The sequence below is a fragment of the Thioalkalivibrio sp. ALM2T genome, from assembly GCF_000381505.1.
Lineage (GTDB): Bacteria > Pseudomonadota > Gammaproteobacteria > Ectothiorhodospirales > Ectothiorhodospiraceae > Thioalkalivibrio > Thioalkalivibrio versutus.
The window spans coordinates 1-56,194 of sequence record NZ_KB906561.1; the positions used below are offsets into that span (position 1 = coordinate 1).

Annotated in this window: 47 protein-coding genes, 1 tRNA gene, 1 other RNA gene and 2 pseudogenes (1 of these 51 cut by a window edge); 23 read left to right on the forward strand and 28 right to left on the reverse strand. The window is 66.8% G+C overall.

Annotated features, from left to right (window positions below; all coding sequences use genetic code 11):
- The 4 genes and pseudogenes from F816_RS14880 to motA form a co-directional block, all read right to left on the reverse strand.
- A pseudogene (locus F816_RS14880) lies at positions 1–126 on the reverse strand (IS110 family transposase); the annotation flags it as partial.
- Positions 127–445: 319 nt separating this feature from the next.
- The gene (locus F816_RS0107720) at positions 446–1,498 is read right to left on the reverse strand and encodes a GTP-binding protein (RefSeq protein ID WP_019594255.1); all 1,053 of its coding nucleotides are present in this window, start codon (positions 1,496–1,498) and stop codon (positions 446–448) included.
- 1 nt (position 1,499) lies between these two features.
- Positions 1,500–2,450, reverse strand: a complete 951-nt coding sequence (motB, locus tag F816_RS0107725; protein WP_019594256.1) for a flagellar motor protein MotB — start codon at positions 2,448–2,450, stop codon at positions 1,500–1,502.
- A 19-nt stretch (positions 2,451–2,469) separates the two neighbouring features.
- Positions 2,470–3,324: a flagellar motor stator protein MotA gene (gene motA / locus F816_RS0107730; RefSeq protein ID WP_018176002.1), complete on the reverse strand. Its 855-nt coding sequence runs from the start codon at positions 3,322–3,324 to the stop codon at positions 2,470–2,472.
- A 113-nt stretch (positions 3,325–3,437) separates the two neighbouring features.
- On the opposite strand from motA, the gene F816_RS0107735 reads away from it, so the two are divergent.
- From F816_RS0107735 to F816_RS0107755, 4 genes are all read left to right on the forward strand, one after another.
- Positions 3,438–4,811 carry an HDOD domain-containing protein gene (locus F816_RS0107735; RefSeq protein WP_019594257.1) on the forward strand — a complete coding sequence of 458 codons (1,374 nt, stop codon included), beginning with the start codon at positions 3,438–3,440 and terminating at the stop codon, positions 4,809–4,811.
- Positions 4,812–4,989: 178 nt separating this feature from the next.
- Complete coding sequence (locus F816_RS0107740) at positions 4,990–6,561, forward strand: methyl-accepting chemotaxis protein (protein ID WP_019594258.1); 1,572 nt, start codon at positions 4,990–4,992, stop codon at positions 6,559–6,561.
- Positions 6,562–7,168: 607 nt separating this feature from the next.
- Positions 7,169–8,554, forward strand: a complete 1,386-nt coding sequence (gene mgtE, locus F816_RS0107750; RefSeq protein ID WP_019594260.1) for a magnesium transporter — start codon at positions 7,169–7,171, stop codon at positions 8,552–8,554.
- A 78-nt stretch (positions 8,555–8,632) separates the two neighbouring features.
- A complete protein-coding gene (locus F816_RS0107755) occupies positions 8,633–9,289 on the forward strand; it encodes a TorF family putative porin (protein ID WP_019594261.1) in 657 nt (218 codons plus the stop codon).
- A gap of 385 nt (positions 9,290–9,674) precedes the next feature.
- On the opposite strand, the gene ispG is transcribed toward F816_RS0107755, so the two are convergent.
- The 3 genes from ispG to F816_RS0107770 form a co-directional block, all read right to left on the reverse strand.
- Entirely contained in the window at positions 9,675–10,901 is a 1,227-nt protein-coding gene (gene ispG / locus F816_RS0107760) for a flavodoxin-dependent (E)-4-hydroxy-3-methylbut-2-enyl-diphosphate synthase (RefSeq protein ID WP_019594262.1), read from the reverse strand.
- 363 nt (positions 10,902–11,264) lie between these two features.
- Positions 11,265–12,353: a hypothetical protein gene (locus F816_RS0107765; RefSeq protein ID WP_019594263.1), complete on the reverse strand. Its 1,089-nt coding sequence runs from the start codon at positions 12,351–12,353 to the stop codon at positions 11,265–11,267.
- 54 nt (positions 12,354–12,407) lie between these two features.
- A complete protein-coding gene (locus tag F816_RS0107770; protein WP_019594264.1) occupies positions 12,408–13,262 on the reverse strand; it encodes a hypothetical protein in 855 nt (284 codons plus the stop codon).
- A 162-nt stretch (positions 13,263–13,424) separates the two neighbouring features.
- Between F816_RS0107770 and F816_RS0107775 the strand changes: the two genes are divergently transcribed.
- On the forward strand, positions 13,425–14,039 hold the full coding sequence (locus F816_RS0107775) for a TIGR02281 family clan AA aspartic protease (protein WP_019594265.1): 615 nt from the start codon (positions 13,425–13,427) through the stop codon (positions 14,037–14,039).
- A gap of 46 nt (positions 14,040–14,085) precedes the next feature.
- Positions 14,086–15,417, forward strand: coding sequence for an MFS transporter (locus F816_RS0107780; protein ID WP_019594266.1), 1,332 nt, complete (start codon positions 14,086–14,088; stop codon positions 15,415–15,417).
- Positions 15,418–15,640: 223 nt separating this feature from the next.
- On the opposite strand, the gene F816_RS15065 is transcribed toward F816_RS0107780, so the two are convergent.
- The 4 genes from F816_RS15065 to F816_RS0107805 form a co-directional block, all read right to left on the reverse strand.
- Complete coding sequence (locus tag F816_RS15065; RefSeq protein ID WP_081622682.1) at positions 15,641–15,901, reverse strand: hypothetical protein; 261 nt, start codon at positions 15,899–15,901, stop codon at positions 15,641–15,643.
- A 338-nt stretch (positions 15,902–16,239) separates the two neighbouring features.
- Positions 16,240–16,425 carry an addiction module protein gene (locus F816_RS0107790; protein WP_026333194.1) on the reverse strand — a complete coding sequence of 62 codons (186 nt, stop codon included), beginning with the start codon at positions 16,423–16,425 and terminating at the stop codon, positions 16,240–16,242.
- Between the two features lie 419 nt (positions 16,426–16,844).
- The gene (locus tag F816_RS0107800) at positions 16,845–20,033 is read right to left on the reverse strand and encodes an efflux RND transporter permease subunit (protein WP_019594270.1); all 3,189 of its coding nucleotides are present in this window, start codon (positions 20,031–20,033) and stop codon (positions 16,845–16,847) included.
- Positions 20,030–21,286, reverse strand: coding sequence for an efflux RND transporter periplasmic adaptor subunit (locus F816_RS0107805; protein WP_019594271.1), 1,257 nt, complete (start codon positions 21,284–21,286; stop codon positions 20,030–20,032). Before F816_RS0107805 ends, F816_RS0107800 begins: the two co-directional genes overlap by 4 nt.
- Before the next feature lie 184 nt (positions 21,287–21,470).
- On the opposite strand from F816_RS0107805, the gene F816_RS0107810 reads away from it, so the two are divergent.
- The gene (locus F816_RS0107810; RefSeq protein WP_019594272.1) at positions 21,471–22,025 is read left to right on the forward strand and encodes a copper chaperone PCu(A)C; all 555 of its coding nucleotides are present in this window, start codon (positions 21,471–21,473) and stop codon (positions 22,023–22,025) included.
- 41 nt (positions 22,026–22,066) lie between these two features.
- Here the strand turns inward: F816_RS0107810 and F816_RS0107815 are convergent, their stop codons facing one another.
- Both F816_RS0107815 and F816_RS0107820 read right to left on the reverse strand, forming a co-directional pair.
- On the reverse strand, positions 22,067–22,924 hold the full coding sequence (locus F816_RS0107815) for a peptidylprolyl isomerase (protein ID WP_019594273.1): 858 nt from the start codon (positions 22,922–22,924) through the stop codon (positions 22,067–22,069).
- Entirely contained in the window at positions 22,924–23,220 is a 297-nt protein-coding gene (locus F816_RS0107820) for a YciI family protein (RefSeq protein ID WP_019594274.1), read from the reverse strand. The genes F816_RS0107815 and F816_RS0107820 overlap by 1 nt, the downstream gene beginning before the upstream one ends.
- A gap of 412 nt (positions 23,221–23,632) precedes the next feature.
- On the opposite strand from F816_RS0107820, the gene F816_RS0107825 reads away from it, so the two are divergent.
- From F816_RS0107825 to scpB, 5 genes are read left to right on the forward strand one after another with little or no spacing between them, the layout of a single operon-like run.
- Entirely contained in the window at positions 23,633–24,247 is a 615-nt protein-coding gene (locus F816_RS0107825) for an L-threonylcarbamoyladenylate synthase (RefSeq protein WP_018168560.1), read from the forward strand.
- A 50-nt stretch (positions 24,248–24,297) separates the two neighbouring features.
- The gene (locus tag F816_RS0107830) at positions 24,298–25,665 is read left to right on the forward strand and encodes a DUF945 family protein (protein ID WP_019594275.1); all 1,368 of its coding nucleotides are present in this window, start codon (positions 24,298–24,300) and stop codon (positions 25,663–25,665) included.
- A gap of 57 nt (positions 25,666–25,722) precedes the next feature.
- Complete coding sequence (locus F816_RS0107835) at positions 25,723–26,943, forward strand: tryptophan--tRNA ligase (RefSeq protein WP_018951017.1); 1,221 nt, start codon at positions 25,723–25,725, stop codon at positions 26,941–26,943.
- 15 nt (positions 26,944–26,958) lie between these two features.
- Positions 26,959–27,828 carry a ScpA family protein gene (locus F816_RS0107840; protein WP_019594276.1) on the forward strand — a complete coding sequence of 290 codons (870 nt, stop codon included), beginning with the start codon at positions 26,959–26,961 and terminating at the stop codon, positions 27,826–27,828.
- Positions 27,825–28,544: an SMC-Scp complex subunit ScpB gene (gene scpB / locus F816_RS0107845; RefSeq protein ID WP_026333195.1), complete on the forward strand. Its 720-nt coding sequence runs from the start codon at positions 27,825–27,827 to the stop codon at positions 28,542–28,544. Before F816_RS0107840 ends, scpB begins: the two co-directional genes overlap by 4 nt.
- A gap of 2 nt (positions 28,545–28,546) precedes the next feature.
- Here the strand turns inward: scpB and F816_RS0107850 are convergent, their stop codons facing one another.
- On the reverse strand, positions 28,547–29,287 hold the full coding sequence (locus F816_RS0107850; protein ID WP_019594278.1) for an FKBP-type peptidyl-prolyl cis-trans isomerase: 741 nt from the start codon (positions 29,285–29,287) through the stop codon (positions 28,547–28,549).
- A gap of 326 nt (positions 29,288–29,613) precedes the next feature.
- Here F816_RS0107850 and F816_RS0107855 point away from each other — a divergent pair, with 326 nt between their 5' ends.
- The gene (locus tag F816_RS0107855; protein WP_019594279.1) at positions 29,614–30,945 is read left to right on the forward strand and encodes a sulfite oxidase; all 1,332 of its coding nucleotides are present in this window, start codon (positions 29,614–29,616) and stop codon (positions 30,943–30,945) included.
- 9 nt (positions 30,946–30,954) lie between these two features.
- Positions 30,955–31,281, forward strand: a complete 327-nt coding sequence (locus F816_RS0107860; RefSeq protein WP_018950348.1) for a hypothetical protein — start codon at positions 30,955–30,957, stop codon at positions 31,279–31,281.
- 102 nt (positions 31,282–31,383) lie between these two features.
- Here F816_RS0107860 and rlmKL read toward each other — a convergent pair whose 3' ends face one another.
- The 6 genes from rlmKL to F816_RS0107890 form a co-directional block, all read right to left on the reverse strand.
- Positions 31,384–33,606 (reverse strand): bifunctional 23S rRNA (guanine(2069)-N(7))-methyltransferase RlmK/23S rRNA (guanine(2445)-N(2))-methyltransferase RlmL, encoded by a 2,223-nt coding sequence (gene rlmKL, locus F816_RS0107865; RefSeq protein WP_019594280.1) that lies wholly within the window; start codon positions 33,604–33,606, stop codon positions 31,384–31,386.
- Positions 33,607–33,688: 82 nt separating this feature from the next.
- Entirely contained in the window at positions 33,689–34,474 is a 786-nt protein-coding gene (locus tag F816_RS0107870; protein WP_019594281.1) for an ABC transporter permease, read from the reverse strand.
- A gap of 4 nt (positions 34,475–34,478) precedes the next feature.
- Positions 34,479–35,384 carry an ABC transporter ATP-binding protein gene (locus tag F816_RS0107875; RefSeq protein WP_019594282.1) on the reverse strand — a complete coding sequence of 302 codons (906 nt, stop codon included), beginning with the start codon at positions 35,382–35,384 and terminating at the stop codon, positions 34,479–34,481.
- 135 nt (positions 35,385–35,519) lie between these two features.
- Positions 35,520–35,966: a DsrE family protein gene (locus F816_RS0107880; RefSeq protein WP_019594283.1), complete on the reverse strand. Its 447-nt coding sequence runs from the start codon at positions 35,964–35,966 to the stop codon at positions 35,520–35,522.
- 244 nt (positions 35,967–36,210) lie between these two features.
- Entirely contained in the window at positions 36,211–36,660 is a 450-nt protein-coding gene (locus F816_RS0107885; protein WP_019594284.1) for a DsrE family protein, read from the reverse strand.
- 198 nt (positions 36,661–36,858) lie between these two features.
- The gene (locus F816_RS0107890) at positions 36,859–37,722 is read right to left on the reverse strand and encodes a DMT family transporter (protein WP_019594285.1); all 864 of its coding nucleotides are present in this window, start codon (positions 37,720–37,722) and stop codon (positions 36,859–36,861) included.
- A 76-nt stretch (positions 37,723–37,798) separates the two neighbouring features.
- Between F816_RS0107890 and F816_RS0107895 the strand changes: the two genes are divergently transcribed.
- Positions 37,799–38,710, forward strand: a complete 912-nt coding sequence (locus F816_RS0107895) for an NAD(P)-dependent oxidoreductase (protein ID WP_019594286.1) — start codon at positions 37,799–37,801, stop codon at positions 38,708–38,710.
- A 22-nt stretch (positions 38,711–38,732) separates the two neighbouring features.
- Here the strand turns inward: F816_RS0107895 and F816_RS0107900 are convergent, their stop codons facing one another.
- From F816_RS0107900 to F816_RS0107910, 3 genes are all read right to left on the reverse strand, one after another.
- On the reverse strand, positions 38,733–40,034 hold the full coding sequence (locus F816_RS0107900) for an NRAMP family divalent metal transporter (protein ID WP_019594287.1): 1,302 nt from the start codon (positions 40,032–40,034) through the stop codon (positions 38,733–38,735).
- 88 nt (positions 40,035–40,122) lie between these two features.
- Positions 40,123–41,652, reverse strand: coding sequence for a membrane-bound lytic murein transglycosylase MltF (gene mltF, locus F816_RS0107905; protein ID WP_019594288.1), 1,530 nt, complete (start codon positions 41,650–41,652; stop codon positions 40,123–40,125).
- Positions 41,653–41,720: 68 nt separating this feature from the next.
- Positions 41,721–42,581 carry a diiron oxygenase gene (locus F816_RS0107910; protein WP_026287920.1) on the reverse strand — a complete coding sequence of 287 codons (861 nt, stop codon included), beginning with the start codon at positions 42,579–42,581 and terminating at the stop codon, positions 41,721–41,723.
- Between the two features lie 111 nt (positions 42,582–42,692).
- Here F816_RS0107910 and F816_RS0107915 point away from each other — a divergent pair, with 111 nt between their 5' ends.
- The 3 genes from F816_RS0107915 to F816_RS14530 all read left to right on the forward strand — a co-directional run bounded on the left by F816_RS0107915 (position 42,693) and on the right by F816_RS14530 (position 43,394).
- The gene (locus F816_RS0107915; protein ID WP_018144371.1) at positions 42,693–43,022 is read left to right on the forward strand and encodes a DUF1820 family protein; all 330 of its coding nucleotides are present in this window, start codon (positions 42,693–42,695) and stop codon (positions 43,020–43,022) included.
- A 97-nt stretch (positions 43,023–43,119) separates the two neighbouring features.
- A tRNA-Ser gene (locus F816_RS0107920) sits at positions 43,120–43,210 on the forward strand.
- Positions 43,211–43,245: 35 nt separating this feature from the next.
- Positions 43,246–43,394, forward strand: a non-coding RNA gene (locus tag F816_RS14530) — RtT sRNA.
- Between the two features lie 415 nt (positions 43,395–43,809).
- On the opposite strand, the pseudogene F816_RS15135 reads toward F816_RS14530, so the two are convergent.
- The 3 genes and pseudogenes from F816_RS15135 to F816_RS0107930 all read right to left on the reverse strand — a co-directional run bounded on the left by F816_RS15135 (position 43,810) and on the right by F816_RS0107930 (position 45,934).
- Positions 43,810–44,068: pseudogene (locus F816_RS15135) on the reverse strand (hypothetical protein).
- A gap of 463 nt (positions 44,069–44,531) precedes the next feature.
- Positions 44,532–44,795 carry a hypothetical protein gene (locus tag F816_RS0107925; protein WP_051080093.1) on the reverse strand — a complete coding sequence of 88 codons (264 nt, stop codon included), beginning with the start codon at positions 44,793–44,795 and terminating at the stop codon, positions 44,532–44,534.
- Between the two features lie 59 nt (positions 44,796–44,854).
- Positions 44,855–45,934, reverse strand: a complete 1,080-nt coding sequence (locus F816_RS0107930) for a metal-dependent hydrolase (RefSeq protein ID WP_019594290.1) — start codon at positions 45,932–45,934, stop codon at positions 44,855–44,857.
- 82 nt (positions 45,935–46,016) lie between these two features.
- Here F816_RS0107930 and F816_RS0107935 point away from each other — a divergent pair, with 82 nt between their 5' ends.
- Positions 46,017–49,688 carry a hydantoinase B/oxoprolinase family protein gene (locus tag F816_RS0107935; protein ID WP_019594291.1) on the forward strand — a complete coding sequence of 1,224 codons (3,672 nt, stop codon included), beginning with the start codon at positions 46,017–46,019 and terminating at the stop codon, positions 49,686–49,688.
- 314 nt (positions 49,689–50,002) lie between these two features.
- Here the strand turns inward: F816_RS0107935 and F816_RS0107940 are convergent, their stop codons facing one another.
- Positions 50,003–50,536 carry a lipocalin family protein gene (locus F816_RS0107940; protein WP_026333196.1) on the reverse strand — a complete coding sequence of 178 codons (534 nt, stop codon included), beginning with the start codon at positions 50,534–50,536 and terminating at the stop codon, positions 50,003–50,005.
- Between the two features lie 85 nt (positions 50,537–50,621).
- The gene (locus tag F816_RS0107945) at positions 50,622–52,757 is read right to left on the reverse strand and encodes a DUF1631 family protein (RefSeq protein ID WP_019594293.1); all 2,136 of its coding nucleotides are present in this window, start codon (positions 52,755–52,757) and stop codon (positions 50,622–50,624) included.
- Between the two features lie 145 nt (positions 52,758–52,902).
- Between F816_RS0107945 and F816_RS0107950 the strand changes: the two genes are divergently transcribed.
- The 4 genes from F816_RS0107950 to minD form a co-directional block, all read left to right on the forward strand.
- Positions 52,903–53,940, forward strand: coding sequence for a cyclopropane-fatty-acyl-phospholipid synthase family protein (locus tag F816_RS0107950; RefSeq protein WP_019594294.1), 1,038 nt, complete (start codon positions 52,903–52,905; stop codon positions 53,938–53,940).
- A gap of 3 nt (positions 53,941–53,943) precedes the next feature.
- The gene (locus F816_RS0107955; RefSeq protein WP_019594295.1) at positions 53,944–54,717 is read left to right on the forward strand and encodes a DUF1295 domain-containing protein; all 774 of its coding nucleotides are present in this window, start codon (positions 53,944–53,946) and stop codon (positions 54,715–54,717) included.
- Positions 54,718–54,903: 186 nt separating this feature from the next.
- Positions 54,904–55,626, forward strand: a complete 723-nt coding sequence (minC, locus tag F816_RS0107960) for a septum site-determining protein MinC (RefSeq protein WP_019594296.1) — start codon at positions 54,904–54,906, stop codon at positions 55,624–55,626.
- A gap of 91 nt (positions 55,627–55,717) precedes the next feature.
- Positions 55,718–56,194, forward strand: the 5' portion of a protein-coding gene (gene minD / locus F816_RS0107965; RefSeq protein WP_018937843.1) for a septum site-determining protein MinD. It continues 333 nt past the right edge of the window; the window shows 477 of its 810 coding nt (coding positions 1–477); its start codon is at positions 55,718–55,720; the stop codon falls past the right edge of the window.

Genomic DNA, 56,194 nt, shown 5'->3' on the forward strand with positions numbered 1-56,194 from the left:
CAGCAACTCCGGGTACTGGTCCTGGCGGTTCGGGAACACCTTGGGCTTGACCTTGCCCGCATCCAGATCCCGGACCCACATGCAGTCGAGCTTGTTCTTGCTCACATCAATGCCAATATGCGCCATCTCGTCCTCTCGCCTTGTCCGTACAGCCTCACCCGTCCCTCACGGGGGGCATTGGATACCGTTCAAACTTCGAGATGAAAAAGGACTCGGGGGCCCATCTACGAAACAGGTTCGTGACCTCAGGATGCGTTCGGGTTACCCCGAGCCCGGTACGGTTCATGGTAGCGATCCGTGAACCGCAAGACACAAGGATGTGTTGAGCGCAGCGAAACGCATCGGTCGGCGGGGCGTCTTTCCCTGTAGCGTGCGTCCTGATGCGTTTCGCGGGGCTCAGCGCGTCTTACGAGGCGGCGATTGGCGATTGGCGCCGGGTGCTGGGTCAGGTGTTCGGGGTGTGTGCGGCGTCGAGTGTCTTGGTTAGGGCGTCCAGGACGGCGGTACCGGATTCCGGCAGGATGGCCTCGATGCGGGGGCGCAGCGGTGTGTTGGGGGCGGCCATTGGCTCCAGCCCACCGTGGCCGTCCACGCGGTTGATGCGTTGCCAGCCCTGGTCGGTCTCCACCAGCCCTTTCAGCCGATCGCCGGTAAAGCCGTCGACCAGGCCTGCGAGGGTTGCGTGGTCGACGACCTGCCCCTCGGGCATCAGCCAGCTGCGACCGATGTAGCCATCGCCGCGGGTGTCAATGGTCACCCATTCGTTTGCCGCGGGAGCGGCGTGGTCATGGGCGTGGTCGTGGGCATGATCATGATCATGTCCGGGGGCGGTGGACTGGGTCGCGGCCTCGAGGAAGGCGCGAGCCTCGGGGAACAGGGCACCGCCGCGCTCCAGCCGGGGCCGGTCCAGCCACTCGCGCTCGATGCGGGCCTGAGTCGTCTCGACCACGAGGGGGCGCGGCGAGGGCATCGCGGCGACGTAGGCATGCAGCGTCTCGCGGTCATCCTCGCTGTAGAGGTCGGCCTTGTTGGCCAGGAGCACATCGGCCAGGGCGATCTGGTCCTGCCAGATCGGGTGCTCGCGATGGCGGGGCGAGGCCAGGTGGCGTGCGTCCATCAGGGTCACGGTGGCGCGCAGATCGAGGACGCCGGCATAGGGCGGTTCGGTCAGGGTGCGGATGATCTGCGCCGGGTGCCCGAGACCGGTCGGCTCGATCAGGATGCGGTCGGGTTTCTGGCTGCGGATCAGCCGGTTCAGGCCGACGGTGAACATCTGCGCCGAGACGCAGCACAGGCAGCCGCCGGGGATCTCCTCCAGGGCCACACCGGTGTCCGCGAGCAGCCCGCCATCCACGCCGACCTCGCCGAACTCGTTGACGAGCACAGCCCAGTGCTCGCCTTCGGGGCGTTGTGAGAGCAGGTGACGGATGGCAGTGGTCTTGCCGACGCCAAGAAAACCGGTGATCAGGTTCAGCGGGATGTCGCGATGTTGGGCCATTTTAGCTGGGGTCGTCCAGTTGCGCGGGCGGTGGGCCGGTGCCGTTGTCTGCCGGTCCAAGGGTTTCGGGGCGCACTCCCTCGCTCTCCAGGCTCTGGCGCATGGCATCGTCGGCCTGCTGGGACATGACGATGATGGAGATACGGCGATTGATCGCCGCCTCCGGGTTTTCGCGGTTGAAGGGCACGCTGGCCGCCAGACCGACTACCTGGGCAATCTGGTCGGATTCGGTGCCGCCGGCGATCAGCGCGCGGCGGGCCGCGTTGGCACGGTCGGCCGAGAGTTCCCAGTTGGTGTAGTCCGGGCGCAGCAGCGGGCGTGCGTCGGTGTGGCCGGTGATCGAGACGCGGTTGGGGACCTTGTTGATCAGGCTGGCCAGTTCGCGCAGGATCGCGTCGGCGTGCTCCAGGGGCCGTGCGCTGGCACTGTCGAACATCGGCCGGTTCTCGCGATCGATGATCTGGATGCGCAGGCCCTCGGGCGTGATGTCCAGGAGCAACTGGTCCTTGAAGGGCTCTAGCGCCTGGCTTTGTTCGACCGCTTCTTCCAGGGCCCTTTGCAGTGTCTCGAGGGCCTCACGGTCGCGCGCCTCGGCCAGGTCGTCCAGGGTTTCATCGTCGATGCCACTGGGGGGAGCGACGGATTCCGGGTCTTCCATCAGTTCTGGCAGGCCCTCGAAATCGATAATCGACGGGTCCACTCCTGTGCCGTCCCCGGGCGCCTGTCCGGGGACGGGTGCAAGGCCTTCGAAGGCTGACGGGTTCTGAAAGTACTCGGATAAACCGGCAAGATCTTCGGCCTCCATCGCGGCGAGCAGCCACAGGAGCAGGAAGAAGGCCATCATCGCGGTGGCGAAATCGGCAAAGGCCACCTTCCACGAACCGCCGTGGTGGGCGGCCTTGACCACCTTCTTCTTGACGATGATCGGCTGGGTCTTGTCCTCGACGCCCATGGGTGCGTTCCGGACGGCCTCAGGCCGCCTTCACGTGCTCCTCGAGTTCGGAGAAGCCGGGCCGCAGCTCGCTTTCCATGGTCTTGCGGCCGAATTCAACCGCCACTTGCGGGCTGTACCCCTGAACATTGGCGAGGATGCAGGCCTTGATGCACTGCAGAAACTTCGCCTCTTCCTGGGATCGCGCCTCCAGTGCGGCCGCGGTCGGACCGACGAAGCCGTAGGCGAGCAGGATGCCGAGGAAGGACCCGACCAGGGCCGCTGCTACGTTCATGCCTATTTGTTCGATTGAGCCGCCGAGCGCACCCATGGTGTTCACGATCCCCAGCACCGCCGCCACGATGCCGAACCCGGGCAGGGCATCCGCCACGCGGTTGACCGCGTGGCTGGGGCGCTCGGATTCCTCGTGATGGGTTTCCAGGTCCACGTCCATCAGGGCGTCCAGCTCGTGCGGGTTCATCGAGCCGGAGATGATCAGGCGCATGTAGTCGGTGATGAACTCGACCGCGTGATGGTCCTTGAGTACCCGGGGATGCGCCTGGAACAGGGCACTTTCCTCGGGCTCCTCGACGTCGCCCTCGATGCCCATCAGGCCTTCCTTGCGGGCCTTGGTGAACAACTTGTACATCAGCGCGAGCAGGTCGAGGTAGTCTTCGCGCGAGTACTTGGCGCCGCCTTTCAGCAGCTGGGGAAGGGACTTGAGGACCGTGATCACGACCCGGAAGGGGTTGGCGATCAGGAAGGCGCCCAGGGCCGCGCCGCCGATGATCATGTATTCGTATGGCTGCCAGATCACCAGCATGTTGCCGCCGTGCAGCACGAAGCCGCCGAACACGCCGCCGAGCACGATGATGAAACCGAGAATGAGCTTCACTGATGGGATCCCGTGATGTGGGCTCGAATAGGGGTTCTGCGAACCGGTTCACAGTGCCGCAGTTGCTATAGTGACGGGCATAACCATAACGACTCCCCTGCGCGAGGTACAGCATGTCCCTGGACAAGGACGCGCCCTACATGGACGAAGCCGCCCGCCTGGCGGCCGTGGAATGGCCGATCCTCGAGGCGAGCGATGCGGTGTTCGCCGACCCCGACGCCCTGGTTGAGCGCTCGCTGCGCGAACTGGCGCGTTACGCCGAACGCGACCCCGGTCTGAGCCTGCGTCTGGTCCTGCGTGCAAACCGTTCGCGCCGCGGCCTGCGCCAGGAAGTGCACGCGGTGGGGGACGCCATCGCCATGCTGGGGTTGCAGAACGTCCATCAGGAGGCGGCTGCGGCGCCGCGCGTCGAGGATGTCGTTACCCAGCCGCAGGCTTATCGCGAGATGGCGGCGCAATCGCGGCTGGCGGCAATGATTGCGACCGAAATCGCAGGCGAGCGCCACGATACCGAGCCGGGCGAGCTGGCCCTGGCCGCCCTGCTGAATCAGCTCGGCCTGCTCGCCCTGCTCGTGGAGGGCGAGCCGCGCCTGGCCCGGCTGATGGAGATCCTCGAGCTGAATGCGCTTCCGGACGAGGCCAGTTACACCGCACTGGGGTACGCAACGGACGATCTCTCGCGTGCGATGGCGGAACAAATGGAGCTGCCGGAACTGGTGCAGGGGACGCTGCGGGCGGTCAATGCGGCGCATCACCGGGCCTTTGAGGTGATGGTCGCGAGTGCCGTGGCCTGGCAGGTCTTTCGCGGCATGGATACCGCGCGCGGTGACCGCGATCTCGGGCTGCTGGCCGGGCTGATGGGTTTGACTGACAAGGAGGCCGCGGACCGGATCAGTGCGGTGATCGAGCGTTTCAACGCGGATGTCGCGGTCTACCATCGTGAACCGCTGGATCCGCAGATACCCGGGCGGGTCTGGCTGCGCGAGCCACATCGGCCGCGCCTGGCCCTGATGCCGCGGGTCGACCTGCTGGAAGAGGGGATTGGCGCGCTCGAGAAAGAGCAGAACCGCGAGCTGCGCGTACGGCGGATGCTGCGGGTGATGCAGTTCGGTTTAGGCTTGAACCGGGTGGTTTTTGCCCGTCTGTCCCGGGATGGCGAGACGCTGCGTGCCGAGCACCTGGTCGGCACGCTGCACGAGCCGGAGTTCAGCCACTTTGTGATCAACCGTGCGGCGCTCGGACCGTTGGCGCAGGTCCTGGATAAGGACACGCCGCAGTGGTGGGACCACAAGCGCATCCATGAGCAGATGCCCCCGGCGGTGCGCAAGCTGACCGGCGGGGTCGATTGTCTCGTCGCGCGCCTGTGTGATGGCGAGCGCGTGCTGGGCCTGGTCTACGCCGACCGGCGTTCGCGTGACCTGGAGCTGACCCCGTTCGCCTTCGAGGGCTTTCGGCGTGTGCTGGCCGCGGCAGCGCGGCCCGTTTAGCCCCGGTAGGCCGCCGCCGGGTGCGATTCAAGTTCGGGGCATTCGGGTCGATACATCCGCAAGAGCGAATATATTCGCCGGAGATTATCATCGAGGGCGTGGGGCGCAGCGAACGGCCCGCGCGAATTTTGGTTGCCGGACACGTCCTGTTCGGCACACAAGAATAAGGAAGTACGGCATGCGCAAGAATCTTCCCGTCACCCAGACGGAGTATTCGCTGGATCGGCATGGAGACCTGATCTCCTCCACCGACGAGAAGGGCCGCATAGGCGACGCCAACCGCGATTTCATCGACGTCAGCGGCTTCGACTGGGAGGAGCTGTCGGGATCTGCGCATAACATCGTGCGCCACCCGGACATGCCGGAGGCCGCCTACGCGAACATGTGGGCGACCCTGAAGGCCGATGGGGCCTGGATGGGCATCGTCAAGAATCGGCGCAAGAACGGCGATCATTACTGGGTGGACGCCTTTGTCACCCCCGCCTACGAGCACGGTCGCAAGACCGGCTACGAGTCGGTGCGGGCGATCCCGGAGCGCGAACATGTGGCACGTGCCGAGAAGGTGTATGCCGCGATCAACCGGGGGCGGAGCTTCGCACGGCGCTGGTATCACGGCCTGACCTGTCGCCTGGCGGGTACCTGGATCGTGGGCGTCCTGCTGGCGCTCGCCGTCGTGTTCTCGGCGTTTTCGCCTGTGGTGCAGGCGGCCCTGCTGGTGCTGATCTTTGCTGTCGGCGGCGTGGCATCGCTGGTGTTTACCTCCGGGGTGCGGCAGGCGGTCAAGCGTGCCCAGGCCCAGTTCAACAACCCGGTAATGGAGGCGATCTACACCGGGCGGCGCGATGACAGCGCCTCGCTGGAACTGGTACAGCGCTTCGGCGAGGCGAAACTGCGCACCGTGCTAGGCCGCATTGAGGACAAGGCCGAGGCGGTGAGTGACGATGCGCACTCGATGGCCAGCAGCGTGGACCAGACCGCCTCCGGCGTGGAGCGCCAGCAAAACGAGATCGACCAGGTTGCCACGGCGATGAACGAGATGACCTCGACCATCCAGGAGATGGCGAGCAACTCCGCCCGCGCCGCCGAGGCCGCGAACAACGCCGAGAAGGAAACCGGGGCCGGTCAGGATGTCGTGAACGACACGGTTTCCGTGATCAACCGCATGGCAGCGGAGGTCGAGTCCACCGCCGAGAAGCTCGGCAAGCTGGAGGCGAGCACCGTGGAGATCGACAAGATTCTGAGTGTCATTCGCGAGATCGCCGAGCAGACCAACCTGCTGGCGCTGAATGCCGCGATCGAGGCCGCCCGCGCCGGGGAACACGGCCGCGGGTTCGCCGTGGTGGCCGACGAGGTGCGCAGCCTGTCGCAGCGCACCGATGAATCCACGGTGACCATTCGCAATATGATCGAGAGCCTGCAGTCCGGGGCGCGCGAGGCCATGTCCGCGATGCGTGCCAGTCAGGAGCGGGCTGCCGACGGGGTCGAAAAGGCCCAGGCGGCGGGCGATTCACTGACGACCATCCGCGAGGCCGTTGGCCAGATCACCGAGATGAACACCCAGATCGCCACTGCGGTCGAAGAGCAAAGCGCGGTCTCCGAGGAGATCAACCGCAACGTGACGTCCATTCGCGATGTTGCCACCGAGACCGGCTCTGTCTCCGCCCACGCCCGCGACGCCAGCGCCCGCATGCAGGCCGAGGCCAGCGAGCTTAAGGCACTCATTCATCGCTTCGAACAAAAGGCTGGGTGAAAATTGAGTTTCAGGGCTTGCGTGAATAAAAATGCGCGATTAGAATTTCGCCCATCTTAATAGCAGAGGTTTGTCAATGGACTGTTGTCGATGCATGCATGATCGCGGGGCCGGTGGCCGAAGCGAGCGTGCATATCGTTGCCAGCGGGGTCCAGCCACCCAGTAAGTGCGGTGGTGTCCCCGGTGTCAGCGATATGCGTGACTCCGGGGGCTGACAGATTTCCTGTTTTCTCCCCTCCTGCGCCCATTTCGGGCGTCCTGCCTGCCCCGAACCCCTTGGTGGCCACCCTGCGGTGCGCTGCTGGTTCATGCCAATCGATGGCGTTTTCCCTCTGCTCGGCTCCGGAAGGAGCCGTGCGTATAACTGTGCGCGTCCCGAACGTGTTGGTGCATTGATTACGACGAGGAGGCCTGTATGCCACAGGACGAAGACGACGACCCCGGGTCGGGGTTCGGTATATCACTGCGGGGCAGTGAAAAAAGTAAAATCATGTTCAATTCGCTGATGGGGGTTTTGTAAAAGACCGCTGCCAGCGGTGATGGGATTCTTTTGCCTTTTGTAATGCCCTGCGTTCCTTTTGAATGTAAAAGCACGAGGAGCATTGCAATGAATGACAAGATCCTGGAAATGATCCATGCGGGGGAACTCGATCACGCCCGCGCCGAGCTGATTCATCCGGTCCCGGCGATTACCGCCGAGCGCCTGGCCGAGCTGGACCCGCGTTCGCGCTGGGTGCTGCTGGAGGGCGTGGACGCCAACGAACGCCGCGCCGTGTTCCTGGCGATGGATGATGAGGAGCAGGCCATCCTGCTCGAACACATGCCGGAGGATGCAGCCCACGAGCTGGTGCAGCGGCTGCCGGCCTACACCCTTGCGCGCGCCCTGACTCTGGTAGGCAAGCCGCTGGCGGCGGACCTGCTCAACGCCCTGCCCGGAGCCAAGCGCGACAAGGTCCGTGCGCTGTGGCGCCAGGACGAAGACACGGTGGCGCGCGTGATGCGGCGCCCGGTGTTCTGGGTGACGCCGGAAGAGACCGTCGGCGAGGTCACCGCTCGGCTGCGTGAAGATCGCAACATGCCCGACGATGTCGGGGCGGCGTTGCTGATCACGGATCGCGACCACCACTATCGGGGGCTGGTGCGCCTCGGCCGCATGTTCCGCGCGGATGGCGACCAGGCCGTCGGCGAGCTGGTCGAGCTGGAGGATTTCTGCGCCACGCCCGACGGCGACAAGGTGGAGGCCGCTCGCCTGCTGCAGCGCACCGACGTGCCGTATCTACCAGTGGTGGACGCCGATGGCGTGCTGGTGGGTGTGCTGCGCATCGACGATGCGATGGATGTGCTCGAGGAGGACACCTCGGAGGACTTCTACAAGAAGGCGGGGATTGGCGACCTGCTGCACCACCGGGATGTCGTGCGTTCGGAGAAGCTCACCTCCGGTGGGATCGGCTACGCGGTCAAGGTGCGCATGGCCTTCCTGATGGTGACGCTCGCCGGCGGTCTGGCCGTGGGTGGGGTGATCGACTTCTTCGAGGACACGCTGGCCGCGGTCGTGGCGCTCGCGATCTTCATCCCGCTGGTCATGGACATGGGCGGCAACGTGGGGACGCAGTCGACCACCATCTTTGCCCGCGGCCTGGCCCTGGGCCATATCAACCTGGGACGCTTCTTCCGCGCGCATCTGGTTCGCGAGGGGGGCGTAGGCCTGGCCATGGGGGTTGTGATGGCGGTTCTCGCTGGCACCATCGCCTACTTCTGGCAGGGTGCCCCGAATGACATCCCGCAGCTGGGTTTCGTGGTCGGCGTGGCGCTGTTCTTCTCGGTGTTCACGGCCTCCATCCTCGGCTTTCTGCTGCCGTGGGTGCTGTTGAAGATCGGTGTCGATCACGCGCCGGGCGCGGATCCGTTCATCACCACCATCAAGGATTTCACCGGCCTGGCCGTGTATTTCGGCATGGCGGCTTGGCTGCTGAGCGCGCAGATGCCGGTGTAACCCCGGGAACCCGAACCGTAGCGTCGGGGACTGACCCCGGCGAGACGTGTGACGATATCTGCATCAAGAGGAATCGACATGAACCATCAGAACTTCCATCGCGGCCTGCTGGCCGCCGCCGTGGCCGGTGCCTTCGCCTTTGGCGCATCGACGGTCCATGCCACTGGGGCCGATTTCAACATCGGCGTGTTCACCGACTACATCGACGACGGTGCCACCAAGTCGGATAACGACGCGGTCGTCCAGGGCGGTTTCGAACTGGGCTTCGATAATGGCGTGTTCACCGGCGTTCAGGCCTCCTCCCTGGGTAGCGGTCGTGGCGTCGAGGTCGTGCCGTTCGTCGGCTATGGCTTCGATGCCGGCCCCGTGGGGCTCGAGTTCGGCTTCGAGTATTTCCACTACTCGGACCTTGACGAGCGCTACGAAGGCGAGACCTTCGTGGTCGCGGACTGGGGGCCGGTGTACACCGGGGTGAACTATCTGGCTCATGCGCACGACCGGGACGCCCGGGGCAGCCGCGAGTATTTCGTGGGTGCCGCGTTCGAGGTGATCCCGCGCACCGAGGTATTCGCCGAGGTGGGCTATGGCAGCCCGGCGGACGACAACGGCGCGAAGTTCTGGGAGCTGGGCGCGGCCCATGCCACCGATTTCGGGACCTTCTCGGTCACCTACGCCACGCGCGACGAAAGCGGAGCCCAGAACCTGCTCGCCGGCGGCTACACCTACAACTTCTAAGCCACCGCCCGCGTCGGTTGGGCGCGGGCTGGTTTTTCACCACGAAGTACCCGAAGGCACGACAAAGAAGGGCAAACGGCGGATTTACCACAGAGGGCACAGAGGCCACGGAGAAAGGCACTTATTTGGGTTGAGAACGTCCGCGGGGATCGCCGCTCGCTGGATGAATTGCTCACGGCGAGTAGGATGCAGTTGAGCGCAGCGAAACGCATCAATCCGGGAACCGGGAACCGGGAAGCTTCGGGCCGCGACACGATGCGATTCGCTGCGCTCATCACATCCTACCCTTCTTCGTTGGGTCTTCTCCGTGAACTCTGTGCCCTCTGTGGTAAGACCGCCTTTGAGTTTCTTCGTGCCTTCGTGTGCTTCGTGGTGAATCAGGTCTTCAGGCGGGCTGGCGGTAGCGGCGTTCGATGTAGGCTTCGACGCGGGCCTGGAATTCCTCGGCGATGTGGTCGCCCTTGAGGGTAACGGTCTTCTCGCCGTCCTCGTAGACCGGGGCGACCGGTTGTTCGCCGGTGCCGGGCAGGGAGATGCCGATGTTGGCGTGCTTGCTCTCGCCGGGGCCGTTGACCACGCAGCCCATTACCGCGACGGTCATCTCCTCCACGCCCGGGTAGCGCTCCTTCCAGGTGGGCATCTGGTGGCGGATGTAGGTCTGGATGTCCTGTGCCAGGTGCTGGAAGTACTCACTGGAGGTGCGTCCGCAGCCGGGACAGGCGACCACCGACGGCAGGAAGCTGCGTAGCCCCATGCTCTGCAGGATCTCCTGGGCGACCAGGACCTCGCGGGTGCGGTCGCCGCCGGGCTCCGGCGTCAGCGAGATACGGATGGTGTCGCCGATACCCTGTTGCAGCAGCACCGACAGCGCGGCGGTGGAGGCGACGATGCCCTTGGCCCCCATGCCGGCCTCGGTCAGACCCAGGTGTAGCGGATAGTCGCAGCGCGCAGCCAGGTCCTGGTAGACCGCGATCAGCGGCTGCACGCCGCTAACCTTGGCCGACAGGATAATGTGGTCATGCGGCAGACCAATGCGCTCGGCCTCGGCCGCGCTCTCCAGCGCCGAGGTGATCAGGGCTTCCTGCATCACCGCCTCGGGTTCGAGGGGTTCGGCGCGCTCGTTGTTCGCGTCCATCATCCGTGCGAGCAGGGCCTGGTCCAGGCTGCCCCAGTTCACGCCGATACGCACCGGCTTGTCGTACTCGCACGCGGTCTCGATCATGGCGGCGTACTGGCTGTCGCGCTTCGAGCCGCGGCCGACGTTGCCCGGGTTGATGCGCAGCTTGGCCAGCGCCTGCGCACATTCCGGGTATTGCGTCAGCAGCTTGTGGCCGTTGAAGTGGAAGTCCCCGACCAGTGGCACGTCCAGCCCCATCGTGTCCAGGCGCTCGCGGATTTCGGGCACGGCCTTCGCTGCGGCCTCGGAGTTCACCGTGATGCGCACGACCTCGGAGCCGGCGCGCGCGAGTTCCGCCACCTGCACGGCGGTGCGCAGGGCGTCCGCGGTGTCGGTATTGGTCATCGATTGCACCATCACTGGGTGGTCGCCGCCGACGGTGACGTTGCCGACGCGGACGGGGACGGTCTTGTGGCGCTTGGGAGTCGTATTCATCAGTAGGCGCGGGCGCGAGGTAACGGTGTGCGGAGTGTAACGCAGCACTGCTCGACTGCCGAGAAACTGCAGACCCCAGGTCGTAATGTCCTCGTTGGCTGGCGGAGGGGTGTGTGGCAGTACGCCAGGGACATTGGCGCTGATGTCTGCTTTCCCCGTGATGGCGAGGCCCCGCAGGGGCCATGGCCATCTCCTGACGCAGCCCCGACGCCGGGGCCGCCCAGGGAGGTCGCCACGGCGCGCCTCGCGATGACGAGCCTCGGAGCAGGGCAGGCGGTGGAGATCCCGGCTCTGCGCTTCGCTTCGGCCGGGATGACGAGGGGCGGCGTCCTGTGTCTCGCCCGCCGACCCGTTGGGTGGGCGTCAGGGTACGAGGCTCGACCTCCAGGGCTGGAACGTGTTCTCGACCGCGGCGCGACTGGCCGTGTGCCGGGCCTCGACGCGCTCGGCGATGGCCTGCCTCCAGGCCCGGCGCGTCTCGGCGTGCAGGGCGTCCAGGGCCTCGTGCAGGGCCTGCTCCAGGTCTTCGCGGTGGCGGGTCTCGTCGAGCCGCAGAAGCAGCCAGTCCACGCCGATGATCGTGGCCCCGGCAGCGGTGATGCCACAGCCCAGCGAGAACGGACCGCTCCAGGCGCAGACTCCGGCACCGAGGGCGCCCGCGCGGCCGGCGCGACCGAGGCTGCGCGCCAGCCCCGCCTGCGTGGCGCGGGTGGCCAGCCGGGCCTGCACGGCGCGCGCGATCAACGGGGTCGCGAGCCCGGTGCCGGCGGCGGCCGTGGCCGCCAGGCCGGTGCGCTGATCGAAGCGCTCCAGGTCGATATCCAGCGCTGTGTGCAGGGCGTGGCCACGTTCGATCTCGGCCGCTGAGGCGCCTCCGGCGCGCGGCGGTGGGTCCGGGATGCGCGCGTCCGCGAGGCGCTCGGCCAGCTCCAGACGCCAGGCGTCGCGAACCTGGCGTTGTTGCTCGTCCACGCCCCATTCGACGCGGGTGGCCAGGTCCCGCAGGGCGTGATCCCACAGCGGCTCGGGCAGCAGGCGCTCGCGCAGCATCCGCGCGGGGGCATCCGGTTCGGCGTCACCCAGCCACTGGGTCCCGCGCAGCCACAGGCGCAGGTATTCGGCGCCCAGCGAGTAGTACCAGTCCGCGACCTCGGGGACGCGGTCGTGCACTTCCGCGAAGCGGGCATCGAGTTCGGCATCCACGCGGCGTTGCCAGTGGTCCCGGGTTTCGGCGTCCCCCGCCTCCAGCCATTCGAGCGTGAAGCGTTCGAGGCGGGTGAGGCGTTCTTGATCGACCTGGTAGCGCTGCTCACCGAGTTGCAGGGTCAGCGGAGCGGCCTCTTCCCAGCTACGGGGTTCGTGCTGGTTGGCCAGCCACAACAGGCTGGCGCTGGCCAGCAGGGTCAGGACCATCCAGGTCCAGGCCGTATGCCACCCCGCCGTCATCGCCATGGCCGGGTGCCGGTTGGGGCTTGCGGGATGCACGATGGCATGGCGGGGTCCGGGCTACTCGATGACGGGGGCGTTGCGCGGGTCGCCCAGGGTGTCGTTCGTCGGGCGCAGCGGCAGCAGGCCGTTGGCCAGCAGCAGGAAACCGAGCGCCAGGAAGGTCTGTTCCGCGAGTACCAGCAGCCAGCCGAGCAGGGCCGGCAGGGATTCCACACCCTGCGGGAACCATTGCTGGCCCAGCCACAGGCGCAGGGCGTCCTGGGCGGCGGCGAGTTGCAACCCGGCCTCCAGCAGATGGCTGCGCGCGGCCTCCTGGTGGACCAGGAACCAGACCGCCTGTTCCAGCGTGGCGCCGGTCAGGTCGGGGTACCGGGCCAGCAGGGCCAGCGCCAGCAGGGCGACGATCAGCAACAGGCCCGTGAGCGTCAGGGCCCCGCGGCGGACCAGTTCCGGTGCGAACTGCGGATGGGCATGGCCGCGCAGCAGGCGGGCGAACAGGGCCTCGCTGATCACCAGCACGAAGCCGGCGACCAGCAGGGCGGCCCAGACCTCCTGGGTCGGGATGCGCGCGAGGGTGATCAGCAGCAGTCCGCCCAGCAGCGCGCCGATGATCAGGTGACGCAGGGCCATCAGCGGCCCGCCCCGCAGGCGGCGAGGCCATTGGCTGGTTGGCTCCAGATAGCCGCGCAGGAAGGCCGCGCGCCGGACCCGGTGGCGCCGAAAGCCGCCATGGGCGATCAGCAGGGTGACACCGATCCACAGCGCCATCACCCCGGCCTCGGGCAGGACCCGCAGGTTCATGTGCATCAGCCACAGCCCGATTACCAGCAATGTCACGGTAAAGGCATGGCGCAGGGCGATATGCCGGGTCGGGAGTGGGCTGGACGCGGTGGACGAGGATGAACGGGACACGGTGGCTCCAGGAGGATATGCACGCCCTGATGGTAGCAGGCGCGGGGGTTGTCGCCTGGCGTTCCGGTTTCGTTCAGCCGGAGGCGCTATAACAGCGGCATGACTTGGACTCGTCTCTCTCGTTACTGTTCGCCGGCCGTACTCGGTCTGGCGGTGTGGCTAATGCTGTGGTGGCCGGTCTCTGTGGCCGCGGAGGAACTCCGCCTGCATGCGGTGTTCGGGGATCGCGCGGTGCTGTCCGTGGGGGACGAGCGGGCCGTGGTCTCCACCGGCGAGTCCGGCCCGGGCGGGTTGCGGGTCCTGCGCACACGCCCGGGCGCGGCCCTGGTGGAGTACGGCGGCAGGCAGCATGAGCTGCGGGTGCAGCAACGGGCCGCCCCGGCACGGCCGGTTGGGCCGGCGGAGGGAGGTGCCGCGGTGCGGGTGCATCGGGATTCGCGTGGCGAGCATGCGGTGACCGCCGGGGTGAACGGTACGGCCGTTACCGTCGTCGTCGATGCGCAGGCTGACTCGGTGTTGCTGCGTGAGACCGATGCCGAGCAGGCCGGGATTGACGCCGATCAGGGGCGCTCGGTGCGCATCCGTGACGCCCGGGGCACGCAGCATGGGCAGCGCGTTCGGATCGAGCAGTTGCAGGTGGGCGCGCTACGCCGTTCGGGGGTCAGTGCGATCGTGTTGCCCGACGATGCGCTGCCGCGCTCGCGTCTGGGCCGCAGTTTCCTTGAGTACTTCGCGGTCGAAACGGACGGCGATGCCGTCGTGATCCGCGAGCGCTGAGGAGGTGGGTTAGCATGTGGCCCGTCATGACCCCCGAGATTCCTGCATGCCGCTGATTCGGCGCTACCCCGAGAACGCGCCCGCCCCCCGGCGCGAGATCTTCGGCTGGGCGATGTTCGACTTCGCCAATCAGGCCTACACCTTGTTGATCATCACGGTGATCTTCGGCGACCTGTTCACGCGGGTGATTGTCGGCGATGCCCCGGATTATCGCCTCGGTAACCTGTTGTGGAGCGTGGCCCTGGCGGTCAGCTACGCGATGGTGATCGTGGCCGCCCCGTTTGCCGGGGCGATCATGGATGCCACCGCCGCGCGCAAGCGCTTCCTCGCTGCCTCGTGGGTGCTGACGATCATCACCACCGCGTTGCTGTACTTCGTCGAGCCGGGGCTGGTGTTCTTCGGCATGGCGCTGATCATCGCCTCGAACTTCGGTTATGCCATCGGCGAATCCTTCATCGCCAGCTTCCTGCCCGACCTGGGGCCACCGGAGAAGCTCGGCTGGATCTCGGGGCTGGGCTGGGGGCTCGGGTATATCGGTGGGTTGGTGGCAACGGCCTTTGCCCTGGGGCTTCTGGGCGAGGTGAGCGCGGAGAACTTCGAGCGCATTCGCTGGGTCGGGCCGTTCGCGGCCGCGTTCTTCCTGGTCTCGGCGTTGCCGACCTTCCTGTTCCTGAAAGAACGCGGCACCCGGCGGCGCATGGCCCGGCACATCCAGCTGGGGTTGGGCTGGAAGCGGGTGAAGGCCTCGCTGGTCACGCTGGGCGAGCGCCGCGACCTGCGCGCGCTGTTCGTGTCCATCTTTTTCGTGATGGCCGGGATCTACATCATCATCGCCTTCACCTTCATCTATGGCGCGCAGGTCATCCAGTGGGACGAGCCGACACGGGTGATGATGTTCGTGGTGACCCAGATCACCGCGGTGATCGGTGCCGTGGGCTTCGGCTTCCTGCAGGACCGCGCGGGGCCGGTGCGCATCTATCGCATCACGCTGGTGCTTTGGGCATTGGCGGTGCTGGCGATCTTTGCCACGCCGACCATCGCCCAGTGGCTGAGCGTGCTGCTGGGACGACCGGTGGAGGCGCAGATGGTGTTCCTCGGCGTCGGCATCCTGGCCGGGCTTTGCCTCGGCTCGGCGCAGTCCGCCGGGCGTGCCCTGGTGGCGCTGATGGTCCCGGCGCGCGAGGCCGGGCGCTGGTTCGGCTTCTGGGGGCTGGCGTCCAAGGCCGCGGCGATCTTCGGCCTGCTCGGTATCGGCCTGCTGCAGGTCTGGCTGGGCCTCGAGAACGCGATCCTGTTCTGCCTGGTCCTGTTCCTCGCCGGGCTGCTGGCGTCGATCCCCATCCGCCTCGCCAATCGCCGCCGCGCCGAGCCCGCTTGACCAACCACGAAGCGCACGAAGGCACGAAGAAGGGCCAGGTCAAGGTCAAGGGCGTCGACAGGAAGACGCGAAGATCGGAAGGGGGACGGGGTTAAGTCGTCGAGTGTATGACAGGCACACCGGGGGTGTATCGAGTCGCCCGCCAGGGCTCACATCCCGATCATCCTTCTTGTCTTCCAGCCTTCCTGTAACCGCCCTTGACCTCCTTCGTTGAAAAGCCGGGCTACTCGTCGGGATCGCTCAGGCGCGGGGCGAGATGGCCGGGGGACTGACGGCAATCGAGGATGGCGTAGACGCGGATGATCTCGTCATCGACCCGGTAGTAGATCGCGAAGGGGAAACGGCGGGACAGCAGACGGTGGAAACCATGATGCTGCTCGTGCACACCGGCGTACAGGAGCAGGGAGTCGATGTCGGAAAAGAGGGCATCGAGGAAATACTCGCCCAGCCCCGGTGACCGGGAGGCGTAGAACGCAGCCCCCAGGGAGACGCTGGTTGAATCGCACGTTCGCGTTGGTGCCCCCTGTTTCCCGAGACAAGGCGCGTCGAGCAGCGGGTAGTGGTTCTACCCGCAAGCGGCGCAACGCAGGATCGGGGAACAGGGGGCACCAACCCCGCAAGCCAAGTAAAGTAGGGGCTCGGCCGCTTTTGCGCGCGAACAGCGTTGCGGTTCCCTTGTGCAGAGTGACTGCACGGCAGTCACCGCGTCTTGTTCGCACGGAAAAGCGACTCGAGCGCGAACGTGCGATTCAACCAGCGTCTCCCTGGGGCCAGGTCCTCTTCCGCCGCGTCGAGGAGTTCGATCAAGCGCAAGGCAGGCCGTTACCCGTTGCGCAGGCGTCGCTTGGCGTCGTCCCAGGGGCGAAATCGGGCCTCACCGCTGGCGGCGGTCGCCTGGCGCTGTTCCAGCACGTCGCGATGCCAATCGGGGACCGGCACATCCGCGGGATCGCGCGCCAAGTCTTCCCAGAGCTCTTCCATGGCGCGGAGCTTTTCGGTTGTGGTCATCTGATCGAGAGCGAGGGATGCGGTCACGGGTAACTCCCTTCAAACATGCAAATCCAGTATAGCCCGTCGGGTAAGTACATGCCGTCGGGCCGGTCTCGTTTGATCAACCACGAAGCGCGCGAAGGCACGAAGAAGGGCGATTGCACCACAGAGTGCACGGAGTACACAGAGAAAATCGAAGAAGGTTTCGAGCCGCGCAGGATGTCGTGGAGCCAAGGGAAGCGGATCAATGCCCCGCCACCTGTCTGACTGGACCACTCACCGGTCTTCTCGCTCCAGCTTTTCGGCCCCCAGGACCACCCTCGCATTTCTCCGTGCCCTCCGTGCCCTCTGTGGTGCAACCGCCCTTGACCTAGCCCTTTTTCGTGTCTTCGTGCGCTTCGTGGTGAAAATACAAAGCCCCGGGCGGGCCGAGAGGGCTATTCGGTGGCGTGGTGGGTGGTGGTGGCGCCGCGGTCGAAGAGGCCTTCGTAGAGGCGCAGCAGGGCCGGGATCACGAACAGCACCAGGACGGTCGCGATGGCCAGGCCGAAGACGATGGAGATCGCCATCGGAATCAGGAACTGGGCCTGGACCGAGCGCTCGAACAGCAGCGGCGTCAGGCCGGCAATCGTGGTCACCGAGGTCAGGATGACCGCGCGCAGGCGCTGGCAGGCGGCCTCGACGATCGCGTCCTGCAGGGCCAATCCGGCCTCGCGCAGGCCCTGGTAGAAGCTCACCAGGATGATCGAGTTGTTGACCACGATCCCGGTCAAGCCGAACAGGCCGAACAGCGACAGGATGGTCAGCTCCACGTTCAGGATCCAGTGCCCGAGCAAGGCGCCGAGGATGCCGAAAGGGATGATCGCCATCACGATCAGCGGCCAGCCCCAGGAGCCGAACACCCAGGCCAGGGTGATGTACATCAGCCCCAGCGCCAGGATCAGGCCCGTGCGCATGTCGGCGAAGGTCTCGGCCTGGTCGGCGGCGCGCCCCTCGAACGAATACTCGATGCCGTAGCGCGCCGCGAGGTCGTCCAGCGGGCCGTCCTCCAGCGCGGCGCGGATGCGCGCGGCGTTGTTCACGCTGCGGTCCACCTCGGTGGAGACCTGGATGGCCAGGCGGGTGTCGGCATGGCGCAGGGTCTCGAAGCCCTGGCGCGAGCGCAGATCGACCACGCTGCCGAGTGGCGCGAATTCGCCGCTCGGCAGGCGCAGGTTCAGCCGCTCCAGGCTTTCGCTGGAATGGCGCTCGTGGTCCGGCAGGCGCACGCGCACCTCGACCTCTTCCAGCCCGTCCTGGTAGAGCTGGGCCAAGTGGCCGTCGAAGGCGTCGCGCAACTGGGCGCCGACCGATTCGGTGGTCAGGCCCAAAGCGCGACCCTCCGGATTGACCTGAAACACCAGCTGTTCGCGGCCGAACGGGGTGTCGTCGTTGGTGGCGAAGGTGCCGGCGAAGTCATCGAAGATGTCTGCCAGTTCCAGTGCTGCGTTCTTCAGCACATGCGGGTCGTCCCCGGTCAGGCGGACCTCCAGGTCGCGCCCGGGCGGGCCCGTCTGGCGCTCGTCGATGCTGAAGTTCTCGATCCCCGGGGCCTGGCGCACGCGTTCTTCCCAGGCCTGGATGAACTCGCGGTTGCGGACCTCGCGCTGCTCCGGCGAGATCAGCTCCACCTGGATGTTGCCGAATTGGTCGCCGCGCGGGGCATTGCCGTCGCCGGGGTCGATGCCGCGTCCAAGACGGGTGACCGAGGCGCGCACGAGGTCGCCGCCGAGCTCCTCTTCGGTCTCCGCCAGGGCCTCCTCGACGTGGATCAGGAAGGCCTCCACCCGCTCCGGCGGGGTGCCGGCGACGAAGTTGACGCCGGCGTTGACGATGGTGCCCTCCGGCGACGGGAAGAAGGTGAAGCCGATGCGCCCACTGGCGGCCAGGCCGATGGCCAGGATCAGAGCGCCGACGGCCAGGGCAAGAGTGGTGCCGGAATGATTGACCGAGACCGTGACTGCGCGGCGGAAGGCGCCGTTGCGGAAGCCCTCGAAGCCGTTGTCGAAACGCTCGCGCAGGCTGCCCGGGCGCGGCGGCTTGAGCCGGTGCATCACGCCCTTCAGGTGGGCAGGCAGGATCAGGAAGGCGATCAGCAAGGTGGCGACAATGACGCAGATCACCACCAGCGGGATGTCGAACAGGATGTTGCCGATGATCCCGCCGATCAGCATCAGCGGCAGGAAGGCGGCTACCGTGGTCAGAGAGGCGGCGATCACCGGCCCGACCATGCGCCGGGCGCCGTCGCGCGCGGCGCGGCTGGCCGAGAGCCCGCGCTGGTGCAGGCTGTAGGCGTGCTCCGAGACGACGATGGCGTTGTCGACGATGATCCCCAGCGACATGATGAAGCCGAACAGCGAGATCATGTTGATCGAGCCGCCGACCACCCACAGCACCACGAAGGCGGCGGTGAACGCGATCGGGATGCCCAGTGCCACGCGCAGGGCGATGTGGCGGTTGAGGAACAGGAACAGGATCGCCAGGACGAGTAACAGGCCGCCCAGACCGTTTTTCAACAGCAGCGTGATGCGCTCGGACAGGAGCTCCCAGAAGGCGTCGGTGACCTGTAGATCAACCCCTGGTGGCAGGGCGGGGCGGGTCTCGGCCAGCCAGTCTTCCAGTACCTGTGCAGCGGCGAGGGAGTCGCCGGTCTCCGAGCGGAGCAGCTGCATCTCGATCGCCCGCTGGCCGTTGGCGCGGACGCGCACCTGGCCATCGCGGTGGCGCAGGTCGAGGGTCGCGATGTCGCCCAGCGTCAGGCGCCCCAGCTCGCCGTCGCCGCGCAGGATCAGGCGTTCGAAGCTGACGATGTCGCGGGCCTGTTCCAGGCTGCGGATCTGGCGCGCGGTATCGTCGCGTCCCACCGAGCCGGCTGGCAGGTCCTGCGCCATGGCGCGGATCTGCTCGCCGATGTCCGCGAGCGTCATGTCCAGGCGGTAGAGCGTTGCGGATGGCACCTGGATGGCCATCTCGTCCTCGGTCAGGCCGGTGAACTCGATGCGCGCGATGCCGGCATCCAGCAGCTCGCGCTCGAACTGACGCGCGAGGATGCGTAGTTGCTGCGGGTCTTCGGGGCCGGTGAGAAGCAACCGCGCCACCGGTTCGTAGCGGATGATGCGGGTGACTACCGGGGTCTCGGCGGCCTCCGGCAGGTTGCGCTGCTGGTTCACACGGTCGTTGACCTGCTCCAGCGCCAGGGTCATGTCGGTCCCGGCCTCGAACTCCATGGTGACCACGCCGATGCCCAGCGCCGAGGTGGAGGTCATGTTGCGCAGGCCGTCGACGGTGCGCAGGTCCTGCTCCAGCGGGTCGACGATGGCGCGTTCGACATCCTCCGCGCTGGCCCCGGTCCAGGGCACCTCGACGGTGACGAAGTCGAGCTCGAAGTTGGGGAAAAACTGGGTATTGAGTTTGGTCAGGGCGAAGGCCCCGGCCAGCAGCATCAGCGCGATCAGCAGGTTGGCGGCGAGGCGATGCTCCAGGAACAGCTGGATCGGGCCGCGCGGGGACGCGTCGTTGTCCCGCGCGCCACCGCCGGGCATCGGCGGCCCGGACTCTGGCGCGGGGCCGGGTTCGGACTCGCTCATTGCACGGAATCCTGGGCTTCGACCTCGACCCGCAGGCCATCCACGGCGTTCGGCAGGCGGGTGGCGATCAGGGTGTCGCCAGCGGTGATCGCGTCGCTGCGGATCAGGGCGAGGGTGTTGCCGTCCGCGTCGATAAAGTCGCCCAGGCGTTCCACTTGCAGGGACTCCAGGCGCCCTTCAACCACGCGGAACACGCGGTCGCGTCCGAACAGCGACTCGAACGGGACCGCAAGGCTGTCGGGCTCCTCGGGCAGTTGCAGGCGCAGCTCGACGAAGCGGTTCAGCGGCAGCCGCTGGCCCCCCGAGCGGACCTCGAATACCCCGCGTATCCCGGATTCTCCGGTGCGGGTCTCGCCCTCTAGGCGTGCCAGCTCCGTTTCGATTTCGTGGCCGCCGACCATGGCGCGTGCGGGGAGGCTCGTGCCCGCCTGCAGCAGGGCCTCGACCCGGGCGACCAGGTGTTCCGGGAGGCTGGCGCGAACCTCCAGATCGTCCACGGCGTACAGCCGCAGCAGCGGGTCCCCCGGCCGGGCGCGTTCGCCAGTGGCGACCTCGACCTCGACGATGCGCGCGTCGAAAGGGGCGCGGATAGTGGTGCGCTCCAGGTCGATCGCGGCCTGCGCCTCGGCGGCGCGGGCCCGCGCCAGGCGGGCCTCGGACTGGGCCAGGCGCATCGGGGCATCGGCCACGGCCTGCGCGCGGCTGTCCACGGTGATGCTGGCCTGTTGCAGACGTTCGCGGGCGGCATCGACGTCGGCTTCGGAACCGAGGTTGCGTCCGCGCAGGTCGCGGGCCCGTTCCAGGCCGCGCTCGGCGATCGCCAGCAGTTCGCGCTCGCGCTGCAAGGCCTCGCGGTCGAAGCGGGCGCGCAGTTCCTCGCTCTCGACCGCGCCTTCCAGTTCGCGGCGTTCGGCCTCGCGCTGGTCCAGCAGGAGCTGGGCCTCGCGCGGGTCGATGCGGACGAGGGCATCGCCCGACGCCACCCGCTGCCCTGCGCGCGCCGGCACGTCTTCGATCTCCCCCTCGACTGCGGCACGCAGCAGCGCATCGCGGGCGGACTGGCTGCGTCCGTTCAGGATGATGCCCGGGCGGTGGGTGCCGGGCTCGGCGGTCAGACCCTGCACCGGCCAGGTGCGTTCGCTGGCCTCCGGCGGCGGGGCCGAGGGCCCGGTCGCGCGCAGAATCATGAATCCGACCACCGCGACGGCGAGGATCAGGACAGGGAGGATGGCTCGGCGGAGGGCGCGCGGCATGGGTATCTCGATTTGTTCGCGGTACTGGCAAGCCGGGTATGGCTCGTCGCTTGGAGACGCGCGCGGGCCGGAGGTTCCCGCAGCGGGCCACATCATACCATCGCGGTTTGTGGGGGAACCCCCGCGGTTGCGGTCGGTCCCTATTGTGCCAATATTACGGTTTGCTTAAATGAGGATAAAGGCGATGAGGGGATCCAAACTGTTTCTTGGCGGCCTTTTGGCGGCGGGTTTGCTGGCGGGCGGCGTTGCGGCTCCGGTCCTGGCCGAGGACCCGCAGATCTGCGAGTGCCGCGATGGCCTGGAGATGGAGGGGACGCCGTGGATTCGCCTGATGCCGGGCGACATGACGGGTGGTTACTTCGTGCTCCGCAATAGCGGCGATCAGGATTATCGAATCGTTGCGGCGGAGGCGCCCATCGCGAAGGTGGTGGAGCTACACGAGCATGCCCATGTGGATGGCGTGATGCGCATGCGTCAGGTCGACGGCCTGGAACTCCCGGCTGGCGAGACCCTGGTGCTGGAGCCGGGCGGACTGCATCTGATGTTCATCGGCCTGCACGAGCCGCTGACGGCGGGGGACTGGATCCCGGTGCTCCTGGAGTTTGCCGACGGCGAAACCATGGCGATTCATGCCCGGGTGCAGCGGAGCGAGGGTGCCGGTGAGGGTCACCCCCGCGGGCACATGATGGACGGAGACGCTCACGGCATGGACCACGGGGCCGGGCACGACGGGCACTGAAATGGCCGCGGCGTACCCTTTGGGGGCGTCGCGTTCCGGCCTTACTGGTTGGCGGGCCGGGTCGGGATCTCGACGTTGGCGTCTTCGCGCAGCGCCTCCAGGTACTCCTGGATGGCGCGGCTTTCGAGGATCTCGATCAGCTCGGCGCGCACTTCTTCCAGTTCCGGCACCGGGGTATCGCGGGTTTCCTCCAGGCGGATGATGTGCCAGCCGAAGCGGCTCTCGACCGGTTCCGCGGTGGTCTCGCCCGGTTCCAGCGCCATGGCCGCCTCGCTGAACGCGGGGACCATCTGTTCCGGGGCGAACCAGCCGAGTTCGCCACCACGGGCCGCCGAGCCCGGATCGGTGGAATGGGCCTCGGCCAGTTCGGCAAAGTCCGCGTCGGCCTCCAGCTCTTCGAGCAGTTCGCGGGCGCGTTCCGCCTCTTCCACCAGGATGTGCCGAGCGCGATATTCGGTGCCGCGGATCTGTTCGATCTGGCGGTCGTACTCCGCCTCGAGGTCCGCCTGGGTGATGTCGAGCTCTGCGGTGATGCGCTCCATCAGCAGCGAAGCCAGCAGGTTGGTCTCGACCATGCGCAGGATGCGCCGGGTCTCGGCATCGGTATCCAGCCCGCGGGCGATCGCCTCCTGACGCAGTAGTTCAAGGCTGATCAGTTCCTCCAGCGTGCCGTCGCTCTCGACCGGGCCGGGATCCTCGTCCATGCCGGCGTAGGCGAACAGGTCGGCGCGGGTGATTGCCTCACCGTTGACGATGGCGACGGTATCGGCGTCCCCGGTACCCGTGGTGACTTCGTCACCGGTGGACTCCGGCGTGGCCTGTTCCTGCGTGTCGCAGGCGGCGAGCAGGCCGGCGAAGGCCAGGGCGCCGAGGGCTGTGGTCAGGATGCGCAGCTTCATCAGAACACCTGCTTGAATGGGCGTACGTCGACCGCGGTGTACACGCCCGCGGCCACGTAGGGGTCGGCGTCGGCCCATTCACGTGCGGCATCCAGCGAGGGGAACTCCGCGACGATCAGGCTGCCGGTGAAGCCGGCCGGGCCGGGGTCGTTGCTGTCGATGGCGGGGCAGGGGCCGGCCAGGATCAGGCGTCCGTCGTCGCGCAGGGCCTGCAGTCGGGCGACGTGTTCCGGGCGCGCGGCCAGGCGCGCATCCAGCGAATCGGGGGCATCCTCGCCCTGAATCATGTACAGCATCGGCGTTCTCCTCGGTAAGGGCGTCATTCTAACGATGTCCGTGGCCGGATGCCGTCAAGGAGACGCTGATTGAATCGCGCGCTCGCGTTGGTGCCCCCTGTTTTCCGAGACAAGGCGCGTCGCGCAGCGGGTAGTGAGTCTACCCGCAAGCGGCGCAACGCAGGATCGGGGAACAGGGGGCACCAACCCCACAAACCATTGAACGTAGGGGCTCGGCCGCTTTTGTGCGCGAACAGCGTTGCGGTTCCTTTGTGCAGAGTGACTGCACGGCAGTCACCGCGCCTTGTTCGCACGCAAAAGCGACTCGAGCGCGAGCGCGCGATTCAATCAGCGTCTCCTTAAGGGCTCGTTCTTATGGGCGCGCCGATGGATGCGCTACACTGCGCGGCCGAACACCGCACCGACTTGTCCCATGATCTCGATCCACCCCGATAATCCCCAGCCCCGGCTGATACGGCAGGTCCTGGACCAGCTGCAGGAGGGGGCCGTCATCGCCCTCCCGACGGATGCCTGCTATGCGCTGGCCTGCCTGCCGGGGGACAAGACGGGGGCGGATCGCATTCGCCGCATCCGTCAGGTGGACGAGACCCATCACCTGACGCTGTTGTGCCGCGATCTCTCGGAACTGGGCGTGTACGCGAAGGTGGACAACACCGCCTTTCGCCTGATGAAGGCCCTGACCCCGGGGGCCTACACGTTCATTCTGCCCGCCACCCGCGAGGTCCCGCGACGGCTGCAGCACCCGAAGCGCCGTACGATCGGCATGCGCGTGCCGGCGAGCCCGATTGTCTCGGCGCTGCTGGAAGAGCTGGGGTCGCCGCTGATGTCCGCGACCCTGCAACTCCCTGGGGATGAACACCCGTTGAGCGAGCCCTGGGAGATCGAGGAGCGCCTGGGCAAGGTGGTGGATCTGGTGATTGACGGCGGCGCGGGGACCCTGGAGGCCACCAGTGTGGTGGATCTAACCGGCGACGCGCCCGAGGTGATGCGGCATGGCTTGGGCGACGTGGGATTTCTGGATGAATAGCCCCGGCCGACGGCGGGGATCACGGCGCGGCACGGCCGCAGGGAGGCGCAATGCGTAAGTGGGTGGTTCTTGCGGTGGTGGTGCTGGCAGTGGCGGCTATCTGGCCGGTGGTGGTTGGCACACAGGTCGAGGGTACCGTCGCCGAGACACACGAGGCTCAGCTTGGCGAGGTGTATCTGCGTCACGAGATGCTCGAATACGAGCGTGGCTACCTGGCCGCCAGCGGTCGCAGTCGGCTGATCCTGGAGGATGCCGACGGGCGCTTCGAGATCCCCCTGGTACACGCTGTGCGCCATGGCCTGCTGGGGGCGCGCGGCGATTCCTTCGTGGATCTGGATACCCTGGCCGCCCCGGACGACTCGCTGCTCGCCCACCTGTTGCGCTCGCTGGATCTGCAGGTGCATTCGCGCTCGGGGATCGGCGGTGGCGTGACCACCCGCATTGCGTTCGACGATCTGCGCATGGACCTGATGAGCGTGCCCGAGGTGGCCGAACACGCCGCTACGGTGGGCGGCCCGCTGTGGCTGGATCTTGCGGCGGGCCAGGGGCGCTTCGCCTGGTCGTCCGAGCAGATCCTGGTGAGCCTGGACCTGCCGGAAACGAGATTGTCCGATGCCAGTTTCTCGTGGGAGGCGCGCGAGGCGCGTTATGCCACGGTATTCGAGGCCGATGCCGACGGGGTCTTCGGACGGCTGCCGGACTACGAAGGCGGCCTGGCGGCGGCCGTGATCGAATTGCGTGAGGGCGAGGCGACCCGCCTTCACCTGGAGCGCCCGCGCCTCGACGCCTTCCAGCATACGAACAACGACCGCATGGATTCGCGCCTGCGGCTGCAGGTCGATCACGCCCGGGTGGATGATGGTGCGGGGGATGCCCTGACGCTGACGGCCCTGGACCTGCAGGCGGGGATCCTGCGCTGGGACCGTCCCAGCATGCTGCAGTTTCTGGCCGAGCTGGAAGCGGTCGACGCGCGTGGCGTCGCGGGCGAGCAGCGCAATGCCCTGATCGGTTCGGCGATGATCGATGCCCTGGGCGGCATGATTGAACACCAGCCGGCGATCCAGTTGAAGGCGTCGCTGAACGAGGAGCCGACGCGGCAGTTCGCGCTGGACGCCGAGCTCGGCCTACATGGCACGCAGCAAAGTCTGACGACCCGCCCGCTGGAGACCCTGCGGCTGGACAGCGATCTGCGACTCGGGCTGGAATGGGTGGCCGAATTCGACGCCGCGTATCCCGATATCGACCTGGACGCGCAGTTGCATGCCCTGGCCGCGGATGGCTGGGTCCGTCGCGATGCCGAGGCCGGCTACTGGCACGGCACGCTGGCGATGGCGGACGGCCGTGTGCGCATCAACGATGTGGATCGCACGGCAATGCTTCTGGCCTTGCTGTTCGCCTTCTCCGGCGGCATGTTCTGAGACGACTGTCCGGGCGTGGACGCGCCCGTTTTATTCTGAGAGGAAGGGATAGATTCCGTGAGCAGTAACCAGGGTACCAACCAGCGCGTGATCTCCGGCATGCGCCCCACCGGGCGCCTGCATCTGGGCCACTACCACGGTGTGCTGAAGAACTGGATCGAGTTGCAGCACAACTACGAGTGCTTCTTCTTCGTCGCCGACTGGCATGCGCTGACCACCCATTACGAGGATCCGGGTGACCTGCAGCAGCACGTGACCGAGATGGTCATCGACTGGCTGGCGGCCGGAGTGAGCCCGGGGTCCGCGACGCTGTTCGTGCAGTCGCGCGTGCCGGAGCACGCCGAGCTGCATCTGCTGTTGTCGATGATTACCCCGCTCGGCTGGCTGGAGCGGGTACCGACCTACAAGGATCAGCAGGAGCAGCTGCGCGAGAAGGACCTGGCGACCTACGGATTCCTCGGCTATCCGGTGCTGCAGAGCGCCGACGTGCTGGCCTACCGCGCGGGCATGGTCCCGGTGGGCGAGGACCAGGTGTCGCATCTGGAGGTCACACGCGAGATCGCGCGGCGTTTCAATCACCTCTACGGCCGCGAGCCCGGCTTTGCGGAGAAGGCCGAGGCGGCCGCCGACAAGATGGGCAAGAAGGCCGCCAAGCGCTACCGCGACCTGCGCAAGCGGTTCCAGGAGCAGGGTGAAGAAGAGTCGCTGGAGGTCGCCCGGGCCATGCTCGATTCGCAGCAGAACATCTCGCTGGGGGATCGCGAGCGCCTGTTCGGCTACCTCGAGGGTGGTGGCAAGATCATCCTGCCGGAGCCGCAGCCGCGCCTGACCCCGGCCTCGAAGATGCCGGGGCTGGACGGGCGCAAGATGTCCAAGAGCTACGGCAACACCATCAGCCTGCGCACCGAGCCGGCCGAGGTGGAGAGCCTGATCCGTACCATGCCGACGGACCCCGCGCGGGTGCGGCGCACCGATCCGGGGGATCCGGAAAAGTGCCCGGTATGGGATCTGCACAAGGTCTACACCGACGCGAGCCAGCGCGAGGAGCTGTACGCCGGCTGCACCACGGCCGGCATCGGCTGCCTCGACTGCAAGCGCCCGCTGATCGAGGCGGTGCAGGCCGAGCTGGAACCCATCCAGCAACGTGCCAAGGAATACGCCGAGGACCCGGCGCTGGTGCGCTCCATCATCGTCGAGGGCTCCGAGGCCGCCCGCGAAGAGGCCCGCGAGACCCTGGAAGAGGTGCGCCGGGCCATGGGCCTGGACTACCTGCGATGAGCCAGAGTCTGAGGCATGGACCCGTACGCTGACTCGAGCGACGACCTCGAGCGCCCCGCGGCCGTCGAGACCGGCGCGCACGGGGAGGTGCTTTATCGCGTGCATGGCGAGCCGGTGGCGGAGCTGCCGGCCGATCTCTATATCCCGCCGGACGCCCTGGAGGTGTTTCTCGACTCCTTCGAGGGGCCGCTGGATCTGTTGCTGTACCTGATCCGTCGCCAGAACCTCGACATCCTGTCGATCCCCATCGCCGAGATTACTCGGCAGTACATGGGCTATATCGAGGTAATGCAGGCCCTGCGCCTGGAACTGGCGGGGGAATATCTGGTGATGGCCGCCCTGCTGGCCGAGATCAAGTCGCGCATGCTTCTGCCACGGCCGAAGGAGGCCGATGCAGACGAGGATGCCGACCCGCGCATGGCGCTGATCCGGCAGCTGCAGGAATACGAACAGTTCAAGATTGCCGCCGAACGAGTGGATGCCCTCCCGCGCATGGATCGCGATGTATTCGCCGCCGGCGCCAGCGTCGAGGCGCTCGAGGGTCCACCGCCGCCCGGGCCGACGCTGGACGAGCTCATGGAGGCGCTGGCGGCGGTGATGCACCGTGCCAGTCTGATGGCGCACCACCATGTCTCCACCGAGCAGCTGTCGGTGCGCGAACGCATGTCGAACATCCTCGACAGCCTGGATCCCGAACGCTTCACCGATTTCGTGACCCTGCTTCTGGCTACCGAGGGGCGCCAGGGAGTCGTGGTGTCGTTCCTGGCTGTGCTGGAGCTGACCAAGGCCGGCCTGATCGAGTGGGGCCAGAGCGAACCCTACAGCCCTATCCGGTTGCGCCGGCGTGGGGCGCCCGTGGGAGACGAAGGGGGAGAACTGGTGTGAGTGAACCCACTGTATCGAATGTGCAGGTGCGTGCCGCCGCCGTTGATGACGAGCAGTTGCGGGCCGTCGAGCTGGCGGTGGAGGCCGTGCTGTTTGCGGCCGCGGAACCGGTGGGGCCGCGCGACCTGAAGGCTGCCTGCGAGGACCTTGGCGAGATCGATCAGGCCTTACTGGAACGGGCGCTTGGTCGTCTGCAGGAACGCTATCACGATCGTGCGATCGAGCTGGTGCGCTCCGCTGGCGGGTATCGCTTCCGCGTGCGTTCGCGCTTCTCCGCGACCGTGCAGGCCGCCCAGCCCGAGCGCCCGGCGCGGCTGTCACGGGCCCTGCTGGAGACGCTGGCGATCATCGCCTATCGCCAGCCGGTCACCCGTGCCGAGATCGAGGCCGTGCGCGGGGTGGCGGTCAGTACCGGGATCATGCGCACGCTGCAGGAGCGCGAGTGGGTGCGGGTGGTAGGGCACAAGGAGGTGCCGGGCCGGCCCGCGCTGTACGCGACCACCCGTAGCTTTCTCGACGACCTGGGTCTGCAGCGACTGGAGGAACTGCCGCCGCTGGACCAGATCCGCGACCTCGCGGATGTGGCCTCCGACGCGGGCCTTAGCCTGTCGCCACCGGCCGCGAAAGAAGACGCCGGTCCGGGCACGAACCAGCGTCTCGATCTCGATGACGGGGATGCCGATCCGGAGCCGGCACCCCCGACGCACTCACTCTGAGATCAGCACTGGGCCGTTTCGGCGGTTTCCGGGCAGTCGTGCTGTACCAGGCGATCGTCGTCCAGCCATTCCATGATCCCGTCGGTCACGTTGTAGACGTTCTCGTAGCCAAGGCCGTCGGCCAAAGCGCGGGCGAGGGCACCGGTGCGGTTGCCCACACGGCAGATCAGTACGACTTCCTCGTCGGGCTTGACCAGATTGGTGAACTGTTCGCCAAAGGTCGGGTCGAGTTCGCCATTCTCGTCGAAGGCGGTAATGCGGTGGCTGCCCTCGATCACGCCGGTCTCCGCCCATTCGTCCGGACGACGGATGTCGACGATGGTTGCGCCCTCACGGATCTTCTCGGCCAGGCCTTCGTTGTCCAGCCCGCTAAAGGGCGCGCGTTCGACTTCGAGGATCTCGACCTCGAAGCGCAGGGTCGCGTTGGACGGGATGATGTTGCCGGCTCCGCGTTCGCCATAGCCGAGTTCCGGCGGGATGACGATCTCGCGCTTGCCGCCTTCGCGCATGCCCATCACGCCCTGTTCGAAGCCCGGGATCACCTGGCCCGCGCCCAGCGTGAGCGCAAATGGCGTGCCGGACTCGCGGCTGGAATCGAAAACGCTCCCGTCTTCTTCCAGTGTCCCGGTGTAATGCAGGATGGCCGTGTCATGGCGCACGATCCCGGGCCCTTCGCCGGCTTCGATTTCGTGGATTTCGATGGATGCTTCCGACTCTGCACTGGCAATGCCGCCTGCGAGCATTGAGCCGATCAGCGCTGCTGTAAATATAATAAAGCCGGAATATGCGGAACGACAAAACTTGATCTTCATTATGTAGCATCCATTAATATTAAAAATGGTTAATAAGGTATTTGGATCAGAAAGTTGCAAGATTCAGTGGGGCGCTATTCTACACCACATGTCAGTGATCGAATACAGGCGTTATGTAGGAATGTTTGGATCTTGTAAAAAATCCCCATTTTTTATTGCAGGCTTTGAAGGCGTTTGCTACAACTCCATGTGGCTGTCCCAGGGAGAGAGGGGCAGTACATGAAATTTTGTTCCGAGAACAAGCCGGAGGCAGGCAAATGACTGACCACAAGAACGATGGTTCCGAGATGGACCGCAAGTCCGAAGAAGAAATCCGGGAGACCGAACAGCTGACCGAGACGGGCGTCGCCCGTCGCGGTTTCCTGGGTCGCCTGGGCAAGGGCGGTGCCGCCCTGGCCGTGATGGGTCTGGGCGCGGAAACCGCCATGCAGACCATGTTCAACCGCAGCACCCTGTCCAGCGCCGTGGCCGCCGGCATCGAAGGCTTTCACGTGGAGGGCAAGGTGGACGGCGTTATCTGGCTGAATGACCGCCCGATCAACGGCGAGCTGCCGCCGCACCTGCTGCACGACGAAGTGACGCCGTTCCCCAATATGTTTGTCCGTAACAACGGCGTTCCGCCGGAGAAGGCCGGGATCGATGCATCCGCATGGACCCTGACGGTGCACGGCGAAGCGGCAAACGGAGAAAAGTCCTACACCATCGCGGACCTGAAGGAGAAGTTTGAGCATCACACCTTGCAGATCTGGATCGAGTGTGGCGGCAATGGTCGCGCCGCGTTCTCGCCGTCGCCGCGCGGTAACCAGTGGGATCTGGGCGCAATCGGCTGTCCGACCTGGACCGGTGTGCGTCTGCGCGACGTGCTGGAAGACGTCGGTTACGATGCCGACAAGGCCGAGTACATTGGCTTCAAGGCTGGTGACGCGCACCTGAGCGGTCGTGATGATCTGGATGCGCTGTCGCGTGGCTGCCCCATGCGCAAGGCCGTGGAAGACGAGACCCTCATCGTCTGGGCGATGAATGGCGAAGACATCCCGGAACAGCACGGCTATCCGCTGCGCCTGATCACCCCGGGCTTCCCGGGTTCCGCCAGCGGCAAGTGGCTGACCGAGATCCTCGTCCGTGATCGCGAGCATGACGGTCAGGGCATGACCGGTCACAGCTACCGTATGCCGCGACATCCGGTGGAACCGGGTGCGGATGTGCCGAACGAGGACATGGTGGTTCTCGAAGAGATGCCGGTGAAGTCGCTGATCACCTACCCACAAACCGGCGCCGAGGCCTTGGTGGGCAGCACGTTCAAGGTAGCAGGTAAGGCCTGGGACGGGTACGGCGATGTCGAAGAGCTCCATGTCTCCACCGACTTCGGGGTGACCTGGCAGAAGGCCGACCTGAAGCGTCCGGTGAACAAGTTCGCCTGGCAGACCTGGGAAGCGGATATCGAGTTCTCCGAACCCGGTTTCCATCAGGTGTGGGCCGTGGCCACCAACAGCAAGGGTGATCGTCAGCCGATGGTGCTGCCGGGCTGGAACCCGCGGGGCTACGGCAACAACAAGGCCCACCACATCGATGTCCGCGTCAAAGCGTAAGGAGCACCAATGAAGTCGAAGATGGTCCTGTTGTTGCCGGCCATCCTCGGCCTCCTCTGGGTGGCGCCCGCATTTGCGGGCGACCACGTCGAGGCGGCCGAGGAGTACAAGACCGACTCGGAAACCGGGCTGATCAAGGCCCCGGGATTCGATACGGTCAAGAACAATTGCACGGTATGTCACTCGGCCCGGTTGTTCACCAGCCGTGGGTACACCCGCAAGATCTGGCTGGAACAGATCCGCTGGATGCAGGACACCCAGGGGCTCTGGGAGTTCTCCCCCGAAGTGGAGGAGGAGATCCTGGATTACCTGGAAACCTTCTACCCACCGAGTTGATCGTGACACGGTGAAGACAAAACGCCCCGGGTTTTCCCGGGGCGTTTTTTTGTGTGTGCCCTGTGCAGGGCGGGGCGCCGTTGCCCTCGGCGCCCCGCCTCTTTATTCGCGGCCTTCGTGCGTGATGGCCCAGCAGCGATGGGGCGGGGGCGGGCGGCGGTAGTCCTCGTCCAGCGTCTCGCGGGTGATGTCGCGGGCCTTGAGTCCGGTCAGGGCCTCGTGGTCCAGCTCGAAGCGGCGGCGGTTGGTGGAGAAGTAGAGCACGCCATCCGGGGTGAGCAGGCGCGCGGCCAGGAGGATCAGGTGGGCATGGTCGCGCTGCACCTCGAAGTCGTCCTCGGTGCGCTTGGAGTTGGAGAAAGTGGGCGGGTCCAGGAAGATCCGCTCGAACACCATGCCGGGGGTGTCCGTGGCCCCTTCCAGCCAGTGGATCACGTCCTCGCGCAGCAGGGCGTGGGTGCCGGGCTGGCGCCGGCTGCGGCCATCGCGGATTTCGGCCTCCAGGCCGTTGGCGCGGAAGTTGTCCTCGGCCCACTCCAGGTAGGTGTTGGACAGATCGACTGATACGGTCTGGCGGGCGCCGCCCACCGCGGCATGCACGCTGACGGCGGCGGTGTAGCAGAACAGATTCAGCAGGCGCAGGTCGCGGCATTCCTGTTGCAGGCGCAGTCGCATCGGCCGGTGGTCCAGGAACAGCCCGCTGTCGAGGTAGGCATCCAGGTCGACCCACAGGCGGCAGCCGTGCTCGTGCACCGGAAACGGAGCGGGCTGGACGGTCTCCGCCCGCTGGTACTGCGAGCGTCCCTTCTGTGCCCGGCGCTGCTTGTAATGCAGATGGGCGGGCTCGACGCCGGTAACGTCCAGCATCGCGGCCAGTGCGCCGCGCAGACGCGCCTCGGCGCGTGCGGGATCGACGCTGGCGGGCGCGGCAAACTCCTGCACATGCAGGTGAACTGTGCCGTCCTCGGCCTCGTAGCGGTCGATCTGCAGGGGATATTCGGCCAGGTCGGCGTCGTAGATGCGATAGCAGGTGATCTCCTGGCGCCGCGCCCAGCGGGTCAGGTGGCGCAGGTTCTTCTGCAGCCGGTTGGCGAAATCCGGCGCCGGGGCCGCGGCCGGCTCGTCGCGCCGATGGATCTCGAACTGCAGCAGGTGGCAGGCAAGGGTGCCGTTGTAGAAGCGGTGCTTGTGGCTGGCGCGCAGGCCCAGGCGTTGCGAGTCCGTGGTGTCCGCCACCAGCAGGGCGACATGCCAGCCGCCGAAGGCGCTGCGCAGGCGCTCGCCCAGCAGGCTGTAGAGCTTGATCAGTTCCGGGGTGTTGCCGATGCGCTCGCCGTAGGGCGGGTTGCTAACCAGCATGCCGTGGTCGGCCGGGGGCTCCAGGGTCAGGGCATCAGCCTGCTCGAAGCGCGTGCAGTCGCGCACGCCGGCGGCCTGGGCCGCCTTGCGGGCGGCGGCCACCGCCCCCCGGTCGCGGTCGCTGCCCAGCAGCGGCGGGCCCTGCCAGGGGCGCACCGCGTCACGCGCCTTGGCCACGCAGCGGTCCCAGAGCCCGGTGTCGTGGCCGGACCAGCCGTGGGGGCGGAAACCCTCGCGCAGCAGGCCGGGGGCGGTACGGGTGGCCATCAGGGCGGCCTCGATCACGAGAGTGCCGCTGCCGCAGAAGGGGTCGAGGAACTGCGCGTCGGGATGGGTCTCCAGGTGTTCCGGCCAGCCGGCACGCATCAGCAGCGCGGCGGCGAGGTTCTCGCGCAGCGGGGCGTCGCCGCCGCTGCCGCGATAGCCGCGACGGTGCAGGCCACCGTTGCCGAGGTCCAGGCTGATCTGGGCCTGTCGGCCCTGCAGTTGCAGCAGCACGCGCACGTCCGGATCCGCGGCGTCCACGTCGGGACGTTCGCCGGTGGCGTCGCGGAAGGCGTCGGCGATGCCGTCCTTCACGCGCACCCCGGCGAAATGGGTATGCCCGATGTGCGAACTCTTGCCGGTCACGTCCACCGCAAAGGTGGCGTCGAGTCCGAACAGGGCGGGCCAGTCCAGGGCCCGGCTGGCGACGTAGCAGGCATCGCCGTCGGGTTCGTCGAAGCGTACCAGCGGCAGCAGGATGCGGCTGGCCACGCGGGTGCCGAGCAGGCAGCGGTACAGCGTGGCGAGATCCGCGTGAAAGTGGATGCCGGCGCGGTCTTCGCGCAGGTCCAGGGCACCGAAACTCTCCAGCTCGCGGGCCACCAGCGGGGCGAGCCCGCCGGCGGCCGTGGCCAGGTACTCGCGGCGGTCGGCCGTCGGGTCGAAGGGGGCAATCGGTTCGCCGGAGGAAGACTCGGTCATCGTGGGCTCGGGCTGGCTGGGAAGCCCGACATTCTGTCACAACCGGGTGCCGTGCCGGAGCGGGACTGGGGACTCGCGGCGTTCAGCGCAGCAGGCGTCGACGGATCAGGTAGGTGGCCAGGACTATGGCGCTCCCGCCGTAGGCGGTGATCACGGCCAGGTGCGGCAGCCAGGCCGTGGGCCAGGCGCCGGTCATCAGTGGGCGCACGATCTCCAGTACATGCGCCAGTGGCAGGGCCAGCGCCAGGCCCTGCACCCAGCCGGGCAGTTCGGTCAGCGGAAAGAACACCCCGGACAGTAGCAACATCGGCGTGACGGCCAGGGTGAAGTAGTAGAGGAAGAAGTCGTAGCTGCGCGCCAGGGCCGTGATGACCAGGGCCAGCGCGCCGAAGGTGAACGCGGCGAGGAAGATCACCGGCAGCGCGAGCAGGGCGCGGGCATCGGCGACCAGCCCCAGCATGCTGGCGACGATCAGGATGGTAATGGCGCTGATCAGGCCCTTGGTCGCGGCCCAGACGGCCTCGGCGAAGACGATGTCATCCAGCGTGAGCGGGGTGGCAAGCATGCCCAGCCAGGTGTTCTGTTCCGCCATGCGGGTGTAGGCGGAATACATGCCCTCGAAGCTCGCGGTGAACATCGCGGACGAGCAGATGATGCCCGAGGCAATGAAGACCATGTAGCGCATGCCGTCGAGATCGCCCACCAGGCTGCCGAAGCCGTAGCCAAAGGCCAGCAGATACAGGATCGGCTCGCCAAAATTGCCCAGCATCGACGGCACGATCAGCTTGCGCCAGACCAGCAGGTTGCGCCGCCAGACGGCGACGAAGCGCAGGCTGGGGCGGGGCAGGATGGGGTGGTCGCCGGACATGGGCTCAGTCCCTCAGCTCGTGGCCGGTGAGTTTCAGGAACACGTCTTCCAGATCCGCCTCGCGCAGGGTGGGCTCGTGGCCGAGCGTGCGCAGGCGCTCGCGCAGCCGGTCCGGCTCCGCGGTATAGACCAGCCAGGTGTCCGCGACCTGGTGGGCCCGGTCCTTCGGGCCCAGCTCGCGCTGCAGGACCTCGCCCGCGTCCACACCGCCCACGGTCAGCACCCAGGGCTCGATATGCTCGGCGATCAGCCGGCTCGGGGCATCACAGGCGATGATGCGGCCGTGGTCGATGATCGCGATGCGGTCGCACAGTTCCTCGGCTTCTTCCATGTAGTGGGTGGTCAGCACGAGGGTCACGCCGGAGGCGCGCAGCGCCCGAAGCTGGCGCCAAAGGTGATGGCGGGCCTGCGGGTCGAGACCGGTGGTGGGTTCGTCCAGCACCACCACCTCGGGTTCGTTGATCAGCGCACGGGCCAGGGTCAGGCGCCGTTTCATTCCGCCGGACAGGGCATTGATGCGCGCGCCGCGCTTGTCGTTCAGGTTGACCTGCCCCAGCAGCCGGTCGATGCGCGACTCCACCTCCGGCCCGGCCATTCCGAAATAGGCGGCGTAAGTGCGCATGTTCTCGATCACCGTGAAGTCGGGATCGAGGGTGTCGAACTGGGGCACGATGCCCAGCCGTTCGCGCACGGCGCGTTCGCCCTCCGGCATGGGCAGGCCCAGGACCTCGACCTGCCCGCTGTCGATCGGCGTCATGCCCAGCAGCATGCGCAGGGTAGTGGTCTTGCCGGCGCCGTTGGGCCCCAGCAGCCCGAAAAACTCGCCCGGGGCGATCTCGAGGTCCACGCCGTCGACTACGGCGGTGCCGTCGTACGCCTTGTACAGCTGCTGGATGCGAATGGCGGACACGGCGGGACTCGTGGCGGATAGTGAGTGCATACCATACCGGTTCGCAGCAGTGTCCCCAATGTCCCGGTGCGGCACCATGAAAAAGGCCCGGATCTCGCGATCCGGGCCTTCCCGTGGATGGATCGGGAGCCGGAGCTATGGCTTGCTGTAGGTGTAGCCCTGGTGCTGCAGCCAGGAGATATGCGCCACGCCGCTCGGGATCACGTCGTCCTCGGACGCGTCGAATAGTTCACTCAGCTCGATGTTGCGCCCGCGCAGGGTGTTCGCGCAGACCTGGAACTCCACGTTCTGCATCTTCAGGTTCTCGATGCGGCCGCGCAGGTTCTCGTTGGTGTTGGCGGTCTGCAGCAGGCCGAGGCCATCGCCGTGCATCACCACCTTGATCTCCATGTTCTCGGCGCCAACGGCGTTGATGTGGTTCTGGATGTTGCCCATCGCCCCCATATAGCGTTTTTCGTCGTCATAGTTGACGTGGTAGACGACCTTGTGGGTGCCGTAGTCGAAGTCGCTCGCGGCCGCCAGGCCGGGCAGGCTCAGCAGCAGTGCGAGCAGGGTCAGTGGGATCAGTTTCATCGTCTTCATTGCACAGGTTCCTCCAGGAAAAAACCCAGGGCCCGGGCGGGTTTACAGTACGCCTTGGGGCCTTGCGCCGGGGTTGGCGCCCTGTCACCGGGGACTTCGGGGTGAAGCCGGTGGACAGGTATACATAAGACGCATCGGGCATGCTCCTATTCCCGTTCTGTGCGCCAAAGAAAAGGGCCCGGGAAGTCCCGGGCCCGAAGCGACGACCGGGAGATGGCGGTCGCCGGGGTACACAACATGTTGCTTACGGCTTGCTGTAGGAGAAGCCGTTGTTCTGCAGGTAGGAGATGTGAGCCACGCCGCTCGGGATGATGTCATCCTCGGACGCATCGTAGAGATCTTCATGAAGGTCAATGTTGCGCCCGGCCAGCGTGTTGGCACAGACCTGGAAGTCGACGTTCTGCAGCTTCAGGTTGTCGACCCGGGCGCGCAGATCGTCATGCTCCTTCGCGGTTCGCAGCAGACCGAGGCCGTCGCCGTGCATCACGACCTTGATCTCCATGTTTTCCGCGCCGACGGCGTTGATGTGGTTCTGGATGTTGCCCATCGCCCCCATGTAGCGGCCGGTGTCGTCATAGTTCACGTGGTAGACGACCTTGTGGGTGCCGTAGTCGAAATCATCGGCGGCAACGGTGCCCGGCAAGGTGAGGGCCGCGGCGGCTAGGGCGAGCGGAAGGATAAAACGCTTTTTCATGATCGGGCTCCTGCGATTGTTCCCGTGTGTTTCGTATTTAGTGCGCCTGAGGCGTAAGTCGCACTGAAATCAGCAGACCGGATTCGATGGCGGGCTTCCGTGCTTCTCGTTTCCGGTTATGGGTAGGACGGGAACCGTTGCCGATTATTCCGATCAAATACAAGATAAGCATTTGATATAAAATCGACAATTAGAATATTAGGGTAAGCCGGTTTGGTGTATGCCCCAGGTTGCATGCACGGCCAGGGTGAGCAGAACCAGGCCACCAGCGAACAACGTGAGGGTGCTGGGGGCCTCGGCCAGGAACAGCCAGACCCAGAGCGTGCCGAACACCGCCTCCAGCACCAGGAACAGGGCCACCTCGCCGGCCGGCAGAAAGCGGGTTGACAGGGCGATCAGGGTCAGCGCCAGCGGGAGTTGGACGAGGCCCATGATCGCCAGGACCGCGAGGCTTTCGAGCCCGATCGCGAGTGGCGTCGCCAGCGGCCATGCGATCAGCGCGGCCAGCGTCCCGCCCGCCGCGATCACGGCCAGCCGGTCCACTTGGGGCGAGCGGCGCAGGAGGGTCAGGTTGATGCCGACCACCAGGGCAGCCAGCAGCGCCAGGGCGTCGCCGAGCCAGCCCCCGGCCTCCAGCGAGCCGGCCAACACCCCGACGATCCCGCCGATAGCGATCAGCATGGCGATCCAGGTCCGCAGCGGCACCCATTCGCGCAGCAGCAGTCCGGAGAACACGGCCGCGAACAGCGGCGAGGCCGCCAGGATGACTACCACGTTGGCGACCGTGGTGTGCAGGATGGCGAGCACGAACAGGATGGTGGTTGCCGCGAACCCGGCCGCCACCCAGCCGGCATCGCGCCCGCCGAGACGCAGGTGGGTCCAGGCCCAGCGTCCGTCGAGGATACGCAGCAGCAGGGTCAGGGCGAGGGCCATCAGCAACCCGCGCCAGAAGACGATATCCATGCCCTGGGTGTCGGCCAGGCGCACCAGCAGTCCGTCGAAGCTGAGCGCCATCACGCCGGTGAAGGCGAGCAGGGAGCCGTGCAGGTGTTCGCGTTGCATGATCCGGTTCACCCTCCATGTGCCGCTTTTCCAGCGGGGTTGTTACAGTGCGTGGGTACCGTTTTCGGAGTGCCGTATGTCCGCATCCCAGATCCCGCCCGAACTGCAGCCGATCGGGGCCATTGGCCTCGGCATCATGGGGGCACCCATGAATCGCAACCTCCTCGCCGCCGGGGTCGACGTCCAGGTCTGGGCGCGCCGGCCGGAGACGGCGGAAGCACTCGCCCAGGATGGGGCGCAGCCATGCACGAGCCTCGCGGAGCTGGTTCGCGGCGTGCGGGTGCTGGTGCTGAATGTCTCCGATACGCCGGATGTCGAGGCGCTGATGCTGGGGCCGGACGGGGTCCTGGAGCACGCCCGTCCCGGACTGATCGTGATCGACCACAGCACCATCGACCCGATGCGTACCCGCGCTATAGCCCGCGCGGCTGCCGAACGCGAAGTGACCTTCGTGGATGCCCCGGTTTCGGGCGGGGAGCCGGGCGCGCGGGCCGGGACCCTGAGCCTGATGGTGGGCGGGCCGGTCGATGTTGTCGAGAGGCTGCGACCGATCTTCGAGGTGGTGGGCTCCACCCTGACGCATGTCGGCGATAGCGGTGCCGGCCAGATCGCCAAGGCCTGCAACCAGCTGGTGGTGGGCGAGACCCTGGTCGCGATCGGGGAGGCGTTCGCGCTGGCCGAACAGACCGGGGTGGCCCCGGCGCGTCTGCGCGCGGCGTTGATGGGTGGTTTTGCCGGTTCACGCATCCTCGAGGTGCACGGCCAGCGGTTGCTGGATGGGGATTTTGAGCCGGGCTTTCAGATCGGGCTCTACCACAAGGACCTGGGCATTGTGGCCGGATTGGGCGAGGAGGTGGGCTTGAGCCTCGACGGACTCATGCCGGTGCGCCGCGCGGTGGATGAGGCGCTGGAGGCCGGACAGGCCGATCACGATGTGGCGATCCTGGCGCGCTTTTGCCTTCACGCCCGTGGTGATCAAGGGCGATAAAGGCGGTTCGTGAGGGAGCGGGTCAGCCGAACAGGCGCCAGAGGATATAGAGCACCGAGAACACCAGGCCGAATACGATCCCGGCCCAGGACAGGGCGCGCAGGCCGCGCCCCGGTCGGTGCTGCTCCGGCATGTCCGGCGACATCACCACCTTGAAGGTGATCCAGGCCAGTACCGGGGCCGACAAGAACGACAGCAGCGTGGCGATATCGACCAGGCGGGTGAAGTGTTCCCCGGCCTGGGAAATCAGCAATACGGCCCCGCTGGCGACCACCAGCAGTGCGATGCGGTAGCCCCACCAGTCCAGGCCACGTTCGCCCTTGCGCGAGGGGTCCATGGTCTGTGGTGCGTGGCCGTCCTCGCGCAGGGTGCGGATGATCGCCACGATCACGCGGGGGTAGGCATCGGTCACGGCCAGGGTGGTCGAGAACATCGTGGTCAGGGCGGCCACGGCGATCAGGGTGCGGCTCCATTCGCCCAGGCTCTGGGCATACAGGTCTACCAGCTGAGCGGAGAAGGCGGCCGCCCCCGGGGCAAAGCCGATCCCGCTGCCATACATCAGGACGGCGCCCAGCAGCATGAACGCGAGAGCAATCACCACCGCCCCCAGGTAGCCCAGGCGAAAGTCGAAGATCGCCTCGCGTACCGTCGGGGCGTGGCCGGTCTGGCGGGCGCGTTCCTGGGTCCAGATCGAATGCCAGGCCGCCACGTCGAGCGGGATCGGCATCCATCCCAGCAGGGCCAGCACGAACGCGAAGCCGGCCAGGGTCCAGAGGTTCGACCACTCCTGCGCGCCGGACAAGGTGGCCAGATCCGGAGCCTCGCGGAAGGCGAGCGCCACGGCGGCCACGGTGGAGACGCTGAGCGCCGCCATGATGATCTTCATGCCCAGATCCAGCCCGCGGTAGGCGCCGATCATCAGGAATGTGATGCAGGCGGCCAGCACCAGGGCCGAGACCAAAGTCACCGACAGATCCAGATCAAAGACCAGTGTGACCAGCCCGGCGGTGGTCAGGGTGACCACCGCCTGGATGGTAAACAGGGTGCCGACGGTTACCGCGATATAGAGCCCGAGTGCCCAGTTGCCGAGCCGGTGGTAACCGGTCAGCAGGTGATGCCCGGTGGCCGCCGCGTAACGCGGGCCGAACTCCAGGAAGGGGTACTTGAACAGGGAGGCCAGGAGCACGATCGGGATGAGCAATAGGCCGTATTCGGCCCCGCCCCGGGTGGCCTGGACCAGATGCGAGACGCCCACTGCCGCTCCGGCCATCAGCAGGCCCGGTCCGATGGCGGCGCGCAGGGAGGCGCGGGTGGAAGCATTCATGGGCCTGGGTCCGGCGTCTTGGATTCGGGCCGGATTATAGGGGAATCGCTCGGCCGCTCGCGCCCTTTTCTGCGCGCCGGCCTTGCGGTCAAAGCGTCAGGGGTACGCGCCGATAGGGCGCGGGCGGTGGCGGAAGCGGATCGTTGCTGTCGGGGAAGCGCTGGATCAACTTGTCGTAATAGCTGCGAATGTTCTGCACGTAGAGCACCGGCTCCCAGCCGCGGGCGTAGCCATAGCGGGTCTGTTCGTGCCATTCGCGTTCCGCCAGGCGTGGCAGCCACTGCATTACGTCCAGCCAGCGATCCGGATCGTCGCCGTTGGCGTCGGCCAGACGCCGGGCGTCATGCAGGTGTCCCAGACCGACGTTGTAGGCCGCCAGCGTCATCCAGGTGCGGTCCGGTTCCGGGATGCGTTCCGGTAGGCGCTCACGCAGGTCCAGCAGGTAGCGGGTGCCGCCGTCGACGCTGGATGCCGGGTCGGTGCGGTCCTCGACGCCGAGGCCGGACGCGGTGTTCTGGGTCAGCATCATCAGCCCGCGCACTCCGGTGGGGGAGATGGCATCTGCGTTCCAGTGAGACTCCTGGTAGGCCACGGCGGCGATGAAGCGCCAGTCCAGGCCGTATTCGGCGCCGGCGTGTTCGAACAGGCCGCGAAAGCGATCCAGCTGGCTATCCACGCGCCGGGCAAAGGTCAGGGCGTCCACCAGGTCGTGGGTCTCCAGATGGCCCAGGTAGCGGTCGATCATCAACTCCAGGTCGCGGTTCCCTCGCAGGCGGTCAATGTAGGCCTCCGCCGCGTCGATCAGGCTGCGATCGAAGCCGGCCGGGAACAGCCAGGTGACGGCCACCCCGCGCTCGAACTCATAGGCGGTACGCAGATCGGGATGCAAGCGTTGTAGCCGGCCGAACTCCAGGGAACTCATCAGGGCATAGTCGATTTCGCCCGCGGCCAATGCCTGGCGTTGCGCTTCGGCGGTCCCGATGGGTACCAGCTCGACTGGCGGGTCTTGTGGCGCGTACCCGAGGGTCTCGGACTCCGGACCTACGGTCCGGACCGATTCCTGTTGCCTTGCCATATCGGCATGGGACAGGTGAGCTCGCAGGCGGTCCGGCAGCGGCGACTGTGCGGTGAATCCCAGCCGGGTTCCGGCGGGCAGGCTGGCGAGGGCGGGCAGTGCAGCGGTGGATTCGTTGTCACGCCAGAAGGCGAGGACCTGCTGGATGGAGAGGATTTCCGGGCCGCGTTCGATCGTCGGTTCATCGGGATCGACCAGCAGCCCGGCGGCCAGGTCCGCTCGGTGTTCGCGCAGGCGGCGGTGGGCCTCGGCGGCAGTCTCCACGCGGGTTACGCGAATGCGCGTGCCCAGTTCCTTCGCGAAGCCATGCAGCAGGGCCAGTTCCAGTTGGTCGTGGCCATTGGTGGCCGCCAGCTCCGAGCGCCCCAAAGGCGCTTCGACCAGCACGACCTGCAGTTCCTCGCGGAAGGTCAATTGCTGCAGGGCCGAGGGCGGCTGAAACCAGACCCGCAGGCCGATCATCACCAGCAATACGATGAACACGCCGAGCTCGATCTGGCGCCAGGTCGAGCTCGGTGGGCGAAGGCGAAGGTGCGGGAACATGAACCGATGATACCCAATCGGCCGTGCCGGCAGTGCTGGGCGATGACCGGCGCAGGGAGGTGGTGACCCTATCGCCAGTTCAGGACCAGACCCTGGGCGCGAAGGACCTGCAGTGCGGGGTCGACACAGGTATCGATGAAGGCGGCCCGACGGGGGTTATCGTGCGCCAGACGGCGGTAGTTCGGGCCCGCGGGCAGGCCCGCGAGCTGGTAGATATCCGCCGTGGGGTAGTAAAAGGCGTGCACGAACTGGCGGAACACCCGACGCATCAGCGGGCGGTAGGCCGCCTTCTGCCAGGTCGGCAGGGTATCCAGGTAGCTTTCCAGCGTGTCGCGGGCATGTGCCATGTGGCGCGCTTCGTCGATCATGTGGGTGGAGACGACGTCATGCACTGTGGGGCTGATCTGGTCACGGCGCTGGTGGATCAGACGGTTCATCCGGTCCGGGACCTCCTCGCCGATCATCACCGCGATCCAGAAGATCGAGGACTCGAAGGGGGCAAAGCGGCCGACCAGGGTGGCGAGCTTGGGTTTCGGAAAGCGCCGTTCCGGCAGCTCCAGCCCGCTGCGGCGCATGAACTCGATGAACATCAGGCTGTGACCGGCCTCTTCACGCAGCTCGTGCAGGCGGTAGTTCAGCCGGTCCAGGCGGCCGGTCGAGTGCATGGAGATGCGCGAGATGCGTTCCATGAACAGACCTTCCAGCCATAGCGCGCCACTGATGAAATAGAGAAATTCGTACTGCGAGAGGCGCCGCTTCTGCTCGCCCGACAGCGCGGAATATTCTGGCGTGCCGAACAGCGAGATGGCCTCTTCCGGGATCCAGTAGTCCTCCGAAGACAGCGCATCCCAGCGAATCCGCGTGAGCGGATCCTGGTACGGCGAGCTGTTGCGGCTCAAATGATCGAGCAGCTCCTGGGAGGAATTCATCGTTGGCGTGCCGGGACCCATGCGGATAACGCCCGGAATCATACCGACTCTGGCGCTCCGGACCAACGCCAACCCGTTGCAATCTGCGGTTGCTCCCCCATGATGGAGCCCATGGACAAGAATCTGCGGTACCGAATCAATTTTCTGAACAACGGAAAAACGTACGAGTTGTACGCCCGTGACGTTTACCAGGACGAGCTTTACGGTTTCGTCACCATCGAGGGCCTGTTGTTCGGCGAGCGCACACAGGTGGTGGTGGATCCCTCGGAGGAGCGCTTGCGCACCGAGTTCGAGGGTGTGGAGCGCTTCCATGTGCCGATGCATGCGCTGATCCGGATCGACGAGGTCACGGCCGTGGGTACCCCGCGCATTCACGATGCGGGAACTGCCGGGGGCAATGTGCACGCTTTTCCCGGTCTGCCGGGCAAGGGCGGTTCCTGATCCCGCAAGCTGCTGTTTTTCGTCCCCTCCATTGCGCCGCTGCCGCGCCTGGTTTAGGATTCCGCGCTTCGTGACCGTCCAGCGGTTGCGGAAAAATGGAGAGGTGGCCGAGCGGTCGAAGGCGCACGCCTGGAAAGTGTGTATACGGTAACCCCGTATCGAGGGTTCGAATCCCTCCCTCTCCGCCAGATTCAAGCAAAGGGGCCCGAGTGGCCCCTTTTGCATTTCCAGCCCCTGGCGTATCGGGATTCGAACCCGAGAAATCGAACATGATGGTTCGGCGGGTGCCGTGCAGCGGCACCCGAGCGTCGCCGCAGGCGACGACCCGAAGGGCGAGGCACGTAGTGCCGAGTAATCCCTCCCTCTCCGCCAGATTCAAGCAAAGGGGCCCGAGTGGCCCCTTTTGCATTTCCAGCCCCTGGCGTATCGGGATTCGAACCCGAGAAATCGAACATGATGGTTCGACGGGTGCCGTGCAGCGGTACCTTTCGCATCTGCGGCCTCGGGGATCCTGCTTGTCCGTGGGTGGCTGGGTCCTGGTTCGTCCTTCGGTGTTTACGGTGTCTTCGGTCCGCCGCCTGCCTTGTTGTGGCTGGCCCCGGTTCGTCGTTGGGTGTTTACGTGCCTTCGTCCGGCCGCCTGCCAGGCGCTGTCTCGCCAGCGCGCCGCGAGGTACTTTCTTGCTTGCCCAAGAAAGTACCCAAAGAAGGGCCCCCGGATTTCGCCCGGGAACCTTGCTCCAGGGCCCTCGGGCCGGCGGCGCTGAACTCGCTGCGCTGCGCTCCGCTCAGACATCCAGCGCCTTCTCCCGGCCCGAGGACCCTTCCGCAAGGGGCTCCATACGGGAGATGAAGGTCAAAACAGGCGGTATCCCGTAGGGTGCGGTTGAGCGCAGCGAAACGCACCGTTCCCCACGCCGTGCGACACCCTGATGCGATTCGCTACGCTCATCGGCATCCTACGCTCCCCGGCGCCCGCTACGCGGGCGCGGCACGCAACGGCCGCAGGCCGAGCGTGCCGAAGATGCTCGAAGACCTAGCTATCATCCACTGGCAAGAACGCCGGGATCGCCGTTGTTTGGACCTTCCTCCCCGTTGTCGTCGCGCCGAGTGGAGAGGCTTTTCGCGGGACGATTCTAAATAGACACGGGGCGCTGGATGTCTGAGCGGAGCCGCAGGCGCAGCGAGTTCAGCGCCGCCCGCGAAAAGCCTCGGAGCGAGGGAAACCCCATCTCGCGCAGCGGGCCGGGGTCGCGGCAGTCGGGCGTGTTTCTTGGTTACTTCTTTGCACGAGCAAAGAAGTAACTCGGGGCGCGCTGGCGAGTCAGCGCCTGGCAGGTGGCGGACCGAAAGTACGGAAACACAGAGGACGAACCGGGGCCAGCCTGACCCGGCAGGCGGCTGGATGGAGGCACGTAAACACTGGCGACGAACCAGGGCCAGCCACCGCAGGTGCAGGTGCAGGCGAAAGCGATCGGGGCTCGAAGAATGGCCGTCCAGTGCCCGGGGGCTAGCTGCGGGGCTTGAAGCCGGGTGGGTGGCGGGCGATCCAGGCGATAAAACCCTGTACCACAGGTTCGGTGAGGAGTGCCTCGCGGGTGTTCAGGCGTTCCGCCAGGGTCTGCTCGTCGAAGTGTTTGTGGATGTGGTCATGGCAGGGGCGGCAGACCCACAGGATGCGGGCCTCGCGCTCGGCGCGGCTGAAGCGCCGGCGGATGCGCTTGCGCCGGTGCTGCTTGCGCGGGATCAGGTGGTGGCGGGTCAGCGCGTCCATCTCGCGGCCACACAGTTCGCAGGCGGCCGCGGGTCCCGGTTCAGGCTCGTCGGATCCGATCACGGCATCTGCAGGCGGCAGCGCGGGGGCGGCTGGGTGATGGCGTAGTCGGGCGCTGCCAGGTCCATCAGGCAGGGGGCGCCTTCCGGGTCGATGATGCGCGCGCCGATCGCGCGGATTGCGTCCTGGCGCGGGCCGGTCTCGGGGACCTGGCGGCTGGTGATGGGGTGCCAGTCGCCGTCGCGTTCCTCGGCGATCTCGAAGCCGAACGGGAAGTAGCCGGGTGCGCCGAGGCGCAGGTCGGTGACGACCAGCCGGTCGGGGGCATCGGTGTACTCGGCCCGGTGGAAGCGCAGGAAGTCACCGGCGAACCATCGCAGACGCTGGCCGTCCTCCAGGGCCAGGGCCTCGTCCTGCAGGTGCGCGCCGCGCTCGAAGGCCTCGAAGTCCGGACGGACCGGCTGGTCGAGGATGCCCACCCATGCCTCCAGGAATCGGTCATCATCCACGACGGTGATGCGCCACAGCAGGAGGTTGAACGGGGTAGGCTGCACTATGCGCGGCTGGTCCTGCAGGTCCATCGCGATAAGGGTGGGCTGGATGCGGTGGTCGATCCAGGCCTTCAGCGCCAGTCCGGACCCGGCATAGGTGGTGGAGAGGACCAGTCCGGCCACCAGCAGCCTGGGGGCGAAGCGGTAGAACAGCGCGCCGATCGCGGCGACCAGCAGGGGCAGGGTGTAGAGCGGGTCGATCACGAAGATCGAGGCTGTCCCGACCGGCCCGGCGAAGGGCCACAGGAGCTGGGTACCATAGGTGGTGAGCGCATCCAGCAGCACATGCGTGGACAGCACCAGGAACAGGAACCACCACCAGCGTCCGAAGCCGATATCGCGGGTGGCCGGGATGCGTGCGAGCAGGCCCGCTATGCCCGTCGCGACCAGCAGATGGACCAGCAAGGAGTGGCTGAAGCCGCGGTGATAGATGAAATCGGAGACGTCGTCCCCGTAGGCTATAAGCACGTCCAGGTCCGGGACGATGGCTACGGCGGCGCCCAGCAGGATGGCCTTGCGGCCCAGGCGTGATCCGAGGGTCAGGCCGCCGACAACGGCGCCCAGGCTGGCTTGGGTGACGGGATCCATGCGGGAGCATTTCCTTTTAGGTGACGCGCTTGCGACTGGCGCGCGGCGCCCGAGTTCACGTGATCAAACCAGAGCGGCAGACATGACTCAAGCCGGAACCGACAACCAATGGCAGTTCTGGGTGGATCGCGGCGGCACCTTCACCGACCTGGTCGCGCGCGACCCGGAAGGACGGTTGCACACCCGCAAGCTGCTGTCGGACAACCCGCAGGCGTATGCCGACGCCGCGGTGCAGGGTGTCCGCGACCTCCTCGGGCTGGCCGCCGGCGCCGCGATCCCCGCCGGGGTGATCCACGAGCTGCGTATGGGCACCACGGTGGCGACCAACGCGCTACTGGAGCGCAAGGGCGAGCCGACCCTCCTGGTAATCACCGCAGGGTTGGAGGACGCACTGGCGATCGGGCACCAGGCGCGGCCCGACCTGTTTGCGCGCATCATCCGCCTGCCACAGCCGATCTATGCGCAAGTGGCCGCGGTGCGCGAACGGGTGAATGCGGCCGGGGAGGTCCTCCAGCCGGTGGATCTTGATGCGCTGCGTCCGCGCCTGCAGGCGGCGCTGGATGACGGCATTCGTTCGGTGGCGATCGTCTGTATCCACGGCTATCGCTATCCGGCGCATGAGCAGGCCATCGCGGCGCTCGCGCGGGAGATGGGCTTTGCCGAGGTGGCGACCAGCCACGCGACCAGCCCGCTGATCAAGCTGGTGCCGCGTGGCGAGACCACGGTGGTGGATGCCTACCTGTCGCCCGTGCTGCGCCGCTATGTCGATCAGGTGGCCGGCGAACTGGGGGATGTGCCGCTGCGTTTCATGCAGTCGCATGGCGGGCTGGTGGACGCGGCGCATTTTCGCGGCCGCGACGCGATCCTGTCCGGGCCGGCCGGCGGCATCGTCGGCGCGCTGAAGACTGCCGCGCCCCTGGGGTTCGAGCGCCTGATCACCTTCGACATGGGCGGGACCTCCACCGATGTCGCGCATCTGGCCGGGGAACTGGAACGCCGCCAGGAGAGCGAGGTGGCCGGCGCACGTCTGCGCGTGCCGATGCTGGATATCCATACCGTGGCTGCTGGCGGTGGGTCGGTCTGCCGCTTCGACGGGATCCGCCTGCGGGTCGGGCCGGAGTCTGCCGGCGCGCAACCCGGCCCGGCCTGCTACGGCCAGGGCGGGCCATTGACGGTGACTGACTGCAATGTGCTGCTGGGGCGCTTGCGACCGGAGTATTTCCCGGCCGTGTTCGGCCCCGAGCGCGACCGCCCGCTGGACCCGGAGCCGGTCCGGAAGCAGTTCGATGAGCAGGCCGTTCAGATCATGTCGATGACGGCCGAGGAGGTGACACCGGTGGCGCTGGCCGAGGGGCTGCTGCAGATCGCAGTCGAGCACATGGCCCAGGCAATCAAGACCATCTCGGTGCAGCGGGGCCATGACGTCTCGCGCTATGCCCTGGTCTGCTTTGGCGGGGCGGGTGGGCAGCATGCCTGTCGGGTCGCGGAGCAATTGGGCATGCGCCACATCCTGTTCCATCCGCTGGGAGGCGTGTTGTCCGCCTACGGGATGGGGCTGGGTGAACTGCGCGCCCTGCGTGAGCGGAGCCTGGAATGGCCACTGGACGACGAACATGCAGTGGCGATCGACGCCGCTCTGGAGGATCAGGCCGAGGCCGCCGCTGAGGCCCTGGCGGAACAGGGGGTGGAACCCGGGGCTATGCGTGTCGAGCGACGGCTGCATCTGCGGCTTGCCGGCTCGGATACGGCGCTGGAGGTCCCGGCCGGCTCCACCCATTCTCTGATGGAGGCCTTCGCTGCGGCTTATCGCGGGCGCTACGGCTTTGCCCCGCCGGATCGCGAGCTGGTGGTAGCGGTCGCGGCGGCCGAGGCCATCGCGACTGCGGCGGAGGCGCCGCCGGATCGGTCACCGGCAGCGATGGTCGAGCGTCCCGCACCGGAGGCGGATACGGTCGCGATGGTGGTGGCGGGCGAGCTGCGCGACGTACCCCTGTACCGGCGCGAGGCCCTGGGCCCCGGGATGACGCTGGCAGGGCCGGCACTGGTGATCGAGGCTACCGCCACGCTGGTGCTGGAGCCGGGCTGGTGGGGCCGGATCGAGCACGATGGCACGTTGCGCCTGGAGCGCGAGACGGGCGCGGGTCGGCGGGTGCAGCCAGCGGCCGCCGACCCGGACGAGATCCCGCGCGATCCCATTCTGCTCGAGGTCTTCAACAATCGCTTCATGGCGATTGCCGACCAGATGGGCTTCACCCTGCGCAATACCGCCCATTCGGTGAACATCAAGGAACGCCTGGATTTCTCCTGCGCACTGTTCGATGCCAGCGGGAATCTGGTCGCCAATGCTCCCCACATGCCGGTGCATCTGGGCTCGATGGGTGCCAGCGTGCGGGCGGTGGTCGCGGCGGCGGAGGGTGATCTGCGGCCCGGAGACGCCTGGGTACTGAACGACCCCTACAACGGTGGCACCCATCTGCCGGACATCACCGTGGTGACACCGGTCTTCGTGGGTCCCGGGGATGCAGTGACGGAGGATCCGCAGGCCGGGATCGCGCAACCGGCGTTTTTCGTGGCCTCGCGCGGCCACCATGCCGATGTCGGCGGCATCACGCCGGGTTCTATGCCGGCCTTCTCCCGCCGTCTGGCAGAAGAGGGGGTGCTGATCCCACCGACCCTTCTCGTGCGCGACGGGTGCTTCGCGACCGGGGAGATGCGGACGCTACTGGGTTCGGGCGAGTGGCCGGCACGCAACCCGGAGCAGAATCTGGCCGATCTGGAGGCCCAGGTGGCGGCCAACCGCAAGGGGCTTGAAGAGCTGGGCCGGCTGCTGGACGAATATGGCGCGGCCACGGTGGCGGCCTACATGCGGCATGTGCAGGACAACGCCACCGAGGCGGTACAACGGCTGATCGCGGGCCTGGAGGGTGGCACGTTCACCTATGCGCTGGACAACGGGGCCGAGATCCGGGTGGCCGTGACCCCCGATCCGGGAGCGCGCCGCCTGCGAATCGATTTCGCGGGGTCCTCGCCGGCCCGCGAGGACAACTTCAACGCCCCGGGCTCCATCGTCCGTGCGGCGGTGCTGTACGTGCTGCGCACGCTGCTGGAGGACGAGATTCCCCTGAACGATGGCTGCCTGGCGCCGGTGGATCTGGCGATCCCGGAGGGTTGTCTGCTGAACCCGTCCCCACCCGCTGCCGTGGTGGCGGGCAACGTCGAGACCTCGCAGGTCGTGACCGATGCGTTGTTCGGCGCCCTCGGGGTGCAGGCCGCGGCCCAGGGCACGATGAACAACCTGACCTTCGGCGATGCCGAGCGGCAGTACTACGAGACCATCGCCGGTGGCGCCGGGGCCGGGCCCGGCTATGACGGGGCGAGTGCGGTGCAGACGCACATGACCAACTCGCGCCTGACCGACCCGGAGGTCCTGGAGAGTCGTTTCCCGGTACGGGTAGAACAGTTCGGCTATCGCCGGGGCTCCGGCGGCCGGGGGCAGCGCTGGGGGGGTGACGGCGTGATCCGGCGGTTGGGTTTTGATGCGGCGATGGAGGTAGTGCTACTGGCCAATCGGCGCCGCGTTCCTCCATTCGGGCTGGCGGATGGCGAGCCGGGGGCGCTGGGCGAGGATGCCATCCTGCGCGCGGATGGCACGCGCGAGCCGATGGCAGGCTGTGATCGCCAGTCGGTGGCGCCGGGGGATGCGGTGGAGATCCGGACTCCGGGCGGCGGCGGCTACGGGCGCGTCAGGGATTAGGCCCCCCGCAGCAAGGGAAACAATCAATGTACGCGCTCGCGTTGGCACCCCAGGTTTTCCGAGACAAGACGCGTCGTGCAGCGGGTAGTGGTTCTACCCGCTGCACGACGCAGGATCGGGGAACCTGGGGTGCCAACCCCACAATCCATTGAAAAGCAGGGGCTCGGCCGCCCGTTGTTGATGAAAACGGGCGCGCGCACGGCGTTGCGGCTCCCTTGTGCAGAATGACTGCACGGCAGTCACCGTGCCTTGTTCGCACGCAAAAGCGACTCGAGCGCGAGCGTGTGCATTGATCAGTGTTTCCCAAGGGGGCGTCAGTCGTCCCAGCGCTGGGGTACGCGCTGGATCTCGTCGGTGTCGTACCCGAGTTCGTCGAGGTAGGCGAGGATGGCCTGGTAGTCGTCCTCGGGCATCGCCGGTTCGCGCGCCATGATCCAGACGTAGTCGCGCTTGCTGCGGCCGATGACCGTCTGGCTGTAGTCCTCGTCGAGGTAGACGATCAGGAACTCGGCCTTGAACGGCCACAGGAACCGCATGCCCCATTCGGCGTTGTCCTCGCTCTGCACGAAGCCCGTCGGGTTGTACTCGCGGCGCGGCCCGTCAAAGCCGCCCTTGTTGAACGAGAAGGTGGTGGCGATGGTGCCGTCGTCGTTCAGCGCGTATTGCTCCAGCGCGTTGTAGGCATCGCGCTCGAGGAAGGTGGGGATATTCGCGATCACGTACCAGTCGCCCATGTAGCGATCGAGTTCGACGTGGTCCACGGTCGGCATCTTCTGCGGGCTGCTGCATCCGGTCATCAGAATCCCCAGTACCAGGCCCGCGAACAGGGCCGTCATTGAGCGCGTCATTGGTGTCTTCCGTATGGTCCCGGAAGATGGACCGCCGCGGCGCGGGAAAGGTCCGCGTGGCTCCACCGTTTGGCGCGGCCGGGATTCAGGCGGTCTGGCCGAGGCGCTGGTCCATCAGGTGATCGAACAGCGATTCTTCCGGAATGATCTGGGCGCGCCCGCTGCGGAATTCGTGGGCGAGACCCTGAATGCTGTGCTGGCGCTTGGCGCGCCCGGCGGCATCGGTGAACAGCAGGCGTCCGGCGTGACTGCCGCGCCAGACCAGCTTCATGCGCGTGACCCGGGTGCCGGCGGGGGAGGTGAACTGGATCCAGGTGCCGGAGATCAGGTTGTCGGCATGCTCGACATGCTCGTCGTCATGGTCGCGCATCAGGGACGGATCGTCGTCGGCATGCCGGGGTGAGGTATCGAACATCGAACTCGACCGGCTGCCGGCCCGCTTCCGGGCCTTTTGCATGCGCTCTTCCGCGGAACCGGCCTTGTCCGTCGACGTCGTGGAGGTGCCTGTCTCGGGCGAGGGAGGTTCGGCCGGTGCCGAGCGCCGTTTTCCGGCGGCGACCAGGTGAGCGCTGACCAGGTCCTGTTTGATGCGGGCACGTTCTTCTTTCGTCAAAGGGGCTCGATCGAGAAACGCGCGGATGCGCGCCAGCAATGGCGCCGAGGCCTGAAAATCCGGTTCCGCCTGCATCAGAGCCAGCAGTTCGTGAAGCAGGGCCATGCCGTCGTTGTCGTTGGTGGCTTCGCTCCCGGGGGTGGCCGCTGCGGTTGTGTCGTCCGCATCACCGCTCCGTGCCTCGGCAGTCTTCTGCGCGGTCATTAACGGAACCCAGGCATCCATCAGTTGCTCGCGGGCCTCGTCGGGGATGTCCTGGCCCATGGAGATCACGGTGCGCTCCACCGTGGACTCCACGTTGTAGGTGATCTCCAGGGTGCGCTCTTCCTGCTGTGCCTCGGCCTGTTCATCGGCCGCCTGATGGGCGATCTTCTCCTCGACCTCGGCGAGATCGTCCTGCAGGCGCGTCAGTGCCTCGTTGAAGGCCTCACTGTCGCCAAGGCCTGCGTTGCGCACGCGTTCGACGTTCTCGAAGACCAGGCGGCTGAGCGGCAGGCCCCGGGCCTCTTCCAGCGGCAGGTCGGGATCAATGCGCAGTGCGATGTTCAGCAGCAGGCCGGTCATCTGCCGGGCCGGGTGCGTTCGGTCACGGAAAAAATGCGTCTCGCGCATGGCGATGCGCACCAGCGGGAGCTGCAGATCGGACAGGGGTTCGCGCAACGCGGGGTTGAGGTCGTCGCGCTTCAGGATCATGTCGAACAGGCCCTGCAGCAGGTCCATCACGAAGGGTTCCAGCGTGCTGGGCGGAGCGCTGTTAAGGACGGTTGTTACCGCCTCTGCCGCCGAGCCGTAGCCGGCACCGGTCCCGGGTGCCACACCGGTGTTGGCGACGACCTGTCCCGAGACGGGCACCTGATAACCGAATTGCGCCCAATTGCCCGTTGCGCCGGAAGGGCCGGAAGGGGGTGGCCCGCTGCCCCCGGCTGGAGCCTGAGGCGCGGAAGAAGAGGCCGGAGCAGTAGCGCCCGGCCGGGTGCGTGCCCTGGCGTGTGCCTCGGGCACCGCGAAGCCGGCGTCACGGAAGGCCTGCATCAGCGCCTGCATCTCCGGCTGCAGTTCGCGCATCACGTCGCGATCGAACCAGTGCAGCAGCACCAGACAGTCTTCCGGTGGCAGGGGCACGGCCTCCAGTGCCTCCAGGAAGGCCTCGCCCAGGGCATGCGGGTGCCAGGGGGCGTCTTCGGGTGTGGGGACCAGGTGGTAGTCCCGGGTGACCGTTTCCAGGGCATCGATTTCGGCCGACATTACGGAACGCGCGCCCGTGACCAGCTTGCGCAGGGCCACCTCGCGCTCGGTATCGGCGGCGTCCATCAGGCTCAGCTCGTGTTCGCCCGTGGCAGGGAGCGCGTGTTCCGGCTCTTCGGGCAGGATCGCATTGTGAAGTCGGTCACGAAAACGCTGGAGGATGGCGCCACTCGCCATGCGAATCTGGCGCGAAAGGGCAAGATTCTGGGCCGCGCGCTGGGAATCGATCGCGCGCTCGGAGGCATCCATCAGGCGGTCGTCGAGCTCGCCCAAGAAGGTTTCGAGACGCTCCTGAACGCCCTTGGAGAAGGGCGCCCAGACGCGATGCAGGGTTCGGGCCGGAATCCGGTGACGTTGCGCCATGAGCGGTATGCAGCTGGTTAAGGCCACAATCTAGCACCCCTGCGGGCCTGTGTGTCAGCGATCCGGTTTTGTACGTGCTCGGCCACCGGGGAACCGCATGCCTCTCGCCGGGTCAACGAAACATCTCAACGCGGGGACGCACGGCATGCAGCGGATGATTGAATGGGCGGAACAGGGACGGTTGCCGGATCCGCTCGTGCGGGCCGGCATTCGGCGGCTGCTGGCGGAGCGGTTGCGCGAGTGCGGGGCCCCGGCCGAGGAGGCGATGGAGCGGCGTTATGCGTTGATCGAGGCGATGCGTGCCGCGCCCGTGGCGTTGTCCACCGAGGTGGCGAACGAGCAGCACTACGAGGTTCCGACCGAATATTTCGAGCGTTGCCTCGGGCCGTGGCTGAAATACTCCTGCGCCTGGTGGCCGGAGGGCGTGGACGATCTTCGCGGTGCCGAGGCCGCCATGCTGCAGCTGACCTGCGAACGCGCGGGCCTCGAGAACGGGCAGCAGGTCCTGGAGCTGGGCTGCGGCTGGGGTTCGCTGTCGCTCTGGATGGCGGAGCAATACCCGAAGTCGCGCATCGTCTCGGTGTCCAACTCGGCGTCCCAGCGGGCCTCGATCGAGGCCCGCCGGGACGCGCGCGGGCTGGAAAACCTGACGATCATCACCGCGGACATGAACACCTTTGCCCCGGACCAGACCGGATTCGACCGGGTGGTCTCGGTGGAGATGTTCGAGCACATGCGCAACTGGCCCGAGCTGCTGCGGCGCGTGGCGACCTGGCTGTGTCCGGGCGGGCAGTTGTTCATGCATGTCTTCGCCCATCGCGAGTTCGCCTACTTCTTCGAGAGCGAGGGCGATCACGACTGGATGGGGCAGTACTTCTTCCGCGACGGGTTGATGCCATCGGATGATCTGGCGCGGCATTTTCAGGAGGATCTGCGCGTTGTGCGTCAGTGGCGGGTGAACGGCCACCACTACGCGCGCACCCTGAACGCCTGGCTGGCGCGCCAGGACGCAGCGCGGGACGAGCTGATGCCACTGTTCGAGCAGACCTACGGGGAACAGGACGCGGCGCTGTGGTTTCAGCGCTGGCGGATGTTCTACATGGCCTGCGCCGAATTGTTCGATTATCGCGGCGGGAACGAGTGGTTCGTGTCGCATATCCTGTTTCGCCGGCCCGAGGCCTAGCGGATGGCCGGTTGGGTGATGTTCCTGGTCGGGTTCGGCGCGGCGCTGGCCCTGATGACGGGGGTCTGGGCGGCGAGCGTGTTGCGGCGCGACGCGAGCCTGGTGGACCGCTACTGGGGTCTGGGTTTCGTGCTGGTCACGCTGGTGTGGTGGGGACTGGCCGGGTGGCCCTTGCTGGGGCTGTGGATCGTGATCCCGGTGCTGTTGTGGGGGCTGCGTCTGTCGCTCTTCATCACCTGGCGCAACTGGGGCCACGGCGAGGATGGGCGCTACACGGACATGCGCGCGGGCCGAAGCGATGGTGCCTTCGCCGCGCGCAGTTTGGTCACGATTTTCTGGCTGCAGGGCGCACTGGTGGCAGTGATCGGCCTGCCCATGCTGGCCGTGGTGCGGGCCGAGGCGGTGTGGTGGCCGCTGGCCGTCGGCGGGTTGCTGTTCTGGGCGGTGGGGCTTTTTTTCGAGACGCTCGCGGATGCGCAGATGGCACGTTTTCGCGCCGATACGGGCAATCGCGGTCAGGTGATGGATCGCGGCCTGTGGCGCTACAGCCGTCATCCCAACTATTTCGGCGAGATTGTGGTCTGGGTCGGGTTCGGCCTGCTGGCCCTGGCTGCGGGCGGCTGGTGGGCCGTGCCCTCGGCGGTGCTGATGATCCTGCTGATCCTGCGTGTGTCCGGCGTCACGTTGCTGGAAAGTCGTCTGCATGAATCCCGCCCCGGTTATGCCGACTACGTGCGCCGCACCAACACGCTGATCCCGGGCCCGCCGCGCAGCTGATGCGGCGGCGGGAGTGACCCCGCACCCTTGCTGCGCTTTCCCTGTCCGCGCTATAAAGCGCACGTCCTGTCCGGCGCCCCAGATGCCGGACGCCGCCCCTGTTTTGTGCACGTCACCGCCAGCGAGCCAGCCGATCCGATGAGCGCGTCCCCGAGTTCTGTCCAGGCCATTGAATTGAAAGGCCGCATGATGCTGGTCTCGGTGCTGCGCGTGTACCAGACCGATCCGCAGGTTCTGGGCGAGGTGCTGGCCGCGCGGCGCGACCAGGCCCCGGATCTGATGCGCGACATGCCCATCGTGCTCGATCTGGAGGCAGTGGCCGAGAGCCCGGAGTCCGACCTGCAGGCAACCATCGAGCGCGTGCGCGCCGAGGGCTTCAAGCTGATCGGCCTGCAGGCAGGCGCCGCCGCCGAGCGCCTGCAGAGCTATGCCGAACTGTTCGACGTCCTGCCGGTGCTGCAGCTGGGCGGGCGTGGCGGCGCACCCTCCGGCGAGGTGCCACTGGAGGATGAGCCCCCGGTGCAGGACAAGGCCGTCGAGCCCGAGCAGGAACGCCCGCCGGCCGCCGTGGCGGCGGTCCACAGTGCGACGCGTATCGTCGATCAACCGGTGCGTTCCGGGCAGCAGATCTACGCCCGTGGGGGGGACCTGATCGTGACCGGTGCAGTCTCGCCGGGCGCCGAACTGCTGGCGGACGGGCATATCCATGTGCTGGGTCCGTTACGTGGGCGTGCGCTGGCCGGGGTGCGCGGCCTGGTGACCGCGCGTATCTTCTGTCGGCGCCTGGACGCCGAGCTGTTGTCCATCGCTGGACACTACCGGATCGCCGAAGACATCACGGAAGCCGAACGCGGCGAGAATCGGCTGGTGACACTGGACGACGAAAGCCTCAAGATCGCGGAGATCTGACCGGCCGTCTGCCGGTCACGAATGACAGGAACCCGTCCGCACGCCCCGGGAACGCCGCGCGCGTGCAAGACGACAAGGAGCTACCGCCAACATGGCACGTATCGTAGTGATTACCTCCGGCAAGGGCGGGGTGGGCAAGACCACCACCTCGGCCGCGATTGCCACTGGCCTGGCCCAGCGCGGTCACAAGACCGTCGTGATCGATTTCGACGTCGGTCTGCGCAACCTCGACCTGATCATGGGCTGCGAGCGGCGCGTGGTGTACGACTTTGTCAACGTGATCAACGGCGATGCGAACCTGAAGCAGGCCCTGATCCGCGACAAGCGTGTGGACAACCTCTACATCCTTCCCGCCTCGCAGACCCGCGACAAGGACGCCCTGAGCCAGGATGGCGTGGAGCGCGTGCTGAACGAGTTGTCCGACGACTTTGACTTTATCGTCTGCGACAGCCCGGCCGGGATCGAGCGCGGCGCACTGATGGCCGCCTACTTTGCCGACGAGGCGATCGTGGTGACCAACCCGGAGGTTTCCTCGGTACGCGACTCCGACCGCATCCTCGGCATCCTG

Excerpts from the sequence above, each read along its gene's own strand:
- F816_RS0107720 (WP_019594255.1), bottom strand. The coding sequence starts at position 1,498 with ATGGCCCAACATCGCGACATCCCGCTGAACCTGATCACCGGTTTTCTT.
- motB (WP_019594256.1), bottom strand. The coding sequence starts at position 2,450 with ATGGGCGTCGAGGACAAGACCCAGCCGATCATCGTCAAGAAGAAGGTG.
- F816_RS0107735 (WP_019594257.1), top strand. The coding sequence starts at position 3,438 with ATGTCCCTGGACAAGGACGCGCCCTACATGGACGAAGCCGCCCGCCTG.
- F816_RS0107740 (WP_019594258.1), top strand. The coding sequence starts at position 4,990 with ATGCGCAAGAATCTTCCCGTCACCCAGACGGAGTATTCGCTGGATCGG.
- mgtE (WP_019594260.1), top strand. The coding sequence starts at position 7,169 with ATGAATGACAAGATCCTGGAAATGATCCATGCGGGGGAACTCGATCAC.
- F816_RS0107755 (WP_019594261.1), top strand. The coding sequence starts at position 8,633 with ATGAACCATCAGAACTTCCATCGCGGCCTGCTGGCCGCCGCCGTGGCC.
- ispG (WP_019594262.1), bottom strand. The coding sequence starts at position 10,901 with ATGAATACGACTCCCAAGCGCCACAAGACCGTCCCCGTCCGCGTCGGC.
- F816_RS0107765 (WP_019594263.1), bottom strand. The coding sequence starts at position 12,353 with ATGGCGATGACGGCGGGGTGGCATACGGCCTGGACCTGGATGGTCCTG.
- F816_RS0107775 (WP_019594265.1), top strand. The coding sequence starts at position 13,425 with ATGCTGTGGTGGCCGGTCTCTGTGGCCGCGGAGGAACTCCGCCTGCAT.
- F816_RS0107780 (WP_019594266.1), top strand. The coding sequence starts at position 14,086 with ATGCCGCTGATTCGGCGCTACCCCGAGAACGCGCCCGCCCCCCGGCGC.
- F816_RS0107790 (WP_026333194.1), bottom strand. The coding sequence starts at position 16,425 with ATGACCACAACCGAAAAGCTCCGCGCCATGGAAGAGCTCTGGGAAGAC.
- F816_RS0107800 (WP_019594270.1), bottom strand. The coding sequence starts at position 20,033 with ATGAGCGAGTCCGAACCCGGCCCCGCGCCAGAGTCCGGGCCGCCGATG.
- F816_RS0107805 (WP_019594271.1), bottom strand. The coding sequence starts at position 21,286 with ATGCCGCGCGCCCTCCGCCGAGCCATCCTCCCTGTCCTGATCCTCGCC.
- F816_RS0107810 (WP_019594272.1), top strand. The coding sequence starts at position 21,471 with ATGAGGGGATCCAAACTGTTTCTTGGCGGCCTTTTGGCGGCGGGTTTG.
- F816_RS0107815 (WP_019594273.1), bottom strand. The coding sequence starts at position 22,924 with ATGAAGCTGCGCATCCTGACCACAGCCCTCGGCGCCCTGGCCTTCGCC.
- F816_RS0107820 (WP_019594274.1), bottom strand. The coding sequence starts at position 23,220 with ATGCTGTACATGATTCAGGGCGAGGATGCCCCCGATTCGCTGGATGCG.
- F816_RS0107825 (WP_018168560.1), top strand. The coding sequence starts at position 23,633 with ATGATCTCGATCCACCCCGATAATCCCCAGCCCCGGCTGATACGGCAG.
- F816_RS0107830 (WP_019594275.1), top strand. The coding sequence starts at position 24,298 with ATGCGTAAGTGGGTGGTTCTTGCGGTGGTGGTGCTGGCAGTGGCGGCT.
- F816_RS0107840 (WP_019594276.1), top strand. The coding sequence starts at position 26,959 with ATGGACCCGTACGCTGACTCGAGCGACGACCTCGAGCGCCCCGCGGCC.
- F816_RS0107850 (WP_019594278.1), bottom strand. The coding sequence starts at position 29,287 with ATGCTCGCAGGCGGCATTGCCAGTGCAGAGTCGGAAGCATCCATCGAA.
- F816_RS0107855 (WP_019594279.1), top strand. The coding sequence starts at position 29,614 with ATGACTGACCACAAGAACGATGGTTCCGAGATGGACCGCAAGTCCGAA.
- F816_RS0107860 (WP_018950348.1), top strand. The coding sequence starts at position 30,955 with ATGAAGTCGAAGATGGTCCTGTTGTTGCCGGCCATCCTCGGCCTCCTC.
- rlmKL (WP_019594280.1), bottom strand. The coding sequence starts at position 33,606 with ATGACCGAGTCTTCCTCCGGCGAACCGATTGCCCCCTTCGACCCGACG.
- F816_RS0107870 (WP_019594281.1), bottom strand. The coding sequence starts at position 34,474 with ATGTCCGGCGACCACCCCATCCTGCCCCGCCCCAGCCTGCGCTTCGTC.
- F816_RS0107880 (WP_019594283.1), bottom strand. The coding sequence starts at position 35,966 with ATGAAGACGATGAAACTGATCCCACTGACCCTGCTCGCACTGCTGCTG.
- F816_RS0107885 (WP_019594284.1), bottom strand. The coding sequence starts at position 36,660 with ATGAAAAAGCGTTTTATCCTTCCGCTCGCCCTAGCCGCCGCGGCCCTC.
- F816_RS0107890 (WP_019594285.1), bottom strand. The coding sequence starts at position 37,722 with ATGCAACGCGAACACCTGCACGGCTCCCTGCTCGCCTTCACCGGCGTG.
- F816_RS0107895 (WP_019594286.1), top strand. The coding sequence starts at position 37,799 with ATGTCCGCATCCCAGATCCCGCCCGAACTGCAGCCGATCGGGGCCATT.
- F816_RS0107900 (WP_019594287.1), bottom strand. The coding sequence starts at position 40,034 with ATGAATGCTTCCACCCGCGCCTCCCTGCGCGCCGCCATCGGACCGGGC.
- mltF (WP_019594288.1), bottom strand. The coding sequence starts at position 41,652 with ATGTTCCCGCACCTTCGCCTTCGCCCACCGAGCTCGACCTGGCGCCAG.
- F816_RS0107910 (WP_026287920.1), bottom strand. The coding sequence starts at position 42,581 with ATGAATTCCTCCCAGGAGCTGCTCGATCATTTGAGCCGCAACAGCTCG.
- F816_RS0107915 (WP_018144371.1), top strand. The coding sequence starts at position 42,693 with ATGGACAAGAATCTGCGGTACCGAATCAATTTTCTGAACAACGGAAAA.
- F816_RS0107925 (WP_051080093.1), bottom strand. The coding sequence starts at position 44,795 with ATGGACGCGCTGACCCGCCACCACCTGATCCCGCGCAAGCAGCACCGG.
- F816_RS0107930 (WP_019594290.1), bottom strand. The coding sequence starts at position 45,934 with ATGGATCCCGTCACCCAAGCCAGCCTGGGCGCCGTTGTCGGCGGCCTG.
- F816_RS0107935 (WP_019594291.1), top strand. The coding sequence starts at position 46,017 with ATGACTCAAGCCGGAACCGACAACCAATGGCAGTTCTGGGTGGATCGC.
- F816_RS0107940 (WP_026333196.1), bottom strand. The coding sequence starts at position 50,536 with ATGACGCGCTCAATGACGGCCCTGTTCGCGGGCCTGGTACTGGGGATT.
- F816_RS0107945 (WP_019594293.1), bottom strand. The coding sequence starts at position 52,757 with ATGGCGCAACGTCACCGGATTCCGGCCCGAACCCTGCATCGCGTCTGG.
- F816_RS0107950 (WP_019594294.1), top strand. The coding sequence starts at position 52,903 with ATGCAGCGGATGATTGAATGGGCGGAACAGGGACGGTTGCCGGATCCG.
- F816_RS0107955 (WP_019594295.1), top strand. The coding sequence starts at position 53,944 with ATGGCCGGTTGGGTGATGTTCCTGGTCGGGTTCGGCGCGGCGCTGGCC.
- minC (WP_019594296.1), top strand. The coding sequence starts at position 54,904 with ATGATGCTGGTCTCGGTGCTGCGCGTGTACCAGACCGATCCGCAGGTT.